The following is a 57,671-nucleotide window of genomic DNA, read 5'->3' as shown; positions in this document are numbered from 1 at the left end:
GAACAACAGGCCCATACAAATATAAAAGGCCGATAATTTAAGGCTCTCTGCCACGGTAATTTCGTGCTGCTCTTTGTGTAGCACACCTAAGTCGAAGGCTAACAATGCCAACACAAAGCCAAAAAACATTAACCAAACCCATATCGGGTAACCCACAAATAGCGTGGTAAAAAACTCCATAACACTCCCTAAAACCTAAAAGTACCGAGTTTTCTCGGCCACATCGCCATGCTCGATCTTAATACTTAGCAACATCAAAAACAGTGAAACAGGGGTAAAAACCTTAAAATATCAGATTAAAATTTGTTTAAATCCATACTATGCAGCCAAATCAACTCATTACACTAGACCCTATCATCAGAGCATTTGTCGTACTCTGCAGATCTAAGCCTAGCTCTAACACTTACGGGATCACGGAGTAGAATAATCGCGCGAGCTCATCACGAATCACGCCTTAGCCAGCACAAATCGACAGTATTTTTCGCTAAGACGATAAAAAACGAGGTGTTTCAGCGCACTGTTTAACACTTGAGCATTAAGCCAAAATGAAAAAGTTCGCGGGCAAGAATAGCCGTTTAAAATAGCGCAACTGTCGAGTTGTAGCTATTCACAACAAAAGATAAAACGTGATTAAAAGAGAAGTGAAAAAACTATTCGCGCCCGAGCAGACGGCGCGCGACTAATACCACAAGATGCAGTAACAACAGACCACTAAAGGCTGAGCAGAAAAACAGTAAGGCGATAGAGTTGACCTCTCGAGGAGCGTCACTGTAGAGATACCACCACAACGGCCAACCGACAAGCGACAGCAGCGTCAACTGCCACATGCAGCGTTTGCAGCGGCCAATCTTTTGCCGAAAAATCGAAGTATTACAATCGTCGCAGGCCATTAACTTTTTAATCCAGTAAGTTACCGTGACGGCATAGGATATCACCAAGTTTGCCCTGTGCTAAATAAGCACTAGAGTGATGCCTTAAGGCGCTTCATCCCCTCTTCTATCGACACTAAGGCATGATAGCCAAAGTCCCGTTTTGCCGCGCTGATATCGAAATAATGGCTACAGGAAAGCTGTTTAGCGACAAAGCGCGTCATTATCGGCTCTTCTTGCTTATTCAGCAGTCGATACGCCGTTTCTAACACAGCGCCCGCCACATAGGCTAGGGTCTGTGGCACGCGCGCGGTCACAGGCGGGAGCCCATCACAGGCTAGGATGAGGTTCAGCATCTTGGCCATAGTCACAGGCTCATCGTTACTGACAAAATAGGCTTTGCCTTGGCACTTAGGCGAGACTTGGCAAAGCTCAATGGCTGCAAGAATGTGGGCATAAGCAGCGTTATCGATATAAATGGTATCGACCAGTTTATCCTCGCGCCCCACCAGCTTGAGTTTACCTAAACGACCGCGGGCGAGCACCCGAGGCACCAGATGCGGATCATTGGGCCCCCAAATCAAATGCGGCCGCAGGGCAACCGTCTTTAACGCATACGCCGATGCAGTTGAAGAGATTTGATTAGCATCGAGCATCATCTTCTCGGCAATCGCCTTGGAGTGAGCATAATAATTTAAAAAGCGGCTGGCGTAGGGCGTCGACTCATCGATACCCGATTCATCTTCGCCCGCAAAGGTCACGCTAGGAGTGCTGGTATAGACTAATTTACTGATTTTAAGCGCTTTACAAGCAGCAATCACATTAGCGGCGCCCTTCACATTGGGGCAAAAATAACTGTCTCTATCACCCCAGACCCCCGCTTTTGAGGCCACATGGAACACGATATCGCAGCCCTGCATCGCCTGTTTGACTTGCTCTGGATTGGCTAAATCCCCCTGCACCATAGTCACACCAAGAGCTTCAAGCTCAGGATAATGGCCACGGGCAAAGCCAGTCACCTTAATCCCAGCCGCGACCAAACGCAGGCAAATGGCCTTACCCAAAAATCCACCCGCGCCGGTCACAAAGGCATGGCTGACCTTAGCGGCCAAGGCATAAAGCGCGGCTTGCTCACGCGGTTCAAAGTCTGTTTGAGCGAGGTTATCAAGGCGGCCAGTTGGCATCGCATCAGCTTGGTGAACAGCAGGATTGTCAGTCATATCGCATTCCGTGACAGTGAGTGTCATCTTAGTATTCAATTCATTGATTAAGTGCAACAAGGCACCACTCGCGGCAAAACGTGCCACGAACAAACAGTCGAAATTTCGACCCTATTTAAGTTAAAAATTTGCTAAATTGAAATCAGCCTTTGGTTTGCGATTGCGCCCAAATGGCTAATTTTTCTCTAAATATTTTGGCATTGTGGCGCACATCCACGGGGAAGTCGGGATGAATGAGAAAACGCCGAATCCCCTGAGTTTGGCTATACTGCTCGGCAATCGCCATCAGCTCTTGATAGAGCTGCGCGCTCTTATTGCACACCAAGGATTGGTCAAGCTCGATGCAGATGAGGGGTTCAATCTCACTCACGCCACCTTGCCCCTTGACTTTGATCCCCACTAACGCCGAACGCTTCACATTCGGATGGGTATTAAAAATACGCTCACTCGGAATGGAATAGTAACGTTTAACAAACTGCCCACCTTGGGTGGCATCCACTCTATGGGCTTTACGGCCACACATCCACAACCGGCCACTGTCGTCCAGGTAGCCAAGATCGCCCATGCGATGCCTGAAGGTTTGCTGCTCGCGGTCCCAGATTTTGGCCGCCGTCGCTGCCTTTTCGCGGCGATAATAGGACTGGCTCACCATAGGGCCTGTGACCACTATTTCGCCAATTTCCCCCGCGTTAAGACGCAAGCCATTATCCCACTCAGGGATATCCGCTTCAGTGATGGCAATAATCTCGACACTGACGCCATCGATAGCGCGGCCGACACAAATTCCACCGCCATTATCCGTGGTTTGAGTCGTGGTAAATAGCTCATCGCTGGCGATCATGCTGATAGGTAAGGATTCGGTGGCGCCGTAGGAATTGAGTACAGGCACGCCATCATTGAGCATTTTGCTAAAACGGGCTATCGAGGCAATGGTCGCGGGCGCCCCAGCGGAAATCACGCGTTTCACACTGCTGAGTTTGTGCTGCTTTTTCGATTCGGTTTGTTCACCGGCGCGGCCTAAACGCTCAAGTAAAGCCGGATTAACAAAAATATTGCTGCATTGGTATTTATCAATGGCGGCAAATAAAAATTCAGGATTGGCCGTGATCGGTTTGCTAGCATCCATTTCAGGCACAATCGATGCCATACCGAGCGCCGGACCAAAGAGGGAAAATAGCGGGAATGTGGCTAAATCACGCTCGCCATGTGCAATGCCATAATCCTGCTTTAGCGCCTGAATTTGCGCCTCAAACATGCCGTGACTATAGACAACGCCCTTTGGCGTACCCGTGCTGCCGCTGGTAAACAGAATCGCCGCCATCTCGTCATGCTCGAGCAGCGCCATCGGGTACTCGGCCAGTTCTGGCAATTTAGCCGCAGATGACTTAGCTGTAAACGACTTAGCTGTTGATAAGAGTATCGACGCTAAACTTGGCGCGCCCGTGAGTACGCGCGATAAGGTGCCAGCAACTCCGCTTGGATTACCATCCACATTGATAAGATGCTTCACACTGCCCTTGCCCCAGCCTAATAAGCGTCTAGCGATATGGGCTTTAGGGATACCGATAAAGGCATCGGGCGCAGCTTCAATAAAACATTGCTTAAGATTTTTAATCCCCATGCCAGGGTCAACCAGCACGGGGATAATCCCCGCCTTAAACAGCGCAAACGTTAACGCAAAAAAATCCAGACTCGGGGTGACCATCAGCACCGCCTTCATCCCCCGCGTCAGCCCATGGGCATTGAGCGCGAAGGCGATGGCATCGCTTTGTTTATCTAGGCTAATAAAGTCGAGTTCTTGGTAAGTCAGATTGGCAAGGGATTTTCCTTTGCCCTGTTGCACCGCAACGGCGAGATGATGGGGAATATGATGGGCGGCCAGCTTTAAATGCCGACAGATATTGGCATCGCTTGCTCGCTCGGCGGCAGATGTCCCATGGCCGAGCTGCGCATCCTCCACCCTAGCCATTAATGTGCGGCCTGTGGCGCTTGAGTCTCAACCTTAGGCTCTGTGACCTGCGCCGTTTCAAGTGGCTGCACTTCTGGCTCAGGCGTTTGCTCCTCAGCCATAAAGTGTTTGATATGGGTAATCACCTCATCGCTCGCATCTTCGAGGATATAGTGACCACAATCGGCAAATTCATGCACCTGTGCATGGGGCATATGTTCACGCCATTTGGCTAAAAAGTGCTTATCGAACACAAAGTCTTGTAATCCCCAGCAAATCAGTGTCGGTACCTTGGCAAACTTTGGCAGACTAGCGGCGATATCCGACACCAGTTGATAGTTTCTGTCACCCGGTTTTAGCGGAATATCCTGTACAAAACGCAGGGTCGAAATACGATTTGCCCATGAGTTAAACGGCGCAACATAGGCCTCGCGAATGTACTTTGACATCGGCTGACGCTTTACCCCAACGTAGGAGGCAATCGATGAAAACGCATTAAAACCGCGCACGAGCACAGTGCCAAGCAAGGTATTGCGGCAAATCCACAGCGCCAGCGGTAAAGGCTTAGTTTCGGGTAAATGAAAGGCGCCGGTATTTAAAATCACCAGACGTTTAATTCGCTCAGGATAACGCGCCGCATAACCCATACCTATCATGCCACCCCAGTCATGCACAACTAAAGTAATGTTTTCGTTTACATTTAAGCTATCAAGCAAGGCTTCTAAATCGTCAATGCGATTCTTTAAGGTGTAATCGTAGCCACTGTCATCTGGCTTATCCGACAGACCACAACCAATATGGTCTGGCACGATACACTGGTGCGTATCCTTAAGGGCACTCACGAGATTACGGTAATAAAAACTCCAACTTGGATTACCGTGCACCATGACCACAGGTTCACCTTGGCCTTCATTGATGTAATGCAGCTTGTTGCCATTACGGCTTAGAAAATGACGTTTAAACGGCAACAGAGTGTCTAACATGACGCTTCCTATCTTTTGTTCTAATTGTTTTTGTATTGGTAGCCTGTGCTGGCAAATTCTCCTTCACCTATGCTCAGTGCTAATGCCCATCGCTAAACCAATAAGCATAAAAATGCCCTAGCAAACCTTGCTCTCAAGCGTCGGCTAAGGCAGATAACAATCTTGGAAAACTACCACTTAATACCCAGCATCATGCAGTTCAAACCACTGCCGATACCTAAAAAGCTCACCTGATCCCCTGGGCGTAAAAAGCCTTGATCGTGTGCCATGGCCGCAGTGACGGGTAAAGAGACTGTGCCCATATTGCCAAGCAGCTGATATGTTGGGAATTCTTTTTCAGGCGGAATGTTTAACGCACTCAGGACCTGCTTACGGTTTGAAGCGCCGACCTGATGGCAGATCACTTTGTCTACCTGCTCGACCAACCAATTTCGCTGCGCGAGGAAATGCTCCCACGTATGCTTAGCCAGCTCGACCCCTTCTTTGAGCAAGGTCACCGCATCGGTACGCATAAACTCACGGTAAATATTGTGCCCTACTTCCTGCAAGCCCCACTGACACAGTTGATGGTGCTGCGGAGCAGATAAATGGGAAGCGCCAAGTAGCTGATGTTTACGCACATTAGTCAGCGGTAAACTGCCATCGGTGAGTATCACCGCCACCGCGCCAGAGCCGCCAGTTAAGGTCGCCAGCGACTGGGCAAAATTCTGCATGGTCGGATCTGCCAGCATATTATCAATGGTCACATCGACAATATCCCGCGCCGACTCACAGGACACCACCATGCCCGCCTTAATTTGCCCAAGCTCGATACGGTTGGCAATGTCTAAAATGCCCGATAACACCCCAAGACAGGCGTTGCTGATATCGTAAATCGCCGTGTCCTTCGACACCCCCAAGGCCGCCGCAATCCGGCAGGCGGTGGCAGGTTCGTGTTGGTCACGGCATACGCCGGTGTACACCACAGCGCCCAGTTCGGCAACTTCTATTCCCGTTTCTGCAATCGCCTTGTGCGCCGCTTTAATCGCTCCATCGGATAATTGATGCCCTTTAGGCCACCAACGGCGTTCGGTAATACCCGTCAACGCCGCAAGTTGCCCCATAGGAATGCGAAATTTTTGATATAGAGGCGCGAGGCGAGATTCTAGCTCACTACTGGAAACCACCACAGGTGCCAGTTCATAGGCAAGGCTATTAATAAATACGCGGGAATATTTCATGAAACTGTTTTATTCGCTCACTAAGATCACTGATCTTTTAGGTCAGTTTTTAGTTGTTATTTGTCATTAAAGCGACATTTGAACAAGAAAAGCCCGATGATTCAATAAAAAACCATCTTTCGCCTTAGACTTGTCTCACAGAGCTTATAAGCCCTTGTGCAGATCATGCCGCCTATCCGTTAATTCAAAATGAACTAATAAAGAAATACTTTATAAAAAACAGTCAGGTACAAGGTTAAATCTCAGATTAATTTTTAGCCGCTCAATTTTTGCGCCAAAATCAGCGCATTTCTGGGTGTCACACTGTTTGCACAAAATTCCCTCAGGGTCACCCGATAGCCACTTTCCTGCAAAAAGCAGCAACGATCGAGAATTAACCACAGCTCCAGCGCACGGCGGAATAAATGCGCGGCCAAATCGATGCGTCGGGTTAACCTTTGTCGCTGCTTTCCTATCTCGAGCCAAACGTCAAAATCACAATCTGCATCTAAGGTTACCGCCTTTTGCGCTGCCGCCCAATGGCAAAACTCGGCAAACTCGCCACTCAACTGGCTTTGCTTTATGGCGGGTAAAGGTAGATAAGCATCTATACCACGGCTGCTTCGCTGCAGCGCATCAAATCCGAGCCGCCAAGCGATTTCCTGATGCCGCAGCGCCTGCTGCTTGGGATTGGCTATCACACTTTGCTGCAATGGCAATTGCAAATCATGGCGAGTTAACGTCAAGCTACTTTGTTGAGCAAGCGTCGATAAGCCTTGGTATTGATTGGCTTGAATTAAATGATAACAGCAAGGTGAAATCGCCAGTGCCTGTGTGCCCGCCGCTGCGGCCAATTGCAGTAAACGCACATGCAAATCGCCACAGGCATGCAGCGCCACCGCCTGTTGCTGGGCGCAAAAAGGATTGGTCTGATCAGCGGTATTTTCGTCGGCTTTATCTTCGATAGCGAAGGCATCGGCGCAGATAAAGCGCTGTGATAACTGCCATTTATCGGCAAAGGCTTGACCCTCTTCACAGAGCATCGCCTGCCACTCTAGGCTTAACACATCCACACCACGTGCCTTGGCGATCAAACGGCCCAAATGCCCTTTGCCCGCACACCACTCCAGCACGGGTAATCCCGCATCGGGCAAATGCTGCACAAAGGCGGTGATCTGCTCCCACTTACGGCCTTTTATATGGGCACTAAAGTGAGCCATCTCAGTAAGATCAATACTAGGTGAAGTAGCAGTTTCAATATCGTCAGAGCCAATATCAGGGCCTATATCTGAGGCAATATCGGAGCCAAGCGAGAGCTCAGCGATGGACAATGTGAGTAAAGACAGATCCCACTCGTAGCCTAACGCGGCAAGATCCTGCGTGAGTGCGGGAGATAAGGCATCGACTAACGCCGATTGCTCGGCATCCAAGGCATCGAGCACAGCATCATCGAGCGCCCAAAGGGTTGTCGCTAAGGTCGGAAATTGCGCCTGCCAAGGCAGTGTTTTCGCCTCAAAGGCGCGCACTTGCCACAGGGCACGGCTCTGCTCAAGTAGCTTATCCAATTGGATAAAGTGCGCCTTGAGCCTATCCTGACTGTCGGATATATCTCTTGCGTGCTTATGATTATCGCGCTTAATTGCCATGCTGAATTTGCTTTACTCTGATGTGTTCCATTTGACTATTTTATTGGGCTTAGCCGCCAAGCCTTCACAACAGCACTATTTTGAAATTAGTTTGAAAACTATTTTTAAAACTGTGCCATCAGTTTGAAAACTATGCCGTTATTAAGCCTTTACGAATATTAAGGTGCATTTTACTTAATATCGCTGCCCAAATGGCGGCTAAAGCTGCTAGTATCGCCACAATTTTTGTCAGCCTGTTTTACTCGCTGGCATGCATGGGAGATGCGCCTTAACGCTGCGACTTCACCCATTGAACCCGATAACGAAAACGAGTTAAGAGGAAAACTATGCTCTCCCCCTGCGTTGCCCGCTGTGGCTTAAATGATGAAGATTATTGCATGGGCTGTTTTCGCCATATCGATGAGATTGTTGCTTGGCGCGATGCCAGCGATGCAGAGCACGCCGCGATTATCGCGCAACTTCCCGCCCGCAAAGCCCATTTCGAAGGCGACGACAATAAACAGATCCTAAGCCGCGCTAAATGGTTGGAAGCCGAGGCACGACTTGCGAAAAAAGCCTGAAAATTTCAGGCCTTTTACTTTTATCGCTACTTTTTCATCATCGCCTTTAAATCGGCGAAGGGATTATAGGTCGCCGCCGCTTGCTTGGTTTCTGTGGTGCTACCGTAGCGGATCAGTTCTTCGAAGCGTGAATGCTCATTATCGTGGCAATAGAGGCACAATAATTCCCAATTCGAGCCGTCGGATGGGTTGTTATCGTGGTTGTGATCTCTATGGTGAACCGTCAATTCGCTTAAATTTTTTGAGGTAAATTCGCGGGTACAGCGGCCACAGATCCAAGGATATAATTTGAGCGCTTGCTCGCGGTAACCGCCCTCACGTTTGGCGCGGTATTCCCGCTCTTGGGCTAAGACTTGATCTAACTTACTCTGGCCTGGATTTGCTGACATGCTCACACCTAACTGATGACCCCTAAAAAAGTGCCCCAAGGATAATCCGAGTTATTCCTTGGGGCAATATTTCTGACACGCAAAGCGTTTAGGCGACATGTCCTTGGTCGGCATTGGACAAGTGCAAATAATGCAGGTATTTCTCGTATTGGGTGACCACATCCGCCAATAGCTGCTCTTCGGTATAGCCCATCACATCATAGTGCTGGCCGCCCTGCTCTAAGTACACTTCGGCGCGATAATACCAATTGTTGCCCTGCTCTAACTCTTCACCGACGGGATTAACGATTTCAAAGCAGCGCATCCGCACACCGTATACGAAGGGTTGATAGGCTTCGTTGCTGATCACCAACCGCACCTTGCCGTCGAGATACTCAAGGTCAGCTGTGAGACCCTTGCTCATAAATTGCTGACACACCTTAGATAACGCCGGTGTCGCGACATTATTGAGGAAGATACGCGCCTCATCTTCGGTAGGATGCGACACTAAGACTTCGATACGCTCCTCCCAGCTGATATTGGTCTTAGCATATTGCACACTGGTGGTATGGAGCTGCACGCTGTTGATCTTCAGCCAATCGTCCTTCAGCGCCTTATACAGTCCCAAACACATCAGCAGCATCACACATAAAAATGGCATCGCACTGGCAATGGCTGCGGTTTGGAGTGCCTGTAACCCACCCGCGATGAGCAGTACCGAGGCCACCACGCCCTGCAGCAATGCCCAAAACACCCGTTGCCAAACGGGCGCATTGTTATCGCCCCCCGAGGTCAGGTTGTCGATTACTAAGGATCCCGAGTCAGATGAGGTCACAAAAAAGGTCACCACTAAACAAATCCCAATGCCCGATAACAGATGCGGGAACGGCATATGTTCAAAAAACACAAACAGCGCCACGGGCACATTGGTATTCACCGCTTCGCTCAGGTAGGTCGCGCCTTGGTTCATAATGGCGTCGATGGCCGAGTTACCAAATACCGTCATCCATAAAAAGGTCAGCGCCGAAGGCACAAATAAAATGCCGACTAAAAACTCACGTATGGTACGGCCGCGACTCACCCGCGCAATAAAAGTACCGACAAAAGGTGACCACGAAATCCACCAGCCCCAGTAGAGTAGCGTCCAACCACCTAGCCAGTCTTCCTTATGCTGATAGGCATACAGATTAAAGGTTTTATTAACGATATCACTCAGATAACTACCGGTATTTTGCACAAAGGCCTGCAACAACATCACGGTTGGGCCAAGAATTAACACAATCAACAGCAGAATAAGGGCCAAGCCTAAGTTAAGCTCGCTTAAGCGCTTCACCCCTTTATCGAGGCCCGAAAATACCGACAGAGTGGCGAGCAAGGTAATGCCAATAATCAGCGATACTTGCACTGTGGTGCTATTAGGCAATTGCTCGAATAAATAGCTTAGCCCCGAGTTAACCTGCAACACCCCAAACCCGAGGGAAGTCGCGACCCCAAACATAGTCCCCAATACCGCAAAGGTATCGACGCAGTGGCCAATCGGACCATGAATACGCTCACCGATTAAGGGATAGAGTGCGCTGCGGGGTAACAAGGGCAGCTTATGCCGATAGGCAAAATAGGCCAAGCTCAGGGCAACCACCCCGTAAATCGCCCACGCATGTATGCCCCAATGGAAGAAAGTAATCTTCATCGCTTCTTTGGCGGCGGCCAAACTCTCAGGCGTTGCATCGGGCGGCGCTAAGTAATGCATCACGGGTTCAGCAACGCCGAAGAACATCAATCCAATCCCCATCCCCGCCGAAAACAGCATGGCAATCCAGCTCTTATAGCTATAGTCGGGCACGGCATGATCGGGGCCGAGCTTAATATCGCCAAAGCGACTGACCATGACAAAGATGATAAAAATCAGAAAAATCGCTACACCAAGGATATACAACCAGCCCGCTTTAGCCTCTAGCCACGACTGCATGGATTTGAAAAAGTGATTGGCCTCGGTCGGCCAAATAGCGCAGATCATCACCATGAATGTGATAAAAAAGACCGACGAATAAAAAACCGGTGGATTAATACTCGACTTGATAGACATAAAACTCCCTTGTTCTAGCCAGTTCCCTATTAACATCCCTTCGATGTTGAAGAGATAGCACAATAATAGGTAACCCTAGCCTCAGCAGTATGTGGTCAGGATGAAATATGCATAAATAATCCATGACAAGGGCTCGCGGTCAGCAATACCTTGTGATGTCATACTCATGTTGAAAACGCTTCCCCACTTCCCCGTTTGCTCGACGCTTTTGCTTAATAGCAAAGGCGGCAAACAACGGCTCAATAAACCACTAAACCGCCGCTAATGCCATTTGAGAGCATATCGCACTCTCAAAGACAGCGAACATCGACACCATGCGACCGAATCGCAGGGCTCAACCTCAATGGCGACATAATGCATATAAGCGGTTCGATATTAGTGATATCGAGGATGAGGGATGCAAAGCGCGATTAGCGGCTAAAGGTTAACCAGTAGCAAATATCAACTCGGCCTTGCTTAAGCTCTACTGGAGTGCCTTCGAACAGAGACCACATGCTGTCGAAAACTGACTCAATAGAGACACAGATAATGCTAAACAGCAGTCGCTGGATCAGCATAAAAAATGGCGACCTATTAAGTCGCCATCGGATTGTACCACAAAAATGCACCTATTTGACGTAAAAAATCAAAATCAACTTATTCAGCTTTAGTTTTTACCGTTGCCGCGCCCGGCGTTTGTGAGATCCCCGCCGTTAAATTAAAGCGCATCGCCTCTTCAAAAGACCAATCCACTAAAATCAAATCTTCACGTTTGACGAGACTCGTCACCCCCGCCATTTGGTAACTGAGTTGGAATAACACAGGCACCCAATCCCCTTCGGGTAAGGCATCGAGCAATGGCTGTGGCGGCGTATCCGTCATAATAAAGCCCACCACATAGCCACCATTGGCCTGTTTAACTAACACGGTTTGCTGAGTATTGGGTTTGCCCTCACGGTTCATTAAGGAAGCGATATCACGGATACTGCCATAGACAGATTTAAACAGTGGAAAACGCATCAGCTGACGTTCAATCCAGCCATAGAGCCAGACAATAGGACTCACCGAAAACAACAGGCCCACGGCAAACACTATGGCCACGACTAAGATAAAGCCCGCGCCGACAAAATGTTGGTTAATCCCTACCAACTCTAAAATAAAAATCCCTAAACCATCTAACGATACAAACAATGACCAAAACAACCACAGGCTTAACGCCATCGGCAGCAGGTTCATCAAGCCACGGGCTAAGGTTTTCTTCATTACAATCTCATCAAATCCAATGGGATAAAAATAGGCATAAATTATTTACGCTAAAAAACGCGTTAAATGCTACCACAGAGTCACTTTTGCACCAGCACTTGATGTAAGGTAAGGCGCAGAACATTAGGGCGTGTTGACGTTTCGAGATTAGATTTTGTTCGTTCTGGCAAGCACGTGCTCGCGAAACGAGGAATGATGTGTAGTGATTCTACTCAAATGACGAGCGGCTCTTATGACAGAAAGTAAGAGCAAGGGCTTGCCAGACGAACCCTTCGGGCAGCATTTGGCTGACGTTTCTGCTGCGTTATCGTCCGTTTATGTAGAATAACTACACAGCACGGACTTTGCCTTGCATAAAAGCCAGCCAAATTGCTGCAAAAACAACCATGAAACGTCAACACGCCCTAATAACAAACCGCTACAGCATCGAGGGAAAGAATATGCGCGTGACCCGCCTAGACCATTTAGTGTTAACCGTGAAAGATATCGAGGCCAGCGTCGACTTTTATCAACGCGTGTTAGGGATGAAAAAGTCCGTATTTGGTCAGGGCCGAATCGCCTTAAGTTTTGGCGATCAAAAAATCAATCTGCACCAAGCGGGCGCCGAATTTGAACCTAAGGCAAACCTTGCCACGCCCGGCAGTGCCGATCTCTGCTTTGTAGTTAGCCACAATATCGAAGAAGTGATTAACCACTTAAACGCCCTTGAGGTTGAAATTATCGAAGGCCCAGTACTGCGCACCGGTGCTACAGGCCGGATTAACTCCGTCTATATCCGCGACCCCGATTTGAATCTATTGGAATTATCCGAATATCTGCCCGCCTGCGCGTTATGATGCCTCAAACAAGCCTTGTTTGATGTCAGCAAAAAAGAGAAAGCGACTAGCAAAAAACATAAAGCGCAGAATTCTAAAATGTAAGCCGATGATGAAAGGAAAACAGGAATCGACACTCCCATTTGAAAATGTGCTCAATATCTCGAACGACAACAAATAAGTGCTTTTATAAAATTATCTATATGATTTACAATATTTTTCACTTAACAAAACCAACAAACACAATTAGCTCAACATTCATTTAAATAGGTTTATATTTTGAAAGGAAAAGTTGTCTCATACCTTGCGACTAAAAAGTATGGGTTTATCCAAGGCGATGATGGTGAGAGTTATTTTTTGCATTTTTCTGAGCTTTTAAACAGGAAAGATGAAGGCAAGTTAGTCAAAGGCAGTATTGTCGATTTTGATCCCACGCCCACACCTAAAGGCCTAGCTGCCAAAGCAATCAGTTTGCCTGAAGTCTTTATCAGGGAGCGATTAGTTAACTTTTTTACCACTAGAGACAGTCGCCCCAAAAATGGCACAGTCATAGCCAGTTTTCCCATTGCTACCCGTTTTTTTAAGGATCCCAGCGAGGGAAGACGTCATTTAGAACAGCTTGCAAAGCATTGTGGATGCAATGCAGTACTGAATGTAAATTTTGAGAAAGACACTTTCTCGAAAGGAAATTATCGCTATACGGTACACGCCTTCAAAGGTGAACTCGCCCTAGTAACCGAGAAAGTTCCTGCTGACTCTGAAGAACTGGTTATCGCCTCTGCACAGTTACTCGAAAAACGAAAAGCAGATGTAGAGCAGGCAGTTAAACAAATGAGTGAAGCCGAAAATTTAGCACGACAAAAACAGCTGTCTGGTTGTCTAGGTACCCTTGCCATAATCACGCTCATACCGCTCGCTTTGGTGCTCAGTGCTATAGCTGTTTTTCCTGCTTAGCGAGTCTAAAACAAGTCGATAGTGTTATTTATTGGCATAGTTGCATCAGTAACGCGGATTGGTCAGCTAAATATTCGCGACTCAGCTCATGCATTTTAATTAGGTTGTTTTCTTCAACTGTGGCTTATACCTGTAAAGTATGATGGTAAATAAAACAGTTAAAGCCAGTGTTGAAGTTATTTATGGAATAAAATGCCATGGCAAAAATATGTTTTGAAACGGGAATAGATAGACTTAATTGGACTGTCGATACGCGTATTGACGATGCACTAGAATTTATTCTGACGAATACTGGATCACGGCAAGGTTGCTTATTAGCATTAAAGTCTCACTATTATGCTAAATCCTTGTTGTCATGGTTCAAGGATGGGGATTTAGAGCAACTTCGCCAACATGCCTATACCTCGGCTAAGTTATATAGGCTCTATACTCAGAGGGTCTGCAGCGAGTGGCAAGGTGCATTTTGCCACTTTATGGCACTGATAAGTGATCATGAGCCTTTGATAAACTGGCACAGCCAGTTTATCTCTCCTCTTTACCGAGTAACAGGCGGGAAAGCAGTGCGCAACCGTGTGGGGTGCCCTGAATATCATGCGTTCCAAGCGATTTTAGCGCTTCAAGGTAAATGGGATTTGTTGGGGGAACGTGCAGAATATATTTTAGCCAATCCACCAGGTAAGAAAATGGCAAAGTACCAAATTGACCAAGAGTTTTATCTTGCGCTGGCAAAAGGTGATGTACCTGCGATGGAGCAGGTATTGAACAACCTTACGGGCCCAAAAGCTAAAGTGCGCAATTTTGATGGCGCACTGGGATTAACCGAGCATTTAATGTCGTTGTTTGGCTTTATTTACGCCAAAATGGCTTGGCGTGCTGGATATCAGGTACAAGTTGATAGTCCTTATTTGCCTATGGAATGGTTACCGATATCCCCTCTTGTCACGTATCGTGATGAATATAACTTCTTAGCCGATTTTGATATATTTCAGCCATTTACTAACGAGATGGCACCTTACTCGCCTGTGAGTGAAGTGGATAAACGAGTCGATATTACTGTTGGTTCATCACCCTTTGTTTAGAATTGAGATTTTATATGAGCATATTTGATATTTTTAAAAATAAATCACCAGTAAATGTCGATAAACAGATACAAGATATCAGTTATCAAATGAATGAATATTCGACAGATGCTCGTCGTCGGAGTGACATATTCGTCACAGTTGCAGAACAGCAAGGTCTAGAAGTATTACCCGGTCGATTTGGAGGTGAATATAATAATGACATGCTTGCGGCCGGCGAGAAAAACGGGCAATTTTTATTAATGCTTGGCATGAAAATTACAGGTTCTGACGGCGGTATTCAGCTAGATAAACAATCAATGGGTTGTTTTTTGCAATTTTCTAAGCCTTGGTTAGATATGGTCATCTACTCACTACGTTTATCTGGTACGCAATTCGCCATCGCAGATAAAATTGAAAGACACGTAAAAGATAACACTATTTCGCTAGCGATTGCGTTTATTGATATGGAGACGAAAAAGCTCAATATAATTCCGCTCACTATTCAAGATTGATAACGTAAAAACGAGATAAAACTAGGTTAAAAATTATAGGCTGAAAAGTAGACTCCCAAATTTAACGACGCGGTACATAATCTCCGACGGTATATTGCTTAAGCATAAAACAAGAAGGTTTGTATACCGCTATCTCGCAGAACCTGACTAACGATTGAACAATCTCTTTATATCAGGACTTATTACCATTGTTCTAGCCACTTTTGGGTGGGTCATGTCGCTTTATTGGTTTGTAATAGATGAATTAATTTACTCCTACTTAAAGTGCAATTTCACAAACTCGATAAACAGCCGCACCCGCATGGGGAGATGGTCGCGGTCCCGATATAACATGGATAAGGTGCGGGCTTTGCTACTCCAGTCAGGGAGAACATGATTCACCTCCCCCCGCGCTATCATAGGAAGCGCAAAATAATCCGGCACGTATCCGATACCTATCCCTGTTTTAATGGCGTGGGTCAGTAACATGAGTTCATCTACCTCCAGCCTGACGCCCTTGTTCGGGTGATAATCAAACTCTTCGCCAGTCGTTTTATGCACCAATTGCCAAGGTATCATAGGGCGGCAAATGATGGTTGGGTGACCGCATAACTTATCTGGCGTAGTGATGCTCGAAATGTCGCAGTCAGGATGAGAGCACAAAATAAAGTGAATATGCTTTAACGGTCTGGCAATCCAATTTTCAACTACAGGATTGCCCACTCTAAACGCCACATCCATGCCTTCCGCTTCAATATCGATAAGCGAGTTTGAAAAGCTCAAATCCAACTGAATATCGGGATATTGCAGCAGAAAATCATAAAAAATCGACCGCAGAAAATGAGTGCCAGAGTTAATGGGCGCGGAAATGCGGATTTTCCCCTGTGGCTGGTACTTATCCCGATGCAAGTCTTCGTCAATATTATTGAGTTCATCAAACAAGGCTACTGAGCGCTCAAAATACTGCTCACCGATGCTGGTTAAGATAACGCGGTGAGCATCTCGATTAAGCAATCTCAGTTGCAAATCGGTTTCTAGTTGGCGGATACGGCGACTCAAGGTGGAGAGCGGCATACCTAAGGATTGGGCGGCCTCCTTAAAGCTGCCAGACCGCGCAACGGCACAAAAACAGCGCAGATCGTCCAACGAATAGTTAGGTTTCATTATTGGCATTTACCGTCTTACTTTTGCTTGTTTATCCAATTATTGAAATCAATACACTAAGACTCAGAATTTGACAAGTCATCCGGAGTAGCGATGAAATCTGATCCAACGATAAAAGCAGTGATCCTGCTGATTATCTGTACCTTCTTTTGGGGAAGTTGCTTTCCCATTGGTAAACAAGTGTTAAGCGAAGTGCATGCCTTGACCTTAGTGTTCTGGCGTTTTGTGATTGCCGCGGCCTGTCTCGCTGTCTACCTCAAGCTCGTCCGTATGCCGAAATTGCACTTAAGCATCAATCAATGGCTGTGGGTTATTCTGGTCAGCGCGGTAGGTATAGGCGGGCTAAACCTAGGTCTGTTTACGGGATTGGCGTCAACCAATGCGACGAACGGCTCATTAATCATGGCCCTTAGCCCACTGATCACATCATTGATCGCCTGTGTTGCCCTGCGTACTCTGCCATCGTTTGCCCAGTGTTTTAGTCTGCTGGTAAGTCTCACCGGCGTGCTGATGGTGATCACCAATGGACACCTTGAAACCCTCTTCTCGATGCAGATAAACCATGGAGATAAATTGATATTTGGCGGCATGCTAGCCTGGAGTTTTTACACCTATTTCAGCCAAGGTATCAGCCGCTGGATGCCTGTCATCCCTTATACCTTTATCGGCATGTTGAGTGGCGCTGCGGTGATTGGCGCTTTGTGTTTGGTATCGCCAGAGGTGCATCCCTTCGCAGAGCTAGTAAATAGTTCGGCGTTAGGCATGGCTGAAGTCGTCTATATCGGCGTATTTGGTACGGTGGCGGGCTATTTGTTGTGGTTAAATGGCGTGCGCCAGTTAGGCTCAGCCAACGCAGCACTGTTTTTCAACTTTGTCCCCATCTTCTCCGTATTAACCTCGTTTATGCTCGGCCAAGCTGTTACCGAATTGCAACTGTTAGGGATTATCGTTGTTATCGCAGGCTTACTGCTGCCACGAATTATTCGGTTTAAACGCGAACCCAAAGTGTGCCCTGAATCCTAGCCAAACCTCAAATAACATAATCAAGGCGGGAAGTTCTCGCCTTGATTATTGGCTAGCTATTCAGCAATCCAAGGGTATTGCATTTACCTTAACGGATTACCTCGAATTGGTGGATGATATGAGCCAAATCATTCGCTGAAATAAACGCGGATGCTTTAGCCAATTAAATGACCTGATAAAATATCCACCATGATAATTGACTCAAACTAACCGATTACTGCGAACATCTCGAAAAGCGACGACAGCGCTTTGCCGCAAAAAGTCAGAACTTTCACTACAACGGACAGCTATTTACATCACGTCGAAAACAACCCTTAGCTAGCACTTTCCAAATACTATGGGACATTATAGCTCGTCTGAAATACCCTATTTTGAAAGATTTTGCGCAATTTATTGCCCCGATGCTGTCCCAGCGAATGTTGATGGTCTTATTTAAGCCATTTAAACTCGGACAAGTTGTAGGGAAACGGAAAGTGCAGTATGTTGTTGATTTAAAATGGTGGTCGGATTTATTTTCTGAATTTAGCTTTAGGGTATATATGAAAAATTTCGAAAAAATGAGTAATTACCTCACTATTCCTTCTTCATCATGCGAGGCAGGTAAAGGTTTAAACTGGGGCTTAGTTACCAATTTTTATGGCAAGTCATTACCAACTGATTACATGATGTTTATAGAGCATTATGGTTCAGGTGAAATCGGTGGGTGGTTAACTGTGCTTAACCCATTTTCAAAAAATACTTATATCAATCTACTTCACCAATTCGCACCTATTCTTTCGTCTGTTTCAACCTTAAAAGAAGAGTTTCCAGAAACTTATCCATTTCCACTTTTATTTGAGCCAGGAGGTTTACTTCCATGGGGAATTTCCATTGATGGGGATATTTATTGTTGGTCTACTGCAGGTGTAAGTGGAAAATGGAAAATTGTCGTTTTAGGTAGACATTCAGAACCTGAGGAGTTTGAAGTTTCATTTACAAGCTTTATAAATGGTCTACTTAATGGTTCAATTTCTTGTAAAGCCATTCCACAAGAATGGGCTGGTGGCGATATTCGCTTTGTGCCGTATACCCCCTAAAAGCCATCACAACTACTCTACCTGACGCCATTCCATGAGCAGAGCACTAGACTGTACTTAAAATAAACACTCCAAACTTTAATAACGCGGTAGTTAAGCTCCTACTATGTTCGGTGAAGCATTGAACAAGGGGGTTATATGGCGCGCCCTTGCCGCCCCTGATAAGTCTTGAACAGCTCGCTTTATATCCGATGGTTAGTCCTGCGATGATGATCAAGAGATGACTAGCATTGCGCTGGCGAATCTTCTGTAGAATGACTCAAATAATCATCGGCGTGATAACGAAGAAATGCTTGCTGTTTCATCCTCTATATAAACCTATGCAAATACATAACAGCTCAGCACTCTATTATCGTTAACTCGCTAATGTCTCCATCCTCGCATGCATTTTTTGTGCTGCCATATTTTGTGTAGCGAGATAATCCAGTTTTAGCTGCTTGATAATGCTAGTAATGAGGACCAGCTCCTGCTGTAACAATGGGATTTTTGACATATCATGTGTGGGCAAGTTGATGTCCACATTATCAAATAAATTACCAAAATAGCTCGCCATAATAAGCACTGTATTGTTTTTAAACTCTATGCTTATCCCTGAACCACGCGCGGTTTTCCGGAATAATTGCTCCAGCTCAACCAATCGTTCCATCACGGCGGGTGACAATAAATATCGCGCATAATGTTGGTCGTGTGAATACACTTCAAACATGGCTTCAAAGGTGACACTTTCGAGTTTAACTCTGGGTTGCTTGATGCCTGAAATGGCATTCCCTAAGGAGCCATAGTCTTGGCTAACAATGGTGTGAGATTCAAAACGAAAGGGCATAGAGATGATCATCACCCCACCCTTAAATTGGATTTTATCTGACTTGCTTCCACGGGATTTTAAGGTTAACTCGCAAAATTCGAAGCTAACATCTTCTACCTTGCCGCGAATATGGTCTTCAGCTTCTTTCTTGCTAAAACTGGGCATGAGTTCAAAATTAGCCACGGCGTCGAGATTGACACAGGAATCGGCGCTATATTGGTAATCCCCTAATTTATCGAGTAAGACAGGTAAAATCTTATTCTTATAATGGCGCTTATATTGTATTTCAGGCCACTTAACCCACATCAAAATGCCTGCGAGAACAATCAAGCTCAGAATGCTTGGGTCACTATTAGAGGCTAACGACATCAAATCAACAGCCAGCGCAGGCAAGCACAGGAGCCAGCCTACACGCTTGGCCCATTTCTTCCGAGAGATTTTCGTTTCAAGTTTTTCAACTCGATATGCTTCTAGCGGCGCGAGTTGTTGCAACAGTGCCGCTTTCACCTCTTCTGATATCGGCGGTAATTCGGGTCGAGGGAAATCTGCGGATAAATTCGCTTCTACTATATGATTGCGAATACTTTTCAGGGCTTCGAATCCCTGCTTTAAAGAATACAAAAATTGGCTCATCTACTTATCCCTGTAATTGCTGATACAGCACCCATTCCATTGGGCGGTTCCTACTCTCGAGTGTCGGTTAACTCCGAGATTAACCTATCGCAAGTGTCAGATTGAACAAAGGGTTATTTATTGTAAATAACAAATTTCAAACAACGATTTATGCCAAAAGAGAGACGTGTTTATTGGTAACCCCTCTTATACGTCAGGGGCGTAAACCAAACTTATTGTCTGACTCACAGTTCAATTAATCTTCCCAAAGAGGCACAAACAAAAACGCTCTGCGGTTAGGCAGAGCGTTTGTGGGTTAAGCCATGTATAAAAGGCGTTTAGTCCTTTAAATCCTTTTCCATATCTTCGTAGGAAGTATGGCGAACGTCTTTACCTTTCACGTAGTAAATAATGTATTCGCAGATATTTTTACAACGATCGCCGACACGCTCAACCGCACGGGCTGCCCAGAGTACGTCTAATACATCGGGGATTGAGCGTGGGTCTTCCATCATGTAAGTCATTAATTGACGGATAATGCCTTCGTATTCACGGTCGAGCTTGGCATCTTCTTTATGAAGCTCCAGCGCCGAATCGGCATCCATACGGGCTAAGGCATCGAGCGTTGCGTGCAGCATACGAATCGCATGGCGGCCCATATTTTCAATGCTGACTAATAATGGCTGCTGATTATTCAAACGCTTATCTAATGCGGCCTTGGCAATACGCACACAGGCGTCACCGATACGCTCAAGATCGGCAATCGATTTTGAAATCGCGATGATCAGACGTAAGTCGCTCGCTGCCGGTTGGCGTTTGGCGATAATGCGGGTGCATTCTTCGTCAATCGAGACTTCCATGCCATTCACTTTGTGATCGCCAGTGATCACCTTTTGCGCTAATTCGGCATCTAAGGTGCTTAAGGCGTCGATAGCTTGCTCTAACTGACGCTCAACCAAGCCACCCATGGCGAGTACGCGGTTACGGATATCATCTAACTCGGCGTTAAATTGCCCAGAGATATGTTTGTTTAAATTCATATTTTCCATTTGGCCAACCTTTTACTCAACTGTATCAACGCCTAGATGGAGTTTGCGATGCTTAACTCGGTTCTAGGCGGTGGCTTATTTCGTTAATCGCTTATCACTCACATCACCACTGCCAAAGGCAAGGTGATTAACCATAACGACCGGTAATGTAATCTTCGGTCTTACGTTTTTTCGGTGTGGTGAAAATGGTGTTGGTATCGGCGTATTCCACCAATTCGCCCATATACATAAAGGCCGTTTGATCCGACACCCGCGCCGCCTGTTGCATGTTGTGGGTCACGATAACCACTGTGTACTTAGTTTTAAGCTCAGTGATCAGCTCTTCGATGGTTAAGGTTGAAATTGGGTCGAGGGCCGAAGTCGGTTCGTCGAGTAGTAATACTTCTGGCTCGATGGCAATCGCACGGGCAATCACCAGACGTTGCTGTTGACCACCGGATAAACCAAAGGCGTTATCATGCAGACGGTCTTTCACTTCATCCCAAATCGCCGCACCGCGTAGCGAACGCTCGGCCGCTTCGTCGAGTTCACGGCGGTTGTTAATGCCCTGCAAGCGCAGACCATAAACCACGTTTTCGTAAATCGACTTAGGGAATGGGTTAGGACGCTGGAACACCATACCTACGTTGCGACGCAGGGCGGCAACGTCGATTTTTTTGTCATAAATATTTTGACCATGCAGCAAAATCTCGCCGTCGATATGGCAGTTGTCCACCAGATCGTTCATGCGGTTAATGCAGCGCAATAAGGTGGATTTACCACAGCCGCTGGGGCCGATAAACGCCGTAACTTGCATCTTTGGGATCTTCATCGACACATTAAACAGCGCTTGTTTGTCGCCATAGCGCAGGTCTAAGTTGCGGATCTCCAGCGCGGTATCGTTCTGGCTCAAGTTTGCTAAGTCAAAGTTGTTGGTTTTCATGGCTGTCGAATCTATAGAAATCATATTCAGTCCTAATACTTTCAGGATAATCGCTGATTAATGCTCAAGCGAACGATATTTTTCACGTAAGTGGTTACGCACACTAATCGCGGTTAAGTTCAGTGCCACAATCACTGTTACCAGCAAGAAGGAGGTGGCGTATACCAGAGGACGTGCCGCTTCAACGTTAGGACTCTGGAAGCCCACATCATAAATATGGAAGCCTAAGTGCATGAATTTACGTTCTAAATGCACAAACGGGAAGTTTAAGTCCAGTGGCAATGTCGGTGCTAATTTCACTACACCCACCAGCATTAACGGTGCCACCTCACCCGCAGCGCGGGCCACGGCTAAAATCAGCCCCGTCATGATCGCAGGGCTTGCCATAGGGATTACAATCCGCCACAGGGTTTCGGCCTTGGTTGCGCCCAGTGCCAAACTACCTTGACGCACAGCACTCGGAATACGGCTTAAGCCTTCTTCGGTGGATACAATCACCACTGGCAGGGTCAGAATCGCTAATGTCAGCGCCGACCAAATCACCCCTGGCGAACCAAAGGTCGGTGATGGTAAGGCTTCGGCGTAAAACAGTTGGTCAATCGAGCCGCCCATCATGTATACGAAGAACCCTAAACCAAACACACCGTACACAATCGATGGCACACCCGCTAAGTTGATTACCGCAATGCGGATCATCTTAGTGATTGGGCCTTTTTTGGCATATTCATGTAGGTAAATCGCAGCAATCACCCCGAATGGCGTCACGATAATCGCCATCAACAGCACCATAAACACGGTACCGAAAATTGCAGGGAACACGCCGCCCTCGGTGTTGGCTTCGCGTGGGTCGTCGCTGACAAAGCGGCCTAGTCCCACAAACCATTTACCGATTTTACCCATCAAGCCTAAGTGGTTGACGTAGGTAACATCAAGAACTGAATCCAGCTTAAGCTCGACCTCAACACCACGCATATCACGCACGATAACAGAGTCGCGAGCCGCTTCATCACGCAGGGCAAACAGCTCTTTTTCAAGCAGTTTATAGTCTTGTTCGAGCGCCACTTTCGCCGCAGCTAACTCTTGCTTACGGCTATCGGTCAACTCACCATCTAACTCGTAACGGCGTTCTTTTAAACGCAGTTTTTCAATCTTGTAGTTAATCGCACCAATATCTTGCTTTTGCAGTGATAACGCTTTGTCAGACAGGGCAACGGCACGGTCGATATGCTCCATTAAGGAGGATTCAAGCGCATCGTTTTTCAGTTCTAAGCGTTTACCGTTTTCAATCACGGCTACTGGGTAGCCATAAAAGTTACCGTTTTTAGCACGCTCGAGCATGGCCACATCGGCAGGCTCACTACGGCTGATAATGTCTGTTGCTAAAATCCAACGGAAATCTAAGCCCACAAACTCACGGTTACCGGTTTTCACTAAGTAACGCGTCACAAACTCACCGGGTGGCTGTTTAAACACGTGGCCCGCGGCGGTTAAGCGTTCGGTTGGCACTTCTTCCCTATCGTAAATCTCACCGATTAAGGTTGAACGTGCACCAGTGTTATCTTCGAGTTCCCATTGATAAATCGTTGCAGGCCAAAAGTAGCTTAATCCGCGCCATGCAATGAGCAGTAACAGGCCTAATACTGCAATCAAACTGATGCTCACCGCGCCACCTGTCATCCAAATCCATGGCGAGCCTGATTTTACCCACTTACCCATTGCACAAACCTCTCAAGGTCATTGGCGAAATAGTATTTAGTATCATTATCTTATCTCCATTACAGCGAGCTATAGCGGTCACGCAGACGCTGTCTTACCACTTCGGCAATAGTGTTAAAGAAGAAGGTAAATACGAACAGAACGAAGGCCGCGAGGAACAGCACACGGTAGTGCGAGCTGCCAATCGCCGACTCTGGCATTTCCACCGCGATGTTAGCCGCCAGCGTACGCATACCTTCAAACACGCTCCATTCCATGATGGCGGTGTTACCCGTTGCCATCAGTACGATCATGGTTTCACCCACAGCGCGGCCAAGCCCCATCATCACCGCAGAGAAAATCCCTGGGCTTGCGGTCAACAGCACTACACGTGTTAGGGTTTGCCAAGGCGTCGCGCCCAGCGCCAAACTGCCGTTGGATAAATGGCGTGGCACAGAGAAAATCGCGTCTTCGGCAATCGAGAAAATCGTTGGAATAACCGCAAAGCCCATGGCGATACCCACTACCAGCGCGTTACGTTGGTCGAAGGTGATGCCTAATTCGTTAGTGATAAATTGGCGAGTGTTACCATCAAACAGCGCCACTTCAATCATCGGACTAATGGCAAAGGAGAACCAACCCACAAAGCAGATAACCGGAATGAGCATAAGCTCTTGATAGACTTCAGGCAGACGTTGTTTCCAAGTACCGGGTAATTTGCTCCAAGAGTACGCCGACACCAGAATCGCCGTCGGCAGCAGTACCAGCAGCACTAAGATGCCCGGCAAGTGCTCTTCAATCAGCGGAGCTAACCAAAGTCCGGCGAGGAAACCTAAGATAACCGTCGGTAAGGCTTCCATAATTTCAATAGTTGGCTTAACGATGCCGCGCACCTTTGGCGACATAAAGTAAGCAGTGTAGATGGCGCCCGCAATCGCTAATGGCACGGCAAACAGCATGGCGTAGAACGCCGCCTTCATAGTGCCGTAGGCCAATGGCATTAAGCTAAGTTTGGCTTCAAAGTCATCGCTACCCGAGGTGGATTGCCACACAAACTTAGGCTCTGGGTAACCTTCGTACCACACCTTATTCCACAGCGCGCTCCAAGACACTTCTGGGTGCGAGTTTTCCACGTGGAAGATATTCAGTTGGTTGTTCGCTTCGACCACTAGGCCGTTAGCACGTGGGCTAAAGCCCATCACGCCGGGGTTTTTAAGGTCAAACTTTTCATCAAACAGTTCGCGCTCACTGGTGGTGTACAGGAGTGATAACTCACCCTCAGGGCTCACCACGGCAAAGCTTTTACGGTAGAACTCAGAGGCAATCGAGGCCACTGGCGCTAAGTCAGTAAACTCACGGATCTCTTTGTATAAACGGCCTTTTGGACCATTCACTTGGAAGTACTGGGTCACTACACCTGAGTCGTAGCTCACCAGAATCGAGCTGGCACCTGCGAGTAAGGCAATGTTGTTAACCTTAGACTTTTCCTTTTCCGCATCAATAACCTGCATTAAATCCAGGCTTTCAACATCACGGATATTGTAGATAAACACCTTGTTGCCCATTTGCAGCATCAATTGGCGTTGGTCAGGCGTCATCAATTGGTGTGCGACTTTTTTAGGTGCATCAGGTAACAGTGCGCCCGTGGTCGTCCATTCCACCTCTTCGGTCATCATGTTTTCTTGACCTTCGAGACGGCTTAAACGCCAAGCGCCATTGTCATCTTGGTAGGCGAAACTGATTTTATCGTTGCTGTAACTAAAGGCTAAATGATGGATAGCGCTGCCCGACTCATCGATAGTGATCGGCGCTTCACCCGCGCTGTAACGCAGTTTTGGGGTAATGAGGCGCTTGTTGTTGGGGTAACTTAAGCCAAACTCAATCCCTACGATTAAGGCTTGACCGTTACTTAACCCCAGTGCGAAGCGTTGCTCACTCGGCGCGGCAATCGCGGCGCTGGTGACGCTCACACCCGCAGGTAATGGCGGTGTAAAGCTGGAGAGTAAGCTGCCATCGGCAACAGTGTAGAAATCCACTTGGCCATCGGCGGCCACGCGATACATGACCTCATTTTGCTCGTCGGCACCGACCATCAGGGTCGCGACTTCAGCATGTTGATAACTCACGCTTTTTACCGGAGTCACATCCGCGCTGTCGAAAATGGGTTTAATCACGTACAGCAAATAGAAGAAGATCAACAATAAGGCGACAAACACCATAGTGCCGCCAATCGTGACCCCAATTTGAGCCGCTTTATCCTTAAATGCCCTGCGACTTGAACGTCCGCCTTTCAGCATACTTTGCGGCGCAGAACCAGGTTGAATGACCTGACTTTCCATTAAGAACCTCTATTATTAAAGCCTGTGAGTTTTTTCGCTAGGAATTGCGAAATGCTATGCTTACACTGTTTGAGCATAAACTGAGCAATAACAACACCCTTCATTCTAAGTGCGTTGAATTATATGACGCAAAGATGACAGTTGTGTTACACCCGATTTTAAAACAGGTGCCTTTTACAAAAAATAGGAGTCAGTCGCCATGCTACGATATTTAATCACGCTTCAAGCACCTGATAGAAAAGGATTAGTTGAACAAGTCGCCCACGCCGTGAGTCGCCATGGCGGCAACTGGTTAGACTCAGAGCTGCGCCATATCGACGGGATTTTTGCCGCCATATTGTTACTCGAGGTGCCTTCCTTGAAAATGGACGAGCTGATTGAAGCCTTGGAATGCATCGACGGCCTCACCCTCACCTATTCAAAAACCTCGGTCGCCTTCAAACCCATTAAGCGGCTAACCTACAGCCTAGTATCCTACGACAGGCCCGGATTAGTGCTGGATATTTCCAATCGGATCACCGCACTAGGTATCAATATCGAGCAGTTTAGCAGCCAGTTTGAGACCGCAGGCCATACCGGCATCGCCCTGTTTCGCGCCACCATTGGCTTAGGCTTAACCGACCTCGCCCAAGAGGAACAACTGGTGCAATCCCTTTATGCACTCGGTGATGACTTAGTGCTGGATAAACTCAGCCGTTAACCCTCAACTCCTTCAACAAAAAACGCCGCGGGCACTCCCTGCGGCGTTTTTTATGGCAAGCTAGCTGACTTTCTGGTGCCGAGACTTAATCAAATAGCGCAGCGGCACTTGGGAAATCAACATCCCCAGCAGCATCAAGCCGCAACCCAACAAGGCGCGCAGTCCTAGGCTTTCACCAAGGAACATAATACCGCCGATGGCCGCAAACACGGTTTCTAAACTCAAAATAATCGCCGCGTGCGCAGGATGTGCATGCTTTTGCGCCAGCACTTGCAAAGTGTAGGCAATTCCCACTGAAATCAGCCCCGCATAGGCCAGAGAGCCCCTGGCTGCAATCACCTTATCGACAGTCGTCACCTCAATGGCCGCCGACACCAGCAGGCTTAATACGCCGCACACTAAAAATTGCATCATGGCGAGTAACACTGGCGAAATTCGCTTGGCAAAATGGTCCACCGCCAGAATATGCATGGCCCAAAACAGCGCGCCAATCAATTGCAACGTATCGCCATAACCGAGGTGAAAGCCGTCTTTAATACTTAAAAAATACAGCCCCACCACGGCGATACCACAGCCCACCCAAGTATTTGCACCGGTAGCATGTTTCAGCGCTAAGCCCAATATCGGTACTAACACGATATAAAGCCCTGTGATAAAACCCGCATTGGCCGCCGTGGTATAAAGCAGTCCCACCTGTTGTAGCGATGCGCCAGCGAATAACAGTACACCCACCACCCCGCAGCCAATGGCGAAGTCTTTGGGCGTACCGAGATGAATTTTGCCTTGCCGAGCCAAATACCACACCAGAGGAACGAGTGACACAGTACCAATTAAGAAACGTAGACCGTTGAATGCAAAGGGCGATAAATGCTCCATCCCTAAGGTTTGGGCGACAAAACCAAAACCCCAAATGGCGGCGGCGAGCAGGAGTAAAAAATTGGCTGGCAAGATACAGTCTCTATCATTGAAAAGGATGACAAGATTACCCAGATGCTGGGCGCTTGTCCAAATCTGTTGCGATACTGTTAGCGTTTAAACAGTGCTACTGGCGAGTTTTGCCTTGTAGACTGTTGGCCTGACTCAAGATTTCATTTAAAAACACTGAGTCAGATTGCTTTGCCAATTGCACCGCTTTGTTGGAAGCATCAATCGCGAGGGCGGTTTGACCATCAAGATCGTAGGCGGTTGCTAAGCTATCCCAGAGCACCTCAGACATAGGAAACACCTTTATCCCCTCCTGTAAAATCTCCACACCCCACGCCGTTTTTTGCTCATAGCTGGCCTTGAGACCATAGACATTGTACTGCTGGGCAGAAAGCGGAAACTCATAGCCGAAGACCGCCGTTTGCTGCTGATAGAACTGCTTTAACGCCTTTAGCGGCATCACCGCGATTTCGGGCACCGCATTCCAACCTGCAAACAGCGTCTTTAATGCCTCAACATTGCCGATAAGCGGGGTGCTGTCATGGGTTTCTTCGGGGAAGTGTTTATCAAACCATTGCAGCATGCGAGCTGAAGAATGCTTCACTGACGAGCTGTTACCCAAGGTATTTTGCAATTGGGTGATTTGGGCAGCAAAGGCGCTGGCCATCTCGTTGGGTTCACTGGCGATACTCAAAAACCAGCGCATGGGTTTTGTCCGTTTGGCGACGGCTAACTTAGCGGACTCCTGTACGAGCCAATTATTGTCCCACCAAAGGCTTGGGCTGATGGATATCGCCGCATTAAACCGGGTATCGGGCGTCAGTGCCACATAACTGCTGAATAGCCCAGCCATAGAGTGTCCCGACAGTATGTGGTAATCGGCCATGCGATATTTCTGGCCCAAGCTGCTGAGTAGTTCTGTTTCTAGAAACTGCCGATAGTTTTCAGCCCCACCGCTTCGGTCTTTAAACTGTTCTAATTGGGTCGGCGTAAACGACTTTAAACGATGATTCGAACTGACTCCCACGACAATCAACTCTGGGATAATGGCATAGCTACTTAAAAAGCCGACATTCGCGGCAATATGCTCAAATTGTGTCGAGCCATCCAAGACAACTAAAACGGGATAACGAAAATCGTTGGAATGACCATAGGTTTCGGGGAGTTTGATTTGCAAGTTAATGTCATCATTCAATATTTCAGAATGGATCTGCATCTTGTCTGTCTGCGCCATCACCTGCATCGACAGGAAAAAAATCAGTCCTAATACCATCCGCATCGTTAACCTCCCTGAATAATGGCAGCTAAGTTACTGGTTTTTATCAAGACAATCAATTTATTAACATAATTACGCCACCAGAAAGCCCAGATTAGCCACAAATGACAGTGAGATTCTCAATCGAGAATTCCTATCTAAACTCGGCGGGATAATCTTGTATACTGCACGCCACGCAATGACGAATGCATAAGTGCGCTGGATGCCTTACCAACCCCAGTGACACCATAAAAAAACTAGGAACACCTATGTTAGGAACGCTAAAAAAGCTGCGCGCACACTTAGATGAGGCGCAACAAGTACAGTATCAACTGGTTGTTGGCGACGAGTTACTGCCACTGAATCCCTTAATTGGCAAGCCGCTGACCCTGACCCACACGGGTAACATCTTCTGCTGTAACTGCGGCAAAAAGACCAAAAAAAGCTATTCGCAAGGCCATTGCTTTGTGTGTATGCAAAAGCTCGCCAGCTGCGATATGTGCATAATGAAGCCCGAAACCTGTCACTTTGACCAAGGAACTTGCCGCGAGCCAGAGTGGGCGCAAAACCATTGTTTTGTGCCGCATTATGTTTATTTATCCAATACTTCGGGCATCAAGGTCGGCATCACCCGCCACACCCAATTGCCTACTCGCTGGATAGATCAAGGCGCGACTCAAGGTTTACCGATTTTTAAAGTGTCGACACGACAAATCTCGGGTTTAGTGGAAGTGGAATTAGCCAAACTCATCAACGATAAAACCCACTGGCAAACCATGCTTAAGGGCCACGCCGACGATATCGACCTACATGCGAAGGCTGCGGAACTGATCCCGCAAATTGAGGCTAAGTTGCACGAAATCGGGATGCAAAAAGGCGATTACAGTATCGAACGTTTAGATGAAACGATCCAGTCGATTCACTATCCCATCGACACCTTTCCGAAGAAGATCACTTCCCACAACTTCGATAAAAATGAGGTGGTAAGCGGGATTTTACAGGGGATAAAAGGTCAGTATCTGATCTTCGATACAGGCGTGATTAATATTCGTAAATTTACGGCCTATGAAGTGAGTGTAGGGTTAACTGACTAAGATCAGGTAAAACTCTCGTCAATTGAGTGTGTTGAGCGCCGCTATGGCAGTCAGTACACTCATTGCTAAACCGTTAGATGACAGTAGTGAAACGTCTAAATCGCTTAGGTAGAACCTCGATATACTCATACCTAAAGCATTATGATCACCCTTATCTTGCAATCACTCAGTCGCACCCAGCATCCCACATGGATAAAATGGCGCTCACCTTCTCCAAGGTAAAAATCTTTATATGGAATATATTTTATGAAACAAGGACCTCAAAATTTTATCCGCCGCTGTGCATTCCAACAAAAATTACGTAATAAGCAATCTGGAATATTTTTGCTCTTAATAATCCCGCTAATAATAGCAAGCGGTCCTTGGAAGGAACTGACCGCATCGCTATCGACAGAACCATGGGATATAGGATTTACAATTGTTGTCGTTTTAGCCGTTGTGGTGGCATTTTTCTTCGCCTTCATGATCATTTCTGAAACGATAAGATTGAGCAAAGCCGCTAAAGATGAACAGCTTAGATTAGCTGAAGCTGGACCTGATGGTTATTACATCGATATCTATCAAGAAGGCCTTATATTTAATCTCTACGATGCCGAGTTTCATCTTTTTGATATGAAACAACAGTTTGTCCCATTGGATGAGATTGCCAGTACAAAATACTTTAAATATAGAGGCACACGCCGCTTGACGATCAACTTTGTCCAGATTTCCGGCCAAGTGTCGTTCACAAATAGGGAAATAAATATGGATAATTTTGATTTTCTGAAGAAATTTCTCGAAACTCATGTAGCTAATCAAGAGAATAAGCCAGCTTAAGCTAGCTTGATTAGGAATAGCGGCGTTGTGTAAAGCATAAGCCCCACGCAACGCTCGCCATTCTTGGATAAGCCTGATTTTGAAGAGATTAAATCAATCGAGCAGAGTCTTTGCTCTAACTTGGTTGCGCAACCATATAAACAAGTTCCCAGATATGTCCATCGGGATCTTCAAACGCGTGGCCGTACATAAATCCTTGATCCTGCGCTTGACGATAGGCTTTGCCGCCATGCTGCTCGGCAAGCTTGACCAAGTGATCGACACGCTCTCGACTGTCGCAGTCTAGGCAATTGAGTACTTCTGTCGTGGTACGGGCATCGGCAATCGCCTTATCGGTAAAGCCAGCGAAAAAAGGCTTCGCTAGCAGCATCACATAAATATTGTCGGCAATCACCACGCAAGCGGCCTGCTCATTGCTGTATTGCTCATTAATCCCAAACCCTAGGCCGGCGTAAAAAGCCCGTGATTGTTGAACACTTTCAACCGCTAAATTAACAAAGATACTTTGTGCCATCATAATCTCCCTTTAAAAATCCTCTGCGGACGTCACATCCTGTCCTGTAACTGTAAATAGCTCAGAGAACAGTCTAGTCAATCATTGCGGCATCCTAAACCTATATTCCCACAAGAGCATAAGGCGAGTATCTTACTCGTCTTATGAGGATACCTTATGACAGTGATCTTAAGCTTTCAGCCTTAAGTCTGTCAGTTTATAACCTTCTCTTTATAGCTATCTGTTTATAAGAGTCAGTTTGCAACCGAACTGGGATAACCGCACTATTGCACTGCATGGGTGGCGGGCAGCGATAGCAGCATTTCCTCGATTGAGCTATCGAAGCGGGCTTTGAGTTCATCCATATCTTTAATGTTGGCAAAGCCTTGGCCAAGGACTCGCCATATTATTTCGTAGGGTTGCCCCGCAATCCCCGTCGGCTTAAAAAAGCTAATCAGCACTGAGCCTTTATCGTATTTTTTAAGGTCAACACCTTGGTTTGACAGCCCTGGTACCAAGCCTGCGGCGGCGAGTATCTGATCATCCGACATTTGTGTACCCATGGCGACACCAAACCCTACTTGAAAATCTGCCAACTGCGGGTCTTCAACCCAGCGAAATCCCTTAGTAAGTAAGACTTTTTTTAGGGTGTCCTGCATATGTTGTAGGACTTGTTGTTTATCGAGTCTGCGATCGACAAAGATCTTCTGTAAGGTGGGATGCCAGGTATAGGTCATGGCACTCGGTGGTAGTTGGCTCAAATCCCCCGAGGTCACCACTGTGGTTCGTAGCGCCTGCGAATCTTCAACAGTCACACAGGCCGTGAGTCCTACTAAGCCGAAAGTCAGCAACGTCATTACACGCCATATGGTTTGCGTTAAATTCATACTCATTCCCTTATTGCTATTATTTTTGAAGCTTAAGGATAGTTATTATTCCCAAGACTGAAAGTCGATATACATCATAGTGTTAAAACGATGTTATCTACAAGCGTCAAAACTAAGTTGAATCTGGGCATTCGCTTCTTTCCAATTCGTTATGATTTGTTACTTTATAAAGCCCGAACTGTGTATAGGCGCAGCACCATTTACCCGCTAGAATGCCTCGCCTAGCGACTACTACTTGCATAGTCATGGCGCAACAATCGGGGAATACTCCGACTCACAATGCTAAAAACAACAATAAATAAGGTGTGAAAATTATCTATGGAGTTAATACTCGCTATCGCGTTGTTTGCCTTCTCATCGGGGATCACCCCTGGGCCTAACAACATTATGCTGATGACCTCTGGGGTCAACTTTGGCGTTAAACGCAGTATTCCGCATCTGATGGGGATTAGCCTTGGCTTTCCCACTATGATCCTCGCCATCGGCCTAGGTTTAAGTGCCCTATTTCAAGCCTACCCGATTATCCACCAAGTGATTAAAATCATTGGGATTGTGTATCTTCTGTACCTGTCTTGGCTGATTGCCAACAGCAGTAGCAAGATGGAGGGCAAGAGTATCGTTAAACCCTTTAGCTTTTTGCAAGCCGCCGCATTTCAATGGGTTAACCCTAAAGGCTGGATTATGGCCGTGGGCGCAATTGCCACTTTTACCTCGGTGCAACAGGATCTCACACCGCAAGTGATTACCATTGCCACGGTGTTTTTATGTGTGGCCTTTCCCTGCGCCGTGGCGTGGCTTGGGTTTGGCGTGGCGCTTAAACGCATTTTGAAAAACGAACGCCAGCAGAAGATCTTTAATATCACTATGGCCATCTTGCTTGTGGCGTCTATCATCCCTATGATCGCCCCCTAATTTTGGCCGTAAGAGTTAAGCACTAGCATGAATGAGATAGAACTGATCACTCAACAAACCGATAACTGGGTGAAAAAAGTGATCATGAAATACAATATTTGCCCCTTTGCCAGACGTGAGGTGGAGCGTGGCAGTATTCGCTATCTCGTTGTTGAACAAACCAAAGTCAAGCTAGTGCTTAAGGCCTTGATTGAAGAATGCCAATACCTAGATGCCCACCCAGAGCACGAAACCACACTGTTTATTCTGCCGCGGGGTTTTGAGGGCTTTTACACTTACCTCGATCTCGTTGATATGGCGAATGACGCCTTATTCGACAACGACTATGAAGGCGTGTATCAGCTCGCGCATTTTCATCCCGACTATTGCTTCGAGGATGAACCCCAAGACTCGGCGGCCAATTTCACCAACCGCGCGCCCTACCCAACCCTGCATATTATTCGCGAAGCCAGTATGGAGTTAGCCCTGGCTAACTATAACGACCCTGAATCAATCCCCGAGCGCAATATTCAATTTTGTGAGCGTAAAGGTAGCGAGTTTTTTATTAAATTACTCGCCGAGTGCATGGGGAAATAGTCTCATCGCGGCGAATAGCATGCGCCGCATCGCAATCTGCTCATTGCTTACAACAAAGGAATGTAATCACGATGGACTTGATCATGCCACCAGCATTAAAGCCATGGTTTAGCTCTGGTATTCCTGAATCACGCCAATTCGATATAGGTTTCGCCCTGTTCGAATTTCCAAGATTTGAAGACTTAATTGATTTTCAAATGGGTTATCGCTGGCACAGTTTCACCCAAGCGCGGGAACCTGCTTGGGATGATAATTGGTTAGTACTGGCAAGCTCCCATGGCGATCCCTTAATTTATCATTTAAAGGATGGGCACATTCTTTTCGCTCGCCATGGAGCGGGCCACTGGGCGCCCCGCCTTCTTTTTGCCGATTTAGCCCAAATGTCTCGCTGCTTTAATGCCTTAGCAACACTTATCACCCACGTAGGCGAAGCCCTTTTTGATGGTGACTACAATATCCAACCAAATTATGTTGAGTTAATTAAAACCGAAATTGTTCATCATGTGGGCCTCGAGCAAGGGAAGCAGATCATCGAGCAATTGGAGATCAGCGCCTACGCTTAAAGTAGGCTGGTGATGATTCAATAAGGGTAAATGTCATTCTGCACATTCCACTCTATCGGCCAGCATATCGGCAACATCTTCATCATGGTCGATACTAAAGGCGATAATGTCATCGGTCTTAGGTATCGCTTGATACACTTCCGTCTGGGTAAACAGTTGTAGGCATTCGGAAAATACCGAACGTATTTGCCCCACTATGGCTTCCCACTCGCTAAAGTCATCCTCGGGTAAGCGCTGTTGAATCGCTTGCAACTCGTCATCAGAAAGCACATAAAGCGTACTCACACATTGATACTCCCAGTCACCCGTATTGAACTTAAGCTCTTGGATGGCTTCAGGGTTTTGGTATGACGTAGCCCATTTCCCCGACTGGTAATAGGTTAAGCAACGCTGGAAATCCAATTCAGTATTAAAACAAAGATTTAACTCTGCGTATTCGGCATTTGTATCGAAGTCGAAGGCATAAAAGGTTTTATCTGGATGGCTTAATAAAAACCGTTCAACCTCCACTGTTATAAACTGCATTATCTCGGCTTTGATCCGTGCAACGAGCTGATGATCTAATAGCATAGAGTTTTTCCACCTAAAAAATATCCTTTGAAATTACGTCGAATCACTGAGTTTAAGCCGACCTTATTAGCGCTAAGTTTGTGTCGCATTTTTACGATTCAAGCATGAAAATAAAGCCCAATCACAGGATTTGTGTGCTCCATTTCTCATTGCCATAGCGACGATTCTTATAGCTATCGATACGCCATTCATCGGCCTTTTTAAGGACAATAAACAGATACTCATCTTCGAAGTGAGTGTTGGTTTTGACATAGATTTCGGCTCTGCTCTTGTGTTTTAAGTTAACGAGCAGCTCAAGGGGATGGTCACAACCATTAAACTTTGAAGGAAAACCAAAGGAGTTGCGAACTTTACCGCCGTAAACACGGGGCTTATCGGTACAAAACCCATCGAATAAGGGGGAGATTTGTTCATTGAGCAGTGCAAACCAATCGGTCCGCTCTGCATAGTGGAACTCAGTTTCGGGCACGGCCTTTCTTAAGGCTTCTTCCTCTGCTTGATATTTAGCGTAGAGATTATTTTCGATCTCATTCCAACTTTGGCTGAAAGATAACACACGCTGTGTTAAATACGCTTTTAATTCAATGTCATTCATTGACTGTATTGACTCCTTTCTAGGTCGATTTATTTGCGAAGCAGAAGGAGCACTCATCGCACAAAGCGGCAACGCCATGCTCTTATCCTTAAAACAGCTTATTTAAACCAGCCTTTGATACTAGTCAGTAGTGAGCGGCTGTAAAAAGGCACCCCCTTGGCTTGGCAAAATGCAGCGATTGGCTCGACGCTGTCGCCATGTAAATGATGTACTTTGATAGGCCAGCTGTCCTGCCCCTGTTGACGCTCGAGCAACTTCACATCGCCACGAATACGATTAATATCCTCTGAGTTTTCAGCGGGTAACCGGATCACTAGGCTTAAGGCATGGTCCGAAGTACTACGAATAAAGTCCAAGCGTGACGATTCCAGCAGATAGGCCTTCTCGACGGTTTTATAGTTCGACAATAACCCTTTGAGCTGAGCGAAATGGGGATACTCATGGGGCTCGATAGTGCCAAATAACGAGAGTGCGCCCCTGTGCTCAACCAACTCAAGCTGCGATGACAACATCAAACGTACTTCGTGTGCGTCCAAGGATTTCGACATATTGCTGTTAGGATTCAGCGCCATATCGCTCCCCGATTGCAGCAGCACTTGGAACAGCGTCTCGGCATCGAGCGTCATCACCCCATGGTGCGCAGTGCCTTCGCTCTTCATCAGTTCGATGGCCTTATCGACGGCGGTTTGAGATGTGAAAATCGGCGTAAAGGGATGATCATTACCATCCTCGAGGGGGACATACCACTGGGTGATACCGATAGCCATCGCACCTTCACCCGCCTCGGGCGCCTCAGTGCTACTCTCACTCAAGATAAAGAGGGTTGATTGGCTAAGTTGTTGATAAAACTCGGCCGCATAGAGATTGTCTTGGAGAGCTTTGACAAAACTTTGTTCGAGTGGGGTTGTCGCTTCTAGGGTGTACAACATTGGCAAACTTCCTGTTATTAAGCGGTTCAGTCCTTTATTATCAAAGAGTTAAAAATAATTTTTAGCCATTCGATTCACACTGACCTGATTAAATCGCGTGGGCATAGTAAAACATTGGGGGCGTCGAATCGAGCAAAACATCCCACAATTAGAATCAAAGCAGGACTTAGCACTGTACCGAGTCTGCGCAGTCACAAACTCGGCACTCAGGAGTAACTGATTGATAAGGTTACAGACTTAATCCCCATACCTCGAAGGCATCGCGGCACAGTCGCTCACGAAAAACCGGATGAGCGATATTGATCAAGGCCTGTGCCCGCTCGCGCAGGGAGCGACCACGCAGGTTTGCCGCGCCATACTCGGTCACTATGTAATGCACATGGGCACGGGTCGTTACCACCCCTGCACCCGGCGATAACACAGGAGCAATGCGGGAAATCTTGCCGCCCGAGGCGGTACTTGGCAAGGCAATCACTGAGCGGCCGCCTTCGGATAACCCCGCGCCACGAATAAAGTCCATCTGCCCGCCAACACCCGAATAAATCTTAGTGCCTATCGAATCGGCGCAAACTTGGCCCGAAAGATCGACCTGCAGCGCCGAGTTAATCGCCATTACATTGGGGTTTTTACGAATGATCGCAGTATCGTTCACCTGCTCAATATCCATAAAAATGACCGCTGGATTATCATCCACATAGTCGTATAACTTCTGGCTACCTAAGGCGAAACCTGTGACCAGTTTTCCGGGGTAAAAACGTTTCTTGCTGTTGTTAATCACACCCTTTTCGACCAGCTGCAAAATCCCGTCGGAAAATAGCTCGGTATGCACACCTAAGTCTTTGTGTTCGGTCAGACAAGACAACACCGCATCGGGAATCGCGCCAATGCCCATCTGCAAACAATCGCCATCGCGCACTAACTCGGCCACATTTTTACCTATTGCCAAACTCACGGCATCGCCGGTGGCAAAGGCATGGATGGGCAAACTCGCGCTCTGTTCATACACGGCGGCAAAACGGTCGATATGAATAAAACCATCGCCGTGGGTGCGGGGCATTTGCGGATTGATATGGGCGATGATTTTACCCGCCACTTGGCATGCTGCTAAGGTGGCTTCCACCGAAATCCCTAAGGAACACATGCCGTGTTTATCGGGCGGCGACACTTGGATAATCGCGGTATCAATTTTTTGCTCGCCGGAGCGAAATAACTTAGGCACTTCCGAGAGGAAAATCGGCACGTAATCCGCATCACCACTTTGCAATAATGGCCGAGTCGGCACCCCGCCGAAGAAACAGCGATGGCGCAGATGACCACGCAAATCGGGATGACTTAAGGACTCAGCCCCTTCGGTATGTAGCTGTAATAAGGTGAGATTTTCAAGGGTGAGCGCATGTGTTGCCAGCGCATCTAATAAGACTCTGGGGGTCGCCCCCATGGAATGGGTCCACAGGGTTTCGCCACTTTGAATGAGCGATACCGCTTCAAGGGCACTTTGACACACAATCGCAGGCATACAGAATTCCTTCGCTTAGCTGATCCCCATTCCTTTGCGCATGTTGTGGCGAGGATGCGCCACACGCTTTGCATCTCCACTCCCCCAAGGAATGTACAAAGCCAATACCGCAAAGGAACATTTTAATAGCAGCAGTGTAAGCGAGTTCTAAAGTAACTAACATCCATTTCAACGACTTAGTCCGATTCTTTACCAATACTTTGCGTTAAGTCAAAACTCGCGCCCAAAGCGAGAGCCTTAATCCAAACGTTTGGAGAATCGCAGACTGGCCACCAGCAGCCCTAAACAGGTAAAGCCAATCATCCACAACGCATCAAATTGCAAGTCACTCACCTGGGCATCCCTCAACACAATCGCGCGGGACATGCGCATAAAGTGCGTCGCGGGTAACGCCTCGGCAATCCACTGTGCCGCCACGGGCATGGCCTCGTAGGGAAACATAAAGCCCGACAACAGAATCGACGGCAGCAGGATAAACACCGTCATCTGCATCGACTGCAACTGGGTTTTCGCTATGGTCGAAATCACTAGGCCTAAGGTCAAACTGGCGCAGATAAACAGCATAGCTGCCAGCGCAATCGAGTCTAAGCCGCCACGAATCGGCACGGCAAACAGTAAATGTCCTGCGGTAAGAATAATGGCCAATTGCACAAAGCCCACTAATACATAAGGCGTGATTTTACCTAGCATTAGCTCGAGCGGCCTCACTGGCGTAGTGATTAAAAACTCCATATTGCCCTGCTCTCGCTCACGCACAATTGCGGCCGAGGTAAACATCACCATGGTCATAGTCAAAATGACCCCTAAGAGGCCGGGGACGATATTCACCACCGAACGCTGCTCAGGGTTAAAATACTGCACTACCTCAAAACTGGGGGGATTCGATTTGACCGCCCTGCCTGCAATCTCATCCAGTGGCATTTGCCTTAAACTGCGAATGGTGGAGGCAACCACAGTATCCGAGCCATCCACCAACCATTGCCCCACAGGCTCGGCAAAATAGGCCTGTCCCGCAAAGGCGGGATGCCGCACTAAACGCTCCTCGAGATCGGCGCCTAAATACAACACAGCTTTCACTTCGCCCCGAGTGATGGCTGCTTCCGCCTCGGCGGCGCTCAAATAGCGATTTTTAAAATCAACGACTTGAGTCGCTTCTACTGCCTTAACCAAGGCGCGGCTATAAGCTGAATCGCTTAAGTTCACTAAACCTGCGGGCAAATGGCGCGCATCGGTGTTGATGGCATAACCAAACAGCATTAACTGCACTAAGGGGATCATCACTATCATGCCGAAGGTCATGCGATCCCGCGATAACTGCCTGAGTTCTTTGACCACAACCGCCCAAATTCTACGTAGCATCTTGGGCCTCCTCTGTAGTGGCCTGACTGCCGTTTGGCGGCATTAGCTGGGCACGCCCGCCCGTGCAGGTGACAAACACATCCTCAAGGCTGGGGCGCACTTCGGTCAGTGCCCGCCCCGCGACCCTTGGGCTTAACCAGGCCAGCGGATCTGCAATCGAACTTTGCACTAATACCCGTAAACGACTGCCAATCTGCGCCGCCGATAACACGTTGGCGTCGCTGATAAGCGACTGTTTAAGCTTACGTAAATCCTCACCCGACACTTCAACGACCCGCGCGCCCATGGCCGCCATTAATTGTTGCGGCGAGCCGTCGGCACGTTTTATCCCGCGCTCTAAAATCGCCAGACCATGGCAACGCTCGGCCTCATCCATATAGTGGGTCGAGACTAAAATCGTGGTGCCTTGGGCGCAGAGATCGAACAGCCGCTCCCAAAACTCGCGGCGATTTTCAGGATCGACCGCCGACGTCGGCTCATCGAGAAATAACAGCTCGGGATGATGTAAGGTTGCGGCAGCTAAGGCCAAACGCTGTTTTTGCCCGCCGCTCATGGAGCCCGCCATTTGCTTCTCGCGCCCCGCCAAATCGTACAGGCTTAATAACTCGGCTAAACGCGCCTTGGTTTGGCGACGATTTAACCCATAAATTTGCGCCACAAACTCGAGATTTTCCCGCACCGACAGGTTGTCGTAGAGGGAGAATTTTTGCGTCATATAGCCAATGCGGCGGCGCAGTTTTTCCTCGGCGCCGGGCAAGGTTTCCCCCAACACCCGAATATCCCCCGAGGTTGGGCTAAGCAACCCAGTCAACATTCGAATGGAGGTGGATTTGCCGCAGCCATTGGGGCCTAAAAACCCATAAATGGTGCCCTTGGGGATCGCCAAATCAAGATCCTCGACCGCATTGATGCCGCCAAAAGCACGGGTCATACCGCGGGTTTCGATAGCAAACTCAGAAGCCGTGCTTGATGTTTCTGCCGCTGATGTCCCAGCGACTAATCCCCCTGCTGAAACCTGTTGAGCACTCATGGCAGCTGTACCTCAAGGGCCATTCCCGTGGGTAAATCCTGCCCCTCTGGCGCAATATCGATATCGGTGAGATACATCAATCTCGCCCTATCGCGTTCATTTAAGGCATAAAAAGGAGTGTAAGCCGGTTGACTGCGAATATTACGCACTGTGCCAGCAATAGGCTGCGCGCGGCCATCGACCAAGATCTTCACTTGGCTCCCCGCCTTAACCCTATCGAGCCAAGTTGCTGGCAGATACACCCGCACATAGGGATGCTCAATTGCTAATAAACCAATGAGTTGACTGCCTGCGGCCACCCTATCGCCCACCCGCCAAGGTAAGGTATCCACTACTGCGGGTCTTGCCGCTACTAGGCTTAAATCCTTAAGGGCCTTTTGCTCCTGCGCCACGCTAGCCATGGCCGCCTCGACTGCGGCTCTGGCTTGTTCGAGTTGCTCGCTACGGGTGCCGTTTTGTAGCAGTCTTAGGCTCTGCTCGGCTTCGGCCTGCTTGGCAAGGCTGGTATCACGCGCCGCGCGCGCCGCATCTAAGTCCGCTTGGCTAAGCACCTTAGTCTTAAATAACCGCTGCGTGCGCTCAAAATTCTGCTGCGCCTCTTTCACACTGGCATTGGCACCGTCAAGGGCGGCACGGGCTTTATCTATATCTTCCGAGCGGGCACCCGTCACGGCTTCTTCCAACTTGGCCTGCGCTTGCTTAAGCTCGGCCTGACGCTGTCCAAGGCGCGCCTTAGCGGCTGTGCTATCCAGCTCGAGCAACACCTCCCCCGCCTGCACTTGCTGGCCTTCGACCACATTAATCCGGTTGATCAGCTCCCCCACGGGCGCGGTGAGGGTTAACCTGTCGCGCTCGACTGTGCCCAGCACGCGGGGCGATTCATCGCCGCAGGCCGTCAATTGCAGCAACAATGCCGCGCCCAATAGACTCGTCACCAACTTGCCCCATCTTTGGGGAGAAAGTCGCCGCGCCATAACCGACATCACTGTTAACCTATTGGTTAATATCATCATTCACTCCTAGGTTCACGTAATACACCCTGGGTAAACACCTGCATATTGTGCAGTGCTAAACGTTGTAAATCCGCAGCATTGGCACTAAACAGACCAAACTGACGCATTAAAACGGGGGGCGCGATCAGCGGAAACACCATCAAACTGATAAAACTCAGGCGCACTAAATTGGGATCTAGCCCTTCTTTGAGTAATCCAGCGTTTACTAATCCCGACTCGACCCATTGGCGCGAGAGGGACAGAATTTGCTCAAACACCGACAACATGATCCGATAGGCCTCGGTGCCATCACCTTCCTGCAACACACGCACGATTAATCGGGGTAATCCGGGATTAGGTGCCATCACCCGATAATAGGTTTGCATCAATTCGCCTATATCATTGGGTGCTTGAGCGCTGGAGATTTCACGCAAACGCGCAATTACAGGTGCGAGAGTTTCCCGCACCATCTGCTCAAATAAGCCAGCCTTAGAGCCAAAGTAATAGCGGATAAGCGCGGCATCCACCTCGGCTTCACGGGCAATTTCACGGGTAGAAACGGTGGGATAACTGCGTTCACTAAAGAGCGTCACCGCAGCCGCAATCAGCCGTTGGCGCGCATCAGAGTTGCCTTTCGGGCGACCCGCAGTCATGGACTGCCCAGGTTGGGCGGCAAAGGGAACCACACCTCTTGGGCGACGAGAGATCAGCGACATAAGCCTCTCCAGCAAAATTCATCTATTGAGGAATATACTGAAAAGCTGCTTGAAAAGGCAGCAGTTAAATTCCTCATTTTGATTAAAACTGAGGAAATTAACCTAAAGGGCTTAAGCCTAAGATATCAGAGGGTTAAACCGTTTTTAAGGCTGGTATTATTAATGAAGTCCTAAGTCCCTTTCACTATGGCGCTTAAACGTGCGATAAATTGCTGCACAGCTTCAAGGGTATCGAAACTAAACGCCAATCCGTAGTGGGTTTCGTTAAGGCTTTTATGTAAGCGCTTGGGGAATCGCGTCATTTCCGCATTATGGTAATAATCATACTTGGCATGAACGCCCGCTAAGGTGGCCAGTTCGCTGGAAAATACCTCAAAGGCCGGGCGGATAATCAGTTGCGCGGTTTTGCCCTCCATATGCAGATAAAAAGCTTCCTTAGTCTCTGGCAACATATATTCGGTAATGCTCTTCACCGAAAAATTGCTGCGGCAATGCAGCTCGGTTAAACAGCGGCTCATTTCCTGTTGTGTTATCGCCAAAAGTGCCTCCTGAAAGTGTAAACATCTTGATATACAGAACAATAAACTGATTAGCCTATCAGTGTTAATAAAAATAATTTCCCACAGCTTTAGGCAAATTTAAACAGCTTAATACGCCATGCGTTTTATTAGCGTTTACTGATCAAATAATTAGCGTGTCCCTGCTCCCTATTAAAACACAGTCAAAAGATTGTCGCTATGTCATTAAATTGTATAGTGAATTTTTGCTTGCCAGCAGAAAATGTTGCAGCTAGGTTAATAACCCAGAGTGGAAGTCGGGCCAGTTTAACCGCCGATGCTAAAGCCAAAGCGGTGATGTGTTTTAGGCTTCCATTCCCAAGGTTTCGCCGTATTGATTTAAACCTGACAAACGATTGCCATGCCGAACGCTGCGACTTAACGCCATTCACCCGACACTCAATGGTCGTTAGCAATGGACTGCAAGGCCGTGCTCTATCACTAAGAGATGAGAAACACCCATGAAGATAAAAAACACCTTAATGCTCTTGGGCCTGTTAGTTGTCAGCCCCGCGGTTTTTGCCGCAACAGGTATCGCCTTTGTCCACGGAACCGGAAAACAAACCAATGCGTTAGCCGACTATTGGACATCGGAATTTGTTAACTCGGTGCGCCAAGGGATCCCCGTTCCCAATAATTACACCGTGATTAACTGCGACTTTGACCAATATATGTGGGAAGAAGCAGCTGCGGGTTGCCTCGCCACTCAGCTCAATAGCTTTATCCAAGCGAAGAATATTGATGATCTAATCCTGCTCACCCACTCCAATGGCGGTAATGTGGTGCGCTGGATTTTATCCAACCCCACCTGGGACAGCCGCTATCCTGCGGTGATCAACGCCACCTCTAGAGTCATCGCCCTTGCACCATCAAGTGGCGGCACGCCGCTGGCCGATGCGGTCAATCAGGGCAATGTGTTTGAAACCACCCTAGGCTGGCTCTTAGGTTATGGCAGTAATGCGGTCAAACAGCAGCAAGTCGGCTGGATGGCAAACTACAATAACACTTGGCTCCACGGCACCGCCGGTCGCCCGAGTTTAGGTAAACCCTTCGAGGTGGTTGTCGGCTCAGATGTGGATTCCGCCATTTGGGACAGCGACAGCTACTGCGCAGGCTATCAATATCAGGTCGCCCTCGAGACTACCCAAAACTGGCTCGATAGCTGCTCCGACGGCTTCTTAAATTGCAGCTCCCAAAAAGCCGCAGGCACAGTCTGGTTTACCGATAAACAAAAAACTCGGGGCAAAGAACCCTTAAGCCATCAGCAGAGTCGCCGTGCCTGTTTTAACTTAGACACGCTGATCCGCAACCATATTTAAGGAGCCCACTATGCCACCTTTTACACTCCGCACCTTAAGCAAAGCGGTCAGCTTGGTCATCTTAGCTGGCCTGCTCGGTGCCTGTCAGGATGAATCGACCACGCCTGAGCCACAAAAAGAAGCCAGCCCAATGTATGCCAAGGGCTTAACCTTATCAGCGCCAACGGATAGCGATCTTGTCGATATCAATATCGCCGCGCCAACCCTCGCGCCGATTAATACCAGTACCGATTATGTCAGCTTTATCACCCCGCTCTATGGCGAATACCAAGCCAGTCAGCCCGTGCTTGAGCAGGCAAGCCAGAGTGATGAGTATTGGCTTAATGTCACCGGCGCCGAGCTAAATGCTGGCGTTCAGCTTAACTTGAGCCAAGCGGGCAGCTTAGTGCGAATAGCGCCCCGCGGCGATATCAGCAGCGGCGCCTTGATGCATGCCGAGGCGGTCGCCCCTGAGCGGGTGCAAATTCAGCGGATAGGCAACACGCCGCAGGGAAAAAACGCCAGCAGCCCGCAAGCAACGGAATCTTTAGTTAAGTCGCTGGTAAGCGCCGACGCCTTAGCCAGCGCAGGACTCGCCGATGACTCCAGCGCGCTGCAAATGTCTGAAAAGGCCACGGCCGGAGAATATCGCCTACAAGTCAGTCAGCCCTTGGTCGCTAAGGCCAACTATCTGGTCAACGTGAAGGAAAAAGGCTCGCCCTATCAACTGAGCATCAAGGCGCCCAGCGCAATTGCAGCCGATGCCCAAACGCTTGGGGTAAAACTCGCCTTAAGCCAAAGCAATAATCAATTTGCGCCTCAGGCCAAACTCAAGCAAGCCGATGGCACAGAGCAAGCGCTGACCATGGTGAAACAGGGGGATGAATGGCAGGCTTTAGTGCCCGCGGACTTGCCCCTTGCCAACAGCAATGCGGGGCTGAGTGAAATCGAAGTCACAGTCCAGACTCAGGTCGATGGCCGCCCAGTGCAGCGTACGGTGAAAACCGCCTTTAAGTCCTATGTGAACTCGGCCAGCATCAAGCCAGAAGTGCTGACAGTGTGGGACAAAGGCGTGCCGAATCAAGTCAACTTTGAGCTAACTGTCGCCGAGGCGGGACGCTTTGGTTTGAGTGGCGTGCTCACGGGCACCAATGCCGAGGGCCAAAAAGTGGCGATCATGCGTACCCAAGCGGCAACTTGGTTAACGCCCGAATCCCCCAAACTCAAGCTGATGTTTGACCCCAAACTTATCCAAGCCTCCGGTCTACAACCGCCCTTTGAACTCAACGAGCTAGAGCTGCAAGACCAAGGGCAAATGGCACGGTTAAGTTTTCAGGCTAACGCGCTGGTGCTTAGCCGCTAACGACTGTGTTTAGCCGCTAATTCACTTTTCATTTTTCACTTCTCCCTTCCCAACCGCTTTGAGTGCCCGCCTTGGGCACTCTTTTTTTTACCCGTCATCCGAGTTAATGCAGCCAAGCAAAGCGTTTACCCAAGTAAAAGTGCAATTATCGCGCAATCCCCCAACCCTGTGACAACACATGGGTATCAGTACAAAATGCTGTCACAATTTCAAGATAAAATTTACATTGATTATAAAAGCTTACTGCTTTTAAATAACAAGGAGTCTAGGCATAATGCCAATCTTTTGACGCAACACCCCATAGCAACATATGCAAATGGAATATAAAAATAACAATGGCTAATGGCACCGCGATTCCCCCGCCTTAGTCGATGCTCAAGCAATGGAAATCCTATGAGTGACAGCACATTTTTTTTTGGTGAATGGCAAGTCAATCCCAGCGCCAACAGCCTGCTCCTTGGTAAACAAGTTAAACAACTTGAACCTAAGGCAATGGATGTATTGTTGTTTCTCTGCCAGAACGCCGGTGAAGTAGTCAGCAGCGACGAAATTGTTAGCCATTGCTGGCCAGGGGTCGACACGGGCGACAATCCACTGCACAAGATTATCAACCAGTTACGTCGCGCACTTGGCGATAGCGCCACCGAATCCCGTTACATTGAGACCATTCGCAAACGTGGCTATCGCACCTTAGCCGAGGTTCGCTTTCCGGTTGGCCACGAGGCCAGCGCCACGCCACAAACCTGGCAAGGCGGCTCGCCATTTCCGGGCCTGCAAGCCTACAGTGCCAACTATGCCGACGTGTTCTTCGGTCGCAGCGAGCAAATTAGCACGCTGCTAAATCGTATTAGCCAACAAATCCAGTTTGGCCGTGCCTTCTGCTTAATTTTAGGCCCGAGTGGTAGCGGTAAATCCTCCTTAATCAATGCCGGTGTATTACCTAACCTTATGGCCGCCAATGGCTTTAATGGCGTTGGGGTTGTGGCCTACAGCAGCCTCGATTTTGCCGATGTCAGCAAAGGACAACTGCTCACCGATTTGGCCAGCGCCATGCTCGACTGGGAGCTAAACGACAGCCCAGTCTTTGAGGGAATGAGCGCAGACTCGCTTGCCGCCAAGCTTGAGCAAGATCCACAAAGCATTGTCGATAAATGTAAACAAAGCCTTAAAAATCAGGCTTATGCTACACCACGCTTTGCCTTATTTATCGACCGATTAGAGGTCTTATTATCATCGCCGCTGTTTAGTAACACCGAGCGCAGCGCCTTTATCGAGCTGTTAGAGCGCCTTGCCACTTCCCATGCGGTGTTGATTCTAAGTGCCTGTCGTAACGACTTTTATCCGCAGCTAGTCAATTATCCCAGCCTGATGGCGGGCAAAGCGCGCGGCGCCCATTTCGACTTAGCGCCGCCCACTCGCACCGAGCTGTTGCAGATGATCCGCCTGCCAGCCGTTGCCGCCAATTTGACCTGGGAAATCGATAGCGACACCGCCATGCCGCTCGATGAAATGCTCTGTAGCGATGCCGCCAGCAACCCAGATGCGCTGCCTATGCTGCAATACACCTTGCAGGCGCTGTATTTACAACGCAGCGACGATGACAAACTATTGGTCTCTGTATATCGCACCTTGGGCGGCATCGAAGGCGCTATCGGTAAAAATGCCGAGCAGGCCATCTCCCATTTAACCGAGGCCGAAAAAGCCAGTCTGCCACGGATTTTATCCCTGTTAGTCACCCTGCGTGAGGATGAAAAATCCATCACCAGCCGCACTGCACGCTGGTCGCAGTTGCAAAGCGCGGCCGAAACCGCCCTAGTGCAAGCCATGGTCGATAGCCGCTTATTTGTGTCCCATCTGCAAAATGGTGAGCCCTGTTTTAGCATCGCCCACGAAGCCCTGCTGCGCCGCTGGCCAAGGGCGACAGCGTGGATCAGCGAACATAATGACAGCCTTAGCATTAAGAGCCGACTACAGCATTTATCCCAGCGCTGGCTCAGCGAAGCCAAACACAGCGCCTATTTGCTGGCCGAGGGTAAACCCTTAAAAGAGGCCCAAAGCCTTAGGCAAAACCCCTTGTTTGACTTAGACGAGCGGGAAACCGACTTTATTGCCGCCTCCAGCAAACGCGCCACTATGCTGCGCTGGACGAGGCGCATTACCGTCGCCCTGCTGTGCGTACTCACCTTAACCTCAGTCATTATGAGCGTTCGCAGTATCGAAGCCGAAAAGCTGGCCCAGCAAAAACGCCTCGCCGCCGAAGATCTGCTCGGGTTTATGGTGGGTGACTTCGCCGATAAAATGCGCGGCATCGGCCGGATGGACTTACTCGACGGGATCAGCAATAAGGCATTGGAATATTTCACGGATTTCTCCAGCCAAGACGATGAGAAGTACTTAAGCTTCGACGCCCGCTTCCAGCATGGGCAAACCTTAGAGGCCATGGGCGAAGTCGCCTATTCACGTAATAAAATCGATGAGGCCCGCAGCGCCCTACTCGCCGCACAGGAAAAAATGCTGCCGCTGCTCGAATTGCAGCCCGAAAACTTAGCCCTGCTAAAAACCTTAGGCGCCAATGCCTTTTGGTTGGGTCAGCTTAAATATGATGTAAGTGATTGGGCGGCATCGCGCCCCTTCTTCGAGCAGTATTTAGGCTATAGCCAAACCATGTATGCCCTAGCGCCAGAGGATAAAGATGCGCTGATGGAGCTGTCCTATGCCCATAACACCTTGGGCTCAGTGTCGATGAAGCAACAGGACTTTGCCAAGGCACAGCAAGATTTTGAGGAATCATTACGATTAAAGCTCTTGGCACTGGCCAAAGCCCCCGAAGATAGCCAACTGATTGCCGATGTGGCCAATGCACGTTCTTGGTTAGCGAGTACGGCAGTGTCTTTGGGAGACATAAACACAGCAATATCCATCCATAAAGAGCTGCAACAAGAATTAGAGCTAGGTAATCATATTAAAAGTCCTTATTTGCTAGAAAAACTAAGTGGAAGCTACCAAACTCTCGCAGATTTGCTTAGTTATACTGAACATAAAGATGAAGCTCTTAATCAAGCAAAGTTAAACCTATCAACTGTTGAAGAAATACTAAGGCAAGATCCCCAAAATGACATATGGAAAACATTGAGATATTACTCTGTTTTCCAAGTAATCAGATTAAGTAACTCTTCAACTGAGCAAACTCCAGAGAACAAAATTAGCGTACTTGAAGCTTCGATGTCTGCAGATAAAAATCTTAATGAAACTCAAAAAAAGTCTGAGGTATGGGCTAACTTTTACTTATCGTCATCTTATTTCCTCATGAACTCTGGAAAATATAAAGATGCCAAAACTTACGCAGAAAAAGCATACGAGTCGTATCTAACATTATCAAAGAATTTTTCGCAAAATATGGCTTTCGAACTCAATTTAGCAGAAAGTGAGTTACTAATTTCTGAGAACAACGAATACCCTATTGAAATTACTAATTCATTTTGCCACAAAGCAAATGAACGCATTAAAAAACTAATGGAATTAAATAAAGAACCAAAGTATAAACTCTTATTTGAGCGTTCTATTAATTGTACACATGCACAATGACGCTATTCTATAACAACACAATGAAAGGAAATAAACATGTTCGTACCACAAGGTCTTGCTCAATTTATTAAAGTCAATGTCACCCTAGAAAATGGTGAACCTGTATTTATCTATACCGATGCAAACGGTCAGCAGTGCCCAGGTGATGTCACCATCACTCAAGCTGGAACTGTAACCTATTTACTCAATGACCAAACCGGTAAAGGCTTAAAATTTGTCGGTGTGGGTTTTGTTACTCCGTTTGATGAAATTGTCGATGCAGTGACCATTAGCAGCGATGGTATGTTAGTGCAACTTGTTGACCTCGATAGAACCCCAGGAAACACTAAGTTCCAATTTGTACTGAGCAATACCACCAATACTCTGTTGGTATTAAGTCCTGATCCTGAAATTACTAACCGCCCACAAAACTAATCTTTGTTGAAAGGGACTGCTGAGCAGTCCCCTTTTCCCCTTCCTAAATAAGTGGGGACAGCCATGTCTTTTTGTGCTTTGTCCCCTCTTCTACTAGTCTTTAGATTATCTTCACCTTGTCTGTTTGGAGCGAGTGATGACCTCGGCCAGAAGAATGCTTATCGATGCCAATACAACCCCCTTCTATCATGTGATTAATCGCTGTGTCAGAAGGGCTTTTTTGTGTGGTGAGGATAAACTCTCAGGGCGCAGTTATGAGCATCGACGTGGCTGGATTGTTCATAAAATCAAAGCCTTGTCTGCAATATTTTGTATTGATATTTGCGCTTATGCGGTGATGAGCAATCACTATCATTTAGTGCTTAAAATTGACATCGAGAAGGCTAAATCGTTAACGCAAAAAGATATTATCAGTCGCTGGTGCCAAATCACTAAAGGCCATGCCATTGCCACTAAGTATATGAATGGTGATGCATTAATCGACGGAGAACGCATGTTACTCGATGCCTTAATTGTCGAATGGCATGAACGCTTATCCAGCATATCTTGCCTTTGATTTAAAGAAGAGGTGCGATGCCTAAATGAAGAGATTGCCCGTAAAGCCAATCGAGAAGATGAGTGCAAAGGCGCCTTCTGGGAAGGTCGTTTTAAATCCCAAGCTTTGCTCGATGAACAAGCCTTACTAGCCTGCATGATGTACGTGGATTTAAATCCTATTCGAGCTGGCATTGCCGACTCTTTGCAATCCTCTGATTTTACATCGATTCAAGAGCGCCTGAATGCGCTTTCATCTAACAGCGTCACACCACTGTCAACCCAACCCCCTGTAGATAACACTCAGCCATTACCACATAAACCCCTCGTAAAATTTGATGGTGCAACGCATCTCCATCAGCAAACGGGCATCCCCTTTCATTTTGCCGATTATCTGGAGCTTATCGATTGGACCGGCCGCGCTATCCGCCATGATAAAAAGGGCTTTATTGATAATCAGCGACCTAAGTTACTTAATGAATTAGGCATAGCATCCGATGCCTGGTTACTTTTAGCCAAGGAGTTTCGCCGGCAGTTCAGTGGCATAAGCGGTCGATGGGATGCAATGTGTGCATTTAAACACAAGCAAGGTGGCAAATGGTGTCGAGGAAAATCCCATAGCCAAGCACTACATCCCGAGCAAACTAATGGACTTACATTGCATTAAATTGACCCAATAACAAGTATACGACTCAATCTTGAGGCCTCAGATTAGGGGCTATTTAACCCAAATTTTGTGAGATGTAAGCAAGCCCCCAGCTAACCACGCTCCTAATCGCAGACAAAACGACTCAGAAGATAAAACTTAAAACATTTAAAATCAATCAATTAAACCAGAAGGTAAGCAGAAGGTATCTTTTCTTCCGCCAGAATAAAGTCATCCTCAGAAAAGCGCCTAGCGCAGATGATTAAAGTTCACGGAGAAAGATAACAATGACAAACTCACCGAAACTGGTACGCCAACAACCCGCCTTATCCATTGTCGATGATGCTGCATTAGCCGCAACTCAGCATGCAAAGGCTGCCGAGCTACCGCTGAACTTTTTCGAGCATTCTTCCCTCGAGACCATTGAGCTCTTTATTCAACATTTAACCGAGCCAGTGATCCTAGTGAATGCCAACGGCTTTATCCGTTCGTGCAATCAACGTAGTGCCGAGCTGCTCGATTGCCCGCAGGCGAGTTTAAAGGGCCAAGATTGGCGCAATTTTTTGACCGAACATCATCAAGCACGCTACGACAATCTCCTGAGCCACGATGTGCAACTAGGCACTAATTGTGGCCACCCCGTGCAGCACCCTGCGCAAGAAACCACACTGATCTGCGCCTCTGGCAAAGCCAAAGATGTTGAATTGTCTATCTCTTATATTCCCAGCCATGAACCTGTGTTTGTGATGGTGATGCACGATTTAACTCACCATAAAGCAGAAAACCAAAAACTGCGTAAGTTGGCCGCCACCGACTCCCTCACCCAACTGGCGAACCGTCGTTATTTTGATGAAATGCTTCAACAGCATTGGGATGAATGCACCGCTAAACTGCGTCCCATCAGCGTAGTGATTATCGATGTGGATTATTTTAAGGTGTTTAATGATCAGTTTGGTCATATCCAAGGTGATGAATGCCTTAGAAAAATTGCCAAAGTGATCGCCACCATTGTGCCTATCGAAATCGGCCTTGCAGCCCGTTATGGCGGCGAAGAATTTGCGCTGATCCTGCCTAATCACAATGCCAAAATGGCGCTGACCATAGCGCAAAAAATCCAGCAAGGGATTAATAATATTCGCTTTACCGACCAAGGGCTTAGGGATTATGTCTCGATAAGTGCTAGCCAAGGGATTGCCAGTGAAGTCAATGGCCAGTTCCGAACTTCACTCGCCATGGTATGCGCCGCCGATACCGCGCTTTACCGCGCCAAGGCGGATGGTCGTGACCGGATAAATACTTCGCTATAAGTCTGTTAAGTCGCCCAACCAAAGCCTCTAAAACAGCAAATGCAATTACAGCATTATAGATAGAACAAGGATGTCACTATGAAAACATCAAAAAGCATCAATCCCCATTCGGATAAGCAGGTCAACGCCTTAACTGACACACAGGCTCAAACCTCTCAAACAAGAGTGGCTGACGCCTTTGCCCTAAATACGGCAACGCTTGATGTTTTCACCTTTCAAGCTTGGATCAAAACCCAAGAGGGAGGTGTAGTTTTTCAATATTGTTGCGAGAATAATAATACTGGCTTTAGAGTGACGATTAATTCCCTTGGGCATATTGAAACCCGAGTGAACAGTCAGCTATTGCATATTGATACCATTTCGACCTTAGGCGGTATTAATGATGATTATTGGCATCTACTCTCCATCACTTACCAATATCATGAGATAAAATGCTTTATCGATGGTAATGAAATCCATCTACAGCAGCAACCGGCACCATTAACTGAGTGGACTAAACTTAAACCTATTGCTGATAATGTAACTGCATTCAATGGTGAATTACTCAATATTAGCCTGATTGAACAATGCCTCAATGAGAGTGAAATTTTAGACTGTTATCTTCACCCTCATAATCAACCCAAACTGATAGATTACAATCTTTATATTTATCCAAAAAAGCAATATAAAGCTAATACAAACTTATATTCACACCATTCAACAAGACAGGAAGTCATGTTGATTATCTTTAATGATACCGAGTATGAATTTAGCAAACAAAGTTTAAATACTAATAACTTTTACAAACAACTGCCCAATATTATTCCCGCCCATGAACGTTGCGCTTATATCATTGAATCAGGCGATGACAGTTGGCCTCATTTTGTTTATCAAACGCACTATCAAGCCGAAGGCAGAGCAGATATTGAGTTAAGTTTTGATATTGTAAAATCACTCACACCCAATCGCTCATATATCAATTTACAGCTGAGTAATGAACTAGAATTTGACTGTTTTATCAGCCAATCAACCTCAAGTCGATTAACCGCCGAGATCCGCATCGGCGAAAATGTAGTGACCAGTCAGGCTAAACATTTTATGCGCTTTATTAACGAAGTGCGCAGCCATATTGCCAGCGAAAATATTATTACCGATGGCCAGTATTACGCCGAGCAGGATTTTTGGGTCAGCACAGGGCAACAGATGTTGGCATACGAAAAAGCTTGCCAGCTGTTTAATCGCCGTTTGCATAAAAAACCCCTCGCTATTATCAAATGCCGCAGCAGCCAAGAGGTAAAACTGGTTTACAAGACAGCGGTTGATTATCACCTCGCGATTAGTGTCCGTTCCAGCGGCCATGATCACGAAGGGGAAAGTGGCGAAACCAATACTATCGTCATCGATTTGGAGTTGATGAACGGCATCGAACTCGACCCCATCAGTGGCATAGTCGCTGTCGAGCCGGGTTGCACAATGCAAACCTTAACCAGTTATCTTGCGCAAAAAGGCTTAATGTTACCCCACAGCACCAGCGCCTCCCATGCCATAGCAGGCTTTATTATGGGTGGCGGTTGGGGACCTTGGTGTCGCAAATACGGCATGTGCTGCGAAAGCTTAGTGCAGGCAGAAATCGTGTTAGGTATAGGTGAAACCCAAGTGGTGTCAGCGGCCAATAAGCCCGAACTCCTCTGGGCATTAAAGGGCGGTGGTGGCCTAAGCTACGGAATTGTGACTCGTTTTTTTATTCAAACCTTTGCCCTGCCCCCGAGCCTGCTAAAATTTGAGCTAGAGTGGAATCCGTATCTCAAAGGCAACCAAGAGTTGCAGGCAAACACCACAACATTATGTTTATTGGAACGTTGGGAGCAGATTATTCTGGCGGATAATTTGCCTTGCTTACTGGGCACTAACCTTAAAATTCATGCAAAACCCACTGAACCACCAGTGCCCCACAACCACTCAATGCGGGATGAGCAGGTTGAAGACCCCAGCGTCGCCAAACATAACTGCATTATGTACGGCTATTGGGAGGGCAATCCCGCAAGCCTTGCACACTTTATCAACGCCCAATTTACAGAGACGGGGTTAAAACCCAATAGAGTGCAAATTTCCCCCATGGGAGGCTTAACCCAATCCTATGGTGATGAATTGATGGAAAGCTGGAATCGCGAAGCCATTCAAGATTTACAACCTGTCTTGAATCATAAGATTACTGAGCTTATCAATGATAAAGGCATACAGCTTTATCAAAACAAACGCCAACATACACAGGACCTATTGCGCCCAGCGCCCCATAAGGTGACATCGCGCTTGGCCCATCCATTAGGCTTAAGGCAGGGACATTTACAATTTATTGAAAGTTTAAGCTCACCTCAACTACTTGATGGAAATAGACAATTAGGCCTATTTACCTATGTCACCTTAAGCGCGATTAGTGGTGATTTTTACCGAAGCCTAAGCGAAATACAAAAAAGCCAGAGTGCGTTTCCCTATAAGGAACACGCTTATATTATTCAATATCAAACATGGTGGAACAGTGAATTGCAGGAGCAGGCGCTGTTACAGGCGAATCCCGTTTATACCAGAGTAAATAGAGCACTTGACTGGATTGATCGTTGCCGCGATGCCAGCATTGCGAATAGTTCCGGGGCGTTTATCAATTTTAAGGACAAAAGTATTCCGACCGCCCAGTATTTTGGGCAAAACTACGCAATGTTACAGCAGGTTAAAGCGAGCTATTGCCAAGATCCCTTAAATCATTTCCGCTCGCGCAAATCGATTGTGTAGCAGAGGATTGATGGCTTGCTAGCGCAGTCAACTCATCAATCTCTGCTGGTGTGGGGCAGTCAGCATCTTTGCAACGCCGCACCAACACGGCGTTCGCAATAGCGCTCGCCTAGGCGGCATTTTTAAGGCAAACTCAGCTTCCTTCGTCGTTGAATTATTTGCATTAAAGGTGATACATGACACCGCCACCCGCACTGGCCATAGTGCTTGCCCTGCTGGCCGCGAGCCTAATGGGCACCATTGGCGTATTCGCCCGTTTTGCCGCCCTGCCCGCCGAACATATCACCTTTTACCGCCTGCTGCTCGGCGCGCTGTTTTTAATGGCCTATATGCTGTTAACGGGTAAAGGACAGCAAATTCGCCACAAACCAAGCAAGCGCACCTTGATCAATGGCGCTATGTTGGCGGGATTTATGGCTTTTTATATCGAAGCCATTGAATACACTCAAATGGCAAGGGTGATTATGATTATCTATCTCGCCCCTGTGCTAGCGTCACTCTTTGCGCACTTTGTGTTTCACGAAAGGCTTAAGCGTTCCAGCATCACCACTGTGGTGCTCGCCTTGCTAGGTTTTATGCTGATGCTGCCTGTGACTTCGAGTCAGTCACTCTACGACAATGAAATCATGGGGTATTTTTATGCCTTGCTCGCATTAATCACCTATTGCGGCTTTATCTTAATCAACCGCAAACCGAGTGCTGCCTCGCCCTATCAAAGCACCTTAGTTCAGCTCAGTGTCGGCGCCCTCTGCTTACTGCCCTTAGTGTTAACAACGCCCTTAGTGCCGAGTCTGGATCAATTTACTTGGCTGCTGGCGATTGGCTTCTTTCCAGGATTTTTAGCCATTCTGTTTGCGGTAAAAGCCCTCGCACAACTGCCCTCGGTCACCTATGGCACCCTTTCCTACGTCGAACCTGTGGTGGTAGTCACGCTCGCTTGGTGTTTATTTGATGAGGCGCTCACAACGCAGCAAATGCTGGGGGTAACGCTGATTATGTTGGCGGGCATGGCACAGGGATACTTAAGCCAGCGCCACTCGGCCAGCAAAACCTTGAAGGATTGCCCGACTTAAGCGTACAGTTAAGCGCATAGTTAAAGGTGAAGTTAAACACAAACTTAAGCGCATAATTAACCACATAACTAAAAATGGACACTCGGATTTAACAGGAGTCTTAAGTGAAAAAACTACTCTTACTTATCAGTGTATTAGTACTATCGGGTTGTTTGGGTATGCCCCGCAATGTTGAACCCGTTAAGGATTTTGAGCTCGAGCGTTACTTAGGCAAATGGTATGAAATTGCTAGGCTCGACCATTCCTTCGAGCGCGGGCTAACCCAAGTGACCGCCGAATACAGCCTTAAGCCCGATGGCGGCGTTAAAGTCATTAATCGGGGCTATTCTGCCGCCAAACAGCAATGGAAAGAGGCCGAGGGTAAGGCCTATTTTGTGAATGGCGATAGCGAAGCCTACTTAAAAGTCTCCTTCTTCGGGCCGTTTTATGGCGCCTATGTGGTCTTTGGGCTCGACCAGAAAGATTACCAATACGCCTTTATCTCTGGGCCTGATACGGATTATTTATGGCTATTGGCAAGAACCCCAACGGTTTCGCCTGAAGTGATTCAGCAATTTGTCGAGATGGCGAGCGCCCGCGGCTTTGATACCAACAGCTTGATTTATGTCGATCAAAAAGCTGAAGTTAAGCCATAACCGCTTAGCTCAGGCCAATACTTAAGGCCAAACACGCAAGACCAATACTCAAGCTAAAAGCCAGCAACAAAAACGCCGCTAATAAGCGGCGTTTTTATCTGAATATTTAAGGCAAAACCAGTGATTAGCCTTCGATGCCCTTGCTCGCAAGGAACTCATCGTAGGTGCCCTTGAAGTCATTCACACCGTTAGGGGTGATTTCAAGGATACGGTTGGCCAGTGACGATACGAATGCGCGGTCGTGGCTCACAAACAGTAAAGTGCCTTCGTATTTTTCCAGCGCGTTGTTTAATGATTCGATCGATTCCATATCCATGTGGTTGGTTGGTTCGTCGAGCATCAGGATATTTGGCTTTTGCATGATGAGCTTACCAAATAACATACGACCCTTTTCACCACCCGACAGCACTTTGACTGACTTTTTGATGTCGTCGGCGCTGAACAGCATACGGCCTAAAATACCACGTACCGCTTGGTCGTCATCCTCTGGTTTACGCCATTGGCTCATCCACTCGAAGAGGGTCATGTCATTGGCAAAGTCTGACTCATGGTCCTGAGCGTAGTAACCGATGTTGCTGTTTTCAGACCATTGGATATGGCCTTCATCCTGAGGAATATCATGGATTAAGGTACGCAGTAAGGTCGTTTTACCCACACCGTTCTCACCAAGAATGGCGATACGCTCACCCACTTCGACGATAAGGTTTAAGTCTTTAAACAGCGGAGTGTCGTAACCTTTGGCTAAGTTTTCAACCACTAGAGCGTTACGGAACAGTTTCTTTTCCTGATCGAAACGAATGAATGGGTTAACACGGCTAGAGGCTTTAACTTCTTCCAGCTTGATCTTATCGATTTGACGGGCGCGCGAAGTCGCTTGTTTTGCCTTAGAAGCGTTAGCAGAGAAGCGCGCCACGAAGGTTTGCAGCTCAGAGATTTGCGCTTTCTTCTTAGCGTTGTCGGCCAGCAGACGCTCACGGGCCTGAGAGGCCGCTTGCATGTATTCGTCGTAGTTACCAGGGTAAACGCGCAGTTCACCGTAATCTAAGTCTGCCATATGGGTACAGACTGAGTTTAAGAAGTAACGGTCGTGCGAAATGATGATCATGGTGCTGTCGCGTTGGTTCAGTACGTCCTGTAACCAGCGGATAGTGTCGATGTCCAAGTTGTTGGTAGGCTCGTCGAGCAGCAGTACGTCTGGGTCTGAGAACAGCGCTTGAGCTAATAACACCCGCAGTTTTAAACCTGGAGCGATTTCAGACATCAGACCGAAATGGCTTTCGATACCAATACCGACACCGAGCAAGAGTTCACCGGCGCGAGATTCTGCGGTGTAACCGTCCATTTCGGCAAATTCCATCTCAAGGTTTGCCACAGCAATGCCGTCTTCTTCGCTCATTTCTGGCAGAGAATAAATACGGTCACGCTCTTGCTTCACCTTC

The 57,671-nt window shown here is 47.6% G+C and carries 52 protein-coding genes and 1 pseudogene (2 of these 53 cut by a window edge); 22 read left to right on the top strand and 31 right to left on the bottom strand.

The annotated features are described in order from the left end of the window. The 7 genes from SHD_RS12665 to SHD_RS12635 form a co-directional block, all read right to left on the bottom strand. Positions 1–180: the beginning of a TerC family protein gene (locus SHD_RS12665; RefSeq protein ID WP_023267481.1), read on the bottom strand. It extends 798 nt beyond the left edge of the window; the window shows 180 of its 978 coding nt (coding positions 1–180); the start codon lies at positions 178–180; its stop codon lies off the left edge, out of view. A gap of 470 nt (positions 181–650) precedes the next feature. Beyond that, positions 651–890 carry a DUF3624 domain-containing protein gene (locus tag SHD_RS12660; protein WP_039978359.1) on the bottom strand — a complete coding sequence of 80 codons (240 nt, stop codon included), beginning with the start codon at positions 888–890 and terminating at the stop codon, positions 651–653. Positions 891–961: 71 nt separating this feature from the next. Next, positions 962–2,053, bottom strand: a complete 1,092-nt coding sequence (gene oleD, locus SHD_RS12655; protein WP_052031025.1) for a 2-alkyl-3-oxoalkanoate reductase — start codon at positions 2,051–2,053, stop codon at positions 962–964. Positions 2,054–2,231: 178 nt separating this feature from the next. Then, entirely contained in the window at positions 2,232–4,058 is a 1,827-nt protein-coding gene (oleC, locus tag SHD_RS12650; protein ID WP_023267478.1) for an olefin beta-lactone synthetase, read from the bottom strand. Next, on the bottom strand, positions 4,058–5,020 hold the full coding sequence (locus SHD_RS12645) for an alpha/beta fold hydrolase (RefSeq protein WP_023267477.1): 963 nt from the start codon (positions 5,018–5,020) through the stop codon (positions 4,058–4,060). The genes oleC and SHD_RS12645 overlap by 1 nt, the downstream gene beginning before the upstream one ends. 170 nt (positions 5,021–5,190) lie before the next feature. Then, on the bottom strand, positions 5,191–6,240 hold the full coding sequence (locus SHD_RS12640) for a 3-oxoacyl-ACP synthase III (RefSeq protein WP_011717598.1): 1,050 nt from the start codon (positions 6,238–6,240) through the stop codon (positions 5,191–5,193). 254 nt (positions 6,241–6,494) lie between these two features. Further along, the gene (locus tag SHD_RS12635) at positions 6,495–7,865 is read right to left on the bottom strand and encodes a methyltransferase (protein ID WP_023267476.1); all 1,371 of its coding nucleotides are present in this window, start codon (positions 7,863–7,865) and stop codon (positions 6,495–6,497) included. Between the two features lie 326 nt (positions 7,866–8,191). On the opposite strand from SHD_RS12635, the gene SHD_RS12630 reads away from it, so the two are divergent. Further along, positions 8,192–8,425 carry a DUF1289 domain-containing protein gene (locus SHD_RS12630; protein WP_023267474.1) on the top strand — a complete coding sequence of 78 codons (234 nt, stop codon included), beginning with the start codon at positions 8,192–8,194 and terminating at the stop codon, positions 8,423–8,425. Positions 8,426–8,451: 26 nt separating this feature from the next. Here SHD_RS12630 and SHD_RS12625 read toward each other — a convergent pair whose 3' ends face one another. From SHD_RS12625 to SHD_RS12615, 4 genes are all read right to left on the bottom strand, one after another. Then, the gene (locus tag SHD_RS12625) at positions 8,452–8,814 is read right to left on the bottom strand and encodes a YajD family HNH nuclease (RefSeq protein WP_011717601.1); all 363 of its coding nucleotides are present in this window, start codon (positions 8,812–8,814) and stop codon (positions 8,452–8,454) included. An 88-nt stretch (positions 8,815–8,902) separates the two neighbouring features. After that, positions 8,903–10,879 carry a BCCT family transporter gene (locus tag SHD_RS12620; RefSeq protein WP_039978314.1) on the bottom strand — a complete coding sequence of 659 codons (1,977 nt, stop codon included), beginning with the start codon at positions 10,877–10,879 and terminating at the stop codon, positions 8,903–8,905. 410 nt (positions 10,880–11,289) lie between these two features. Beyond that, the gene (locus SHD_RS21960; protein ID WP_161629213.1) at positions 11,290–11,436 is read right to left on the bottom strand and encodes a hypothetical protein; all 147 of its coding nucleotides are present in this window, start codon (positions 11,434–11,436) and stop codon (positions 11,290–11,292) included. Between the two features lie 79 nt (positions 11,437–11,515). Next, positions 11,516–12,121, bottom strand: a complete 606-nt coding sequence (locus SHD_RS12615) for a DUF502 domain-containing protein (protein ID WP_023267472.1) — start codon at positions 12,119–12,121, stop codon at positions 11,516–11,518. 440 nt (positions 12,122–12,561) lie between these two features. Between SHD_RS12615 and SHD_RS12610 the strand changes: the two genes are divergently transcribed. The 4 genes from SHD_RS12610 (at position 12,562) to SHD_RS12595 (ending at position 15,463) form a co-directional block, all read left to right on the top strand. Further along, on the top strand, positions 12,562–12,957 hold the full coding sequence (locus SHD_RS12610) for a VOC family protein (RefSeq protein WP_039978312.1): 396 nt from the start codon (positions 12,562–12,564) through the stop codon (positions 12,955–12,957). Between the two features lie 258 nt (positions 12,958–13,215). Then, the gene (locus SHD_RS12605; RefSeq protein WP_023267470.1) at positions 13,216–13,890 is read left to right on the top strand and encodes a cold-shock protein; all 675 of its coding nucleotides are present in this window, start codon (positions 13,216–13,218) and stop codon (positions 13,888–13,890) included. Positions 13,891–14,087: 197 nt separating this feature from the next. Next, entirely contained in the window at positions 14,088–14,969 is an 882-nt protein-coding gene (locus tag SHD_RS12600) for an Imm49 family immunity protein (protein ID WP_023267469.1), read from the top strand. 14 nt (positions 14,970–14,983) lie between these two features. Then, entirely contained in the window at positions 14,984–15,463 is a 480-nt protein-coding gene (locus SHD_RS12595) for a hypothetical protein (RefSeq protein WP_023267468.1), read from the top strand. Between the two features lie 255 nt (positions 15,464–15,718). On the opposite strand, the gene SHD_RS12590 is transcribed toward SHD_RS12595, so the two are convergent. Beyond that, on the bottom strand, positions 15,719–16,615 hold the full coding sequence (locus SHD_RS12590; protein ID WP_235056964.1) for a LysR family transcriptional regulator: 897 nt from the start codon (positions 16,613–16,615) through the stop codon (positions 15,719–15,721). 84 nt (positions 16,616–16,699) lie between these two features. Between SHD_RS12590 and SHD_RS12585 the strand changes: the two genes are divergently transcribed. Continuing rightward, a complete protein-coding gene (locus tag SHD_RS12585; protein WP_023267466.1) occupies positions 16,700–17,629 on the top strand; it encodes a DMT family transporter in 930 nt (309 codons plus the stop codon). Between the two features lie 371 nt (positions 17,630–18,000). Beyond that, entirely contained in the window at positions 18,001–18,705 is a 705-nt protein-coding gene (locus SHD_RS12580; RefSeq protein WP_023267465.1) for an SMI1/KNR4 family protein, read from the top strand. Positions 18,706–19,060: 355 nt separating this feature from the next. On the opposite strand, the gene SHD_RS12575 is transcribed toward SHD_RS12580, so the two are convergent. The 5 genes from SHD_RS12575 to SHD_RS12555 form a co-directional block, all read right to left on the bottom strand. Further along, positions 19,061–20,143, bottom strand: a complete 1,083-nt coding sequence (locus SHD_RS12575; RefSeq protein WP_023267464.1) for a DUF3137 domain-containing protein — start codon at positions 20,141–20,143, stop codon at positions 19,061–19,063. Positions 20,144–20,460: 317 nt separating this feature from the next. Continuing rightward, positions 20,461–21,171, bottom strand: coding sequence for a phosphate signaling complex protein PhoU (gene phoU, locus SHD_RS12570; protein ID WP_011623309.1), 711 nt, complete (start codon positions 21,169–21,171; stop codon positions 20,461–20,463). A gap of 127 nt (positions 21,172–21,298) precedes the next feature. After that, positions 21,299–22,117, bottom strand: a complete 819-nt coding sequence (gene pstB / locus SHD_RS12565; protein ID WP_023267463.1) for a phosphate ABC transporter ATP-binding protein PstB — start codon at positions 22,115–22,117, stop codon at positions 21,299–21,301. A 33-nt stretch (positions 22,118–22,150) separates the two neighbouring features. Further along, positions 22,151–23,809: a phosphate ABC transporter permease PstA gene (gene pstA / locus SHD_RS12560; protein ID WP_011717614.1), complete on the bottom strand. Its 1,659-nt coding sequence runs from the start codon at positions 23,807–23,809 to the stop codon at positions 22,151–22,153. 59 nt (positions 23,810–23,868) lie between these two features. Beyond that, positions 23,869–26,127 carry an ABC transporter permease subunit gene (locus SHD_RS12555; protein WP_023267462.1) on the bottom strand — a complete coding sequence of 753 codons (2,259 nt, stop codon included), beginning with the start codon at positions 26,125–26,127 and terminating at the stop codon, positions 23,869–23,871. Positions 26,128–26,326: 199 nt separating this feature from the next. On the opposite strand from SHD_RS12555, the gene SHD_RS12550 reads away from it, so the two are divergent. After that, on the top strand, positions 26,327–26,827 hold the full coding sequence (locus tag SHD_RS12550) for a glycine cleavage system transcriptional repressor (protein WP_023267461.1): 501 nt from the start codon (positions 26,327–26,329) through the stop codon (positions 26,825–26,827). Between the two features lie 60 nt (positions 26,828–26,887). Here SHD_RS12550 and SHD_RS12545 read toward each other — a convergent pair whose 3' ends face one another. Both SHD_RS12545 and SHD_RS12540 read right to left on the bottom strand, forming a co-directional pair. Further along, the gene (locus SHD_RS12545; protein WP_023267460.1) at positions 26,888–27,775 is read right to left on the bottom strand and encodes a DMT family transporter; all 888 of its coding nucleotides are present in this window, start codon (positions 27,773–27,775) and stop codon (positions 26,888–26,890) included. Between the two features lie 94 nt (positions 27,776–27,869). Beyond that, positions 27,870–29,030: an alpha/beta hydrolase gene (locus SHD_RS12540; RefSeq protein WP_039978309.1), complete on the bottom strand. Its 1,161-nt coding sequence runs from the start codon at positions 29,028–29,030 to the stop codon at positions 27,870–27,872. Positions 29,031–29,275: 245 nt separating this feature from the next. Between SHD_RS12540 and SHD_RS12535 the strand changes: the two genes are divergently transcribed. After that, a complete protein-coding gene (locus SHD_RS12535) occupies positions 29,276–30,100 on the top strand; it encodes a DUF2797 domain-containing protein (protein ID WP_023267458.1) in 825 nt (274 codons plus the stop codon). A 246-nt stretch (positions 30,101–30,346) separates the two neighbouring features. Continuing rightward, complete coding sequence (locus SHD_RS12530; RefSeq protein ID WP_023267457.1) at positions 30,347–30,916, top strand: hypothetical protein; 570 nt, start codon at positions 30,347–30,349, stop codon at positions 30,914–30,916. A gap of 115 nt (positions 30,917–31,031) precedes the next feature. Here the strand turns inward: SHD_RS12530 and SHD_RS12525 are convergent, their stop codons facing one another. Both SHD_RS12525 and SHD_RS12520 read right to left on the bottom strand, forming a co-directional pair. Beyond that, positions 31,032–31,430, bottom strand: coding sequence for a VOC family protein (locus SHD_RS12525; protein ID WP_039978306.1), 399 nt, complete (start codon positions 31,428–31,430; stop codon positions 31,032–31,034). A gap of 263 nt (positions 31,431–31,693) precedes the next feature. Continuing rightward, positions 31,694–32,296, bottom strand: coding sequence for a DUF4136 domain-containing protein (locus tag SHD_RS12520; protein ID WP_023267455.1), 603 nt, complete (start codon positions 32,294–32,296; stop codon positions 31,694–31,696). Positions 32,297–32,614: 318 nt separating this feature from the next. Between SHD_RS12520 and SHD_RS12515 the strand changes: the two genes are divergently transcribed. The 3 genes from SHD_RS12515 (at position 32,615) to SHD_RS12505 (ending at position 34,347) form a co-directional block, all read left to right on the top strand. Further along, positions 32,615–33,208 carry a LysE family translocator gene (locus SHD_RS12515; RefSeq protein WP_023267454.1) on the top strand — a complete coding sequence of 198 codons (594 nt, stop codon included), beginning with the start codon at positions 32,615–32,617 and terminating at the stop codon, positions 33,206–33,208. Positions 33,209–33,235: 27 nt separating this feature from the next. Next, on the top strand, positions 33,236–33,784 hold the full coding sequence (locus SHD_RS12510; RefSeq protein WP_023267453.1) for a DUF1415 domain-containing protein: 549 nt from the start codon (positions 33,236–33,238) through the stop codon (positions 33,782–33,784). An 83-nt stretch (positions 33,785–33,867) separates the two neighbouring features. Continuing rightward, positions 33,868–34,347, top strand: a complete 480-nt coding sequence (locus tag SHD_RS12505) for a hypothetical protein (protein ID WP_235056963.1) — start codon at positions 33,868–33,870, stop codon at positions 34,345–34,347. 33 nt (positions 34,348–34,380) lie between these two features. On the opposite strand, the gene SHD_RS12500 is transcribed toward SHD_RS12505, so the two are convergent. The 9 genes from SHD_RS12500 to SHD_RS12460 form a co-directional block, all read right to left on the bottom strand. Continuing rightward, entirely contained in the window at positions 34,381–34,917 is a 537-nt protein-coding gene (locus SHD_RS12500) for a DUF4303 domain-containing protein (RefSeq protein WP_023267451.1), read from the bottom strand. Positions 34,918–35,038: 121 nt separating this feature from the next. Continuing rightward, positions 35,039–35,512, bottom strand: coding sequence for an NTF2 fold immunity protein (locus SHD_RS12495; RefSeq protein ID WP_023267450.1), 474 nt, complete (start codon positions 35,510–35,512; stop codon positions 35,039–35,041). Between the two features lie 98 nt (positions 35,513–35,610). Then, a complete protein-coding gene (locus SHD_RS12490) occupies positions 35,611–36,441 on the bottom strand; it encodes an SseB family protein (protein ID WP_023267449.1) in 831 nt (276 codons plus the stop codon). A gap of 229 nt (positions 36,442–36,670) precedes the next feature. After that, positions 36,671–37,957, bottom strand: a complete 1,287-nt coding sequence (locus tag SHD_RS12485) for an acetyl-CoA hydrolase/transferase family protein (RefSeq protein WP_023267448.1) — start codon at positions 37,955–37,957, stop codon at positions 36,671–36,673. Positions 37,958–38,194: 237 nt separating this feature from the next. Then, a complete protein-coding gene (locus SHD_RS12480) occupies positions 38,195–39,316 on the bottom strand; it encodes an ABC transporter permease (protein WP_023267447.1) in 1,122 nt (373 codons plus the stop codon). Then, positions 39,306–40,247 (bottom strand): ABC transporter ATP-binding protein, encoded by a 942-nt coding sequence (locus SHD_RS12475; RefSeq protein WP_052031023.1) that lies wholly within the window; start codon positions 40,245–40,247, stop codon positions 39,306–39,308. The genes SHD_RS12480 and SHD_RS12475 overlap by 11 nt, the downstream gene beginning before the upstream one ends. Positions 40,248–40,342: 95 nt before the next feature. Next, on the bottom strand, positions 40,343–41,356 hold the full coding sequence (locus SHD_RS12470) for an HlyD family secretion protein (RefSeq protein ID WP_039978303.1): 1,014 nt from the start codon (positions 41,354–41,356) through the stop codon (positions 40,343–40,345). Then, positions 41,356–42,054, bottom strand: coding sequence for a TetR/AcrR family transcriptional regulator (locus SHD_RS12465; RefSeq protein ID WP_039978301.1), 699 nt, complete (start codon positions 42,052–42,054; stop codon positions 41,356–41,358). The genes SHD_RS12470 and SHD_RS12465 overlap by 1 nt, the downstream gene beginning before the upstream one ends. Before the next feature lie 170 nt (positions 42,055–42,224). Next, complete coding sequence (locus tag SHD_RS12460) at positions 42,225–42,572, bottom strand: hypothetical protein (protein WP_023267442.1); 348 nt, start codon at positions 42,570–42,572, stop codon at positions 42,225–42,227. Positions 42,573–43,072: 500 nt separating this feature from the next. On the opposite strand from SHD_RS12460, the gene SHD_RS12455 reads away from it, so the two are divergent. The 9 genes and pseudogenes from SHD_RS12455 (at position 43,073) to SHD_RS12415 (ending at position 56,232) form a co-directional block, all read left to right on the top strand. Continuing rightward, complete coding sequence (locus SHD_RS12455) at positions 43,073–43,930, top strand: lipase family protein (protein WP_023267441.1); 858 nt, start codon at positions 43,073–43,075, stop codon at positions 43,928–43,930. A gap of 10 nt (positions 43,931–43,940) precedes the next feature. After that, entirely contained in the window at positions 43,941–45,272 is a 1,332-nt protein-coding gene (locus SHD_RS12450) for a DUF4785 domain-containing protein (RefSeq protein ID WP_023267440.1), read from the top strand. A gap of 393 nt (positions 45,273–45,665) precedes the next feature. Next, positions 45,666–48,857, top strand: coding sequence for an nSTAND1 domain-containing NTPase (locus SHD_RS12445; protein WP_023267439.1), 3,192 nt, complete (start codon positions 45,666–45,668; stop codon positions 48,855–48,857). Between the two features lie 36 nt (positions 48,858–48,893). Continuing rightward, on the top strand, positions 48,894–49,271 hold the full coding sequence (locus tag SHD_RS12440) for a DP-EP family protein (RefSeq protein WP_011717637.1): 378 nt from the start codon (positions 48,894–48,896) through the stop codon (positions 49,269–49,271). A 136-nt stretch (positions 49,272–49,407) separates the two neighbouring features. After that, a pseudogene (locus SHD_RS12435) lies at positions 49,408–50,472 on the top strand (transposase). A 266-nt stretch (positions 50,473–50,738) separates the two neighbouring features. Then, on the top strand, positions 50,739–51,758 hold the full coding sequence (locus tag SHD_RS12430) for a sensor domain-containing diguanylate cyclase (RefSeq protein ID WP_023267436.1): 1,020 nt from the start codon (positions 50,739–50,741) through the stop codon (positions 51,756–51,758). 78 nt (positions 51,759–51,836) lie between these two features. Next, positions 51,837–54,524 carry an FAD-binding protein gene (locus tag SHD_RS12425; RefSeq protein ID WP_023267435.1) on the top strand — a complete coding sequence of 896 codons (2,688 nt, stop codon included), beginning with the start codon at positions 51,837–51,839 and terminating at the stop codon, positions 54,522–54,524. Between the two features lie 176 nt (positions 54,525–54,700). After that, a complete protein-coding gene (locus tag SHD_RS12420; protein WP_023267434.1) occupies positions 54,701–55,597 on the top strand; it encodes a DMT family transporter in 897 nt (298 codons plus the stop codon). 104 nt (positions 55,598–55,701) lie between these two features. Further along, entirely contained in the window at positions 55,702–56,232 is a 531-nt protein-coding gene (locus SHD_RS12415) for a lipocalin family protein (protein ID WP_039978299.1), read from the top strand. 124 nt (positions 56,233–56,356) lie between these two features. Here the strand turns inward: SHD_RS12415 and SHD_RS12410 are convergent, their stop codons facing one another. Further along, a protein-coding gene (locus SHD_RS12410) for an ABC-F family ATPase (RefSeq protein ID WP_084294883.1) crosses the window boundary here: on the bottom strand, positions 56,357–57,671 show its 3' portion. Its footprint extends 278 nt past the window's final position; only the last 1,315 of its 1,593 coding nucleotides appear in the window; its start codon lies beyond the right edge, outside the window; the stop codon is at positions 56,357–56,359.

Source organism: Shewanella decolorationis S12 (assembly GCF_000485795.1).
In the GTDB taxonomy this organism is placed as follows: Bacteria; Pseudomonadota; Gammaproteobacteria; order Enterobacterales; family Shewanellaceae; genus Shewanella; species Shewanella decolorationis.
The sequence above is the reverse complement of the archived record's forward strand: the minus strand, read 5'-3'. Positions and strand labels throughout refer to the sequence as shown.

Bases quoted from the DNA above. Each gene is read 5' to 3' on its own strand.
- SHD_RS12445 (WP_023267439.1), top strand. From the start codon at position 45,666: ATGAGTGACAGCACATTTTTTTTTGGTGAATGGCAAGTCAATCCCAGC.
- SHD_RS12635 (WP_023267476.1), bottom strand. From the start codon at position 7,865: ATGGCAATTAAGCGCGATAATCATAAGCACGCAAGAGATATATCCGAC.
- SHD_RS12430 (WP_023267436.1), top strand. From the start codon at position 50,739: ATGACAAACTCACCGAAACTGGTACGCCAACAACCCGCCTTATCCATT.
- SHD_RS12575 (WP_023267464.1), bottom strand. From the start codon at position 20,143: ATGAGCCAATTTTTGTATTCTTTAAAGCAGGGATTCGAAGCCCTGAAA.
- SHD_RS12540 (WP_039978309.1), bottom strand. From the start codon at position 29,030: ATGCGGATGGTATTAGGACTGATTTTTTTCCTGTCGATGCAGGTGATG.
- SHD_RS12475 (WP_052031023.1), bottom strand. From the start codon at position 40,247: ATGACCCGTGCTTTTGGCGGCATCAATGCGGTCGAGGATCTTGATTTG.
- SHD_RS12505 (WP_235056963.1), top strand. From the start codon at position 33,868: ATGCCACCAGCATTAAAGCCATGGTTTAGCTCTGGTATTCCTGAATCA.
- SHD_RS12630 (WP_023267474.1), top strand. From the start codon at position 8,192: ATGCTCTCCCCCTGCGTTGCCCGCTGTGGCTTAAATGATGAAGATTAT.
- SHD_RS12455 (WP_023267441.1), top strand. From the start codon at position 43,073: ATGAAGATAAAAAACACCTTAATGCTCTTGGGCCTGTTAGTTGTCAGC.
- SHD_RS12510 (WP_023267453.1), top strand. From the start codon at position 33,236: ATGAATGAGATAGAACTGATCACTCAACAAACCGATAACTGGGTGAAA.
- SHD_RS12530 (WP_023267457.1), top strand. From the start codon at position 30,347: ATGAAACAAGGACCTCAAAATTTTATCCGCCGCTGTGCATTCCAACAA.
- SHD_RS12495 (WP_023267450.1), bottom strand. From the start codon at position 35,512: ATGAATGACATTGAATTAAAAGCGTATTTAACACAGCGTGTGTTATCT.
- SHD_RS12535 (WP_023267458.1), top strand. From the start codon at position 29,276: ATGTTAGGAACGCTAAAAAAGCTGCGCGCACACTTAGATGAGGCGCAA.
- pstA (WP_011717614.1), bottom strand. From the start codon at position 23,809: ATGGGTAAGTGGGTAAAATCAGGCTCGCCATGGATTTGGATGACAGGT.
- SHD_RS12645 (WP_023267477.1), bottom strand. From the start codon at position 5,020: ATGTTAGACACTCTGTTGCCGTTTAAACGTCATTTTCTAAGCCGTAAT.
- SHD_RS12625 (WP_011717601.1), bottom strand. From the start codon at position 8,814: ATGTCAGCAAATCCAGGCCAGAGTAAGTTAGATCAAGTCTTAGCCCAA.
- pstB (WP_023267463.1), bottom strand. From the start codon at position 22,117: ATGATTTCTATAGATTCGACAGCCATGAAAACCAACAACTTTGACTTA.
- SHD_RS12460 (WP_023267442.1), bottom strand. From the start codon at position 42,572: ATGAGCCGCTGTTTAACCGAGCTGCATTGCCGCAGCAATTTTTCGGTG.
- SHD_RS12590 (WP_235056964.1), bottom strand. From the start codon at position 16,615: ATGCCAATAATGAAACCTAACTATTCGTTGGACGATCTGCGCTGTTTT.
- SHD_RS12525 (WP_039978306.1), bottom strand. From the start codon at position 31,430: ATGGCACAAAGTATCTTTGTTAATTTAGCGGTTGAAAGTGTTCAACAA.
- SHD_RS12440 (WP_011717637.1), top strand. From the start codon at position 48,894: ATGTTCGTACCACAAGGTCTTGCTCAATTTATTAAAGTCAATGTCACC.
- SHD_RS12660 (WP_039978359.1), bottom strand. From the start codon at position 890: ATGGCCTGCGACGATTGTAATACTTCGATTTTTCGGCAAAAGATTGGC.
- SHD_RS12585 (WP_023267466.1), top strand. From the start codon at position 16,700: ATGAAATCTGATCCAACGATAAAAGCAGTGATCCTGCTGATTATCTGT.
- SHD_RS12610 (WP_039978312.1), top strand. From the start codon at position 12,562: ATGCGCGTGACCCGCCTAGACCATTTAGTGTTAACCGTGAAAGATATC.
- SHD_RS12595 (WP_023267468.1), top strand. From the start codon at position 14,984: ATGAGCATATTTGATATTTTTAAAAATAAATCACCAGTAAATGTCGAT.
- SHD_RS12425 (WP_023267435.1), top strand. From the start codon at position 51,837: ATGAAAACATCAAAAAGCATCAATCCCCATTCGGATAAGCAGGTCAAC.
- SHD_RS12600 (WP_023267469.1), top strand. From the start codon at position 14,088: ATGGCAAAAATATGTTTTGAAACGGGAATAGATAGACTTAATTGGACT.
- oleD (WP_052031025.1), bottom strand. From the start codon at position 2,053: ATGCCAACTGGCCGCCTTGATAACCTCGCTCAAACAGACTTTGAACCG.
- SHD_RS12515 (WP_023267454.1), top strand. From the start codon at position 32,615: ATGGAGTTAATACTCGCTATCGCGTTGTTTGCCTTCTCATCGGGGATC.
- SHD_RS12640 (WP_011717598.1), bottom strand. From the start codon at position 6,240: ATGAAATATTCCCGCGTATTTATTAATAGCCTTGCCTATGAACTGGCA.
- oleC (WP_023267478.1), bottom strand. From the start codon at position 4,058: ATGGCTAGGGTGGAGGATGCGCAGCTCGGCCATGGGACATCTGCCGCC.
- SHD_RS12485 (WP_023267448.1), bottom strand. From the start codon at position 37,957: ATGCCTGCGATTGTGTGTCAAAGTGCCCTTGAAGCGGTATCGCTCATT.
- SHD_RS12615 (WP_023267472.1), bottom strand. From the start codon at position 12,121: ATGAAGAAAACCTTAGCCCGTGGCTTGATGAACCTGCTGCCGATGGCG.
- SHD_RS12490 (WP_023267449.1), bottom strand. From the start codon at position 36,441: ATGTTGTACACCCTAGAAGCGACAACCCCACTCGAACAAAGTTTTGTC.
- SHD_RS12500 (WP_023267451.1), bottom strand. From the start codon at position 34,917: ATGCTATTAGATCATCAGCTCGTTGCACGGATCAAAGCCGAGATAATG.
- SHD_RS12420 (WP_023267434.1), top strand. From the start codon at position 54,701: ATGACACCGCCACCCGCACTGGCCATAGTGCTTGCCCTGCTGGCCGCG.
- SHD_RS12520 (WP_023267455.1), bottom strand. From the start codon at position 32,296: ATGAATTTAACGCAAACCATATGGCGTGTAATGACGTTGCTGACTTTC.
- SHD_RS21960 (WP_161629213.1), bottom strand. From the start codon at position 11,436: ATGCTGATCCAGCGACTGCTGTTTAGCATTATCTGTGTCTCTATTGAG.
- phoU (WP_011623309.1), bottom strand. From the start codon at position 21,171: ATGGAAAATATGAATTTAAACAAACATATCTCTGGGCAATTTAACGCC.
- SHD_RS12555 (WP_023267462.1), bottom strand. From the start codon at position 26,127: ATGGAAAGTCAGGTCATTCAACCTGGTTCTGCGCCGCAAAGTATGCTG.
- SHD_RS12465 (WP_039978301.1), bottom strand. From the start codon at position 42,054: ATGTCGCTGATCTCTCGTCGCCCAAGAGGTGTGGTTCCCTTTGCCGCC.
- SHD_RS12620 (WP_039978314.1), bottom strand. From the start codon at position 10,879: ATGTCTATCAAGTCGAGTATTAATCCACCGGTTTTTTATTCGTCGGTC.
- SHD_RS12550 (WP_023267461.1), top strand. From the start codon at position 26,327: ATGCTACGATATTTAATCACGCTTCAAGCACCTGATAGAAAAGGATTA.
- SHD_RS12450 (WP_023267440.1), top strand. From the start codon at position 43,941: ATGCCACCTTTTACACTCCGCACCTTAAGCAAAGCGGTCAGCTTGGTC.
- SHD_RS12480 (WP_023267447.1), bottom strand. From the start codon at position 39,316: ATGCTACGTAGAATTTGGGCGGTTGTGGTCAAAGAACTCAGGCAGTTA.
- SHD_RS12470 (WP_039978303.1), bottom strand. From the start codon at position 41,356: ATGATATTAACCAATAGGTTAACAGTGATGTCGGTTATGGCGCGGCGA.